This window comes from Thermostichus sp. MS-CIW-23 (genome assembly GCF_054059455.1).
This window is the reverse complement of sequence record NZ_JBSSCC010000020.1, coordinates 1-53,964: the sequence shown is the minus strand read 5'-3', so window position 1 is coordinate 53,964 and position 53,964 is coordinate 1. Positions and strand designations below refer to the sequence as shown.

Sequence of the window (53,964 nt, the reverse complement as noted above, 5' to 3'; positions counted from 1 at the left end):
TTGATGCTGACACCTGTTGATCTGGAAAAACGAGTGGCTTATTTGCAGAGTCCCCAAGCCGTTCGGGATCGCTGTCGGTTGCTATTGGAAAGGGTTTTGGCCCGTGAATCAGAGCATTTTCGCCTCGACCTGAACCGGCTGGGATCCGTAGCCGACTATGTGATCACCACAATGCGGGCCCATTATCCCAACGGGGAAATTCCCTTCCACAGCCGCTGGCAACATTTTCAGGTGGGATCCGGGGAGCGCCTAACCCGTCTGGAAAATCGACTTAAAGACATGGATCCGCTGGAGCGGCTGCGATGCAAGTGGGATCTGGCCATCGTCAGCGTGTTGCTGGACGCAGGCGCAGGCTCTGCCTGGAAGTACTGGGATCCAGAAAGTCAGACGGTGGTGGGTCGTTCCGAAGGTTTGGCCTTGGCCAGTTTCGACTGGTTCTGGCAAGGTGGGTTTTCCAGCGATCCCCAGCAGCCTCTGCAGGTGGATGCGGCGGGCCTGGAGCGGATCACCTTGGCGGATTTGGCAGCAGCTTTCCAGGTGGGGCCGGAAAATCCTTTACTGGGACTGGAGGGGCGCTGGCAACTGCTGCAAAGGTTGGCACAAACTTTGCGGGCTCAACCTCATTACTTTGGATCCGGTCACAATCTTCCCCGTCCTGGCCGGTTGTGGGAAGCAATCCAACCCGAGGATCCCAGCCGTGGGATCAAAGCAGCACAGGTCTTCCAGGCAGTTCAGAGGGGGTTTAGCTCCATTTGGCCTGGGCGAGTCTCGCTGGCCGGGATCCCTCTGGGGGATGTCTGGCCCTATCCCCACCTGCCCCAAACGGAGCCGGGGAGCCATTGGGTGCCTTTTCACAAGTTGTCCCAATGGATGACCTATTCCCTGCTGGAGCCGTTGCAGCAGGAGGGGATCCCAATCGAGGGTTTGGATGAGCTGACGGGTTTGGCGGAGTATCGCAACGGGGGGCTGTTTGTGGATTTGGGGGTGATCCAGCTCAAGCAGCCGGAGATTGGGCAGCAACCGCATCCCCCAGATTCGACGGTGATTGTGGAGTGGCGAGCCCTGACGGTGATTTTGCTGGATCAAGTTGCCTCCTTAATCCGGGAAAGGCTTGGCTGCTCTGCCCAGGAGTTGCCCCTGGTGAAAATACTGCAAGGGGGAACCTGGACGGCAGGACGGCAAATAGCGGCCCAGCTTAGGCCAGATGCTTCTCCTCCCATCCAACTGCTCAGCGATGGCACGGTTTTTTAGGGATCCCCTTTCGAGATTCTTAAGAAGTTCTGTAATAATCTCAGGGCCAAATCAGGACGGGATCCCCAGTGCAGATGCAGGTACGAAGCGTGAAGACGCTCGGTGGCCCATCCTTCCTGTTGAAGCTGGGCGGGGGATCCCCAGCTGTAGATTGGGCTGGGGGAGATGGGGGTGCTGCGGGAGCGGTGAAATTCATGCCCGCGCAGGCGATCCCCAGCTGGCGCCAGCAGGGTTGGGCGCAAAACGGCAGCTGCGCGGTAGCCCAAACATAGCCGGTTGGCCATGTCTACTGTGATGGGCAACAGCCCGGCCATCGGGTAGGTCTTTCCCTGAAAATCGGTAAGGGATTGGCCCAGCACCATCAGTCCGCCGCACTCGGCGTAGAGGGGTGGGTGGGTGGGCGGGGGAGGTTGTTGGTTAATGCTCTCAGATAGAGGTGCTGCAAACAATTCCGGGAACCCTCCCCCCAGCAGCACGCCATCGCAGGGATCCGGCGGCCATAGTCCCACCTGGAGGGGGGAATACTCCAGCAGCTCGGCTCCACAGGCCCGCAACAGATCCAAGTTGTCGGCGTAGTAGAAGTTAAAGGCGTGGTCTTGGGCCACCGCCACCCGTACCTGTTCGCAGCGGCGGGGCGGAGTCCTTTCGGTGAGAGGGGGGATCCCTGGCCACAGCTCTCCTACCGCTGGAGGAAGCCTCCGAATGAGGGGCAATAGGCTATCCCAATTGACGTGTTGCTCGGCCAGCTCGGCCCAGGCAGCTTGCCAGTGGGGGAAGTGATCCAGTTCTGAGACAGGCACCAACCCCAGGTGTCGGCTGGGCAACCGCAAATCCTCCCGCCGGGGAAACTGGCCCAAGACTGGGATCCCCGCTGCAGCCGCTGCCTGCTGCAAGATTTGTCCATGCCGCTCCGAGGCCACCCGGTTGAAAATCACCCCAGCAATGGAGAGGCGGGGATCCCAGCGGCTCAAGCCGTAGAGCAAAGCGGCCACCGTCGTTCCCATGCCGCTGCCATCGATCACCAGCACCACAGGGATCCCGAGCAGGCGGGCCACATGGGCGCTGCTGGCAAAAAAAGGCTCCGTTCCGCCCTCGGGGAGGGGCAGGGATCCCGGCGCTCGTCCATCGAAGAGGCCCATTACCCCCTCCACAATGGCTCCATCCTTGCCCTGGCAATGGTGGCGAAAGCAGCGCTGCACAAAGTCCTCGTCGGTCAAGAAGGGATCCAAATTGCGACAGGGGATCCCGCTCACCGCCGTGTGAAACAGAGGATCAATGTAATCCGGCCCCACCTTGAAAGGTTGGATGCGCAGGCCCCGTCGCCTCAGAGCGGCCAACAGAGCCAGAGTGATGGTGGTTTTGCCGCTGCCGCTTGCTGCCGCCGCCAGCAGAATGGCCATCTTTCCTGCCCAAGGGTTAGAACTCGATGCCGATTTGCGCCTTGATCCCCTGGTCACGGAAGGGATGCTTGACCAAAGTCATCTCCGTCACCAGATCGGCTCGGTCGATCAACGCTGCCGGCGCGCCCCGCCCCGTCAAGATCAGGTGAACCCGCTCCGGTTTCTCCGCTAGCCCGGCCAACACCCTGTCCGGCGAGAGATATCCCAACTTGAGGGCGACATTGATCTCATCCAGAAGTACCAACTGAAACTCCCCGCTGGTGAACAGCTCCCGCCCCTTTTCCCAGGCCGCCTGTGCATGGGCGATGTCTCGCTCCCGGTCTTGGGTTTCCCAGGTAAAGCCCTCTCCCATGGCGTAAAAAGCTATTTTCCCCAGGCCCAGCTCTGGATGCTCGGCCAATTTCCGCAATAGCTTGGCTTCTCCTGGATCCCAGGCCCCCTTGATAAATTGCACCACCCCCACCGACAATCCCTGGCCGAGGGCGCGGAAGATCATGCCAAAGGCAGCCGTGGTCTTTCCCTTGCCCTGCCCGGTGTGTACGATGATCAAGCCCTTGTCATCTCGCATGCCCGACAGACGCTGCCGCTGGATCTGCTGGCGTTTTTGCATTCTTTGGCGGTGCCGCCAGTTTGGGTCAGCCTCTGTGCCCGGTGAGCTATCGCAAGCAGCCTCAAGTTCTGTTGTCGAGGGGGGCAGGGGCTGGGATCCCGAAGCCGGTGCAGGCCAGCCAGACAGGGCGGGTTGGGCCATAATCAAAAGGAATCGAGATTCGCCACACAGGCTGAGGGGAACTGCACCACTGGCGCGACCGTCGGGGCAAACCCAAGTTCCCCACAGTGAACCGCCTTTATCCTAATCCGGTTTCATTCGGCTGGGATATGAGAGAACCGGCTGCCGCTTTCCGAGATAGCCTGCTAATGTACTGCTTCATCTGGGCAGTGCTGGCAATAGGGTGTTTTCAAGTCTTGCCCCGCATCCAAGTCGTATCTGCCGCCGAGTTGCAACCGTGGCTAGCGCCCAGCTACTTTGCAGGTCTGGGGGGATCCCTATTGGCAGCCTTGGGATCCCTGTTGGCCATCTCAGCCGAAACGACGCCAAATCCTGCCGACAAAAAGCATCTGCACCGCTTGGCTTGGGGATTGGGGACAGTTGGCTTTCTCGGCGTTCTCTCCCCCCTGGGCTTGGCCGGCGCATTCTTTCTCAAAGCCGCTCAGGGGACAGACTGGTGGCAGGGTCTGTTTGGCTGAAGCCGCCCACAGCTTATTTTTTTGACAAATGGGCGGAGGTTGGGGGTACTATAGGGACAAGTTCCGTTCTTTATCCAGAGCAGACTGAGGGACCAGGCCCAATGAAGCTGCGGCAACCCGGCGGAAGCCTCCGCTACGGTGCCAATTCCTGCGGTTAGTCAGTAACCGAAAGATAAAGGCAATAAAGTTTTCTCTAGAGGATAGCCCTCTTTGGCGGGGGACTTTTCTGGCAACTTTATCCTTTAGCAGCTCCCATAGCTCTGGTCGCGGCAGCGGGGCAAGGCCTTCGCGGCAGTGCTGGTGCGTCAGCGGTGCAGAACGCTTGCTGGTTGCTGGGCCTTTCCTCTGGCTGAGTTGGGGCTGGTGCGGAGCACCTGGGGATCCCTGGTTGGCTCTTTCTCCCACGGATGATGAACGAGCGGGTGAGCATTGTTTTTTGTTCAGGTTCTCAGTTCTAGCTTTAAGGAGAAGGTTCGTTGTCCAAGTCGTTTTTGTTTTCCTCGGAGTCGGTGACGGAGGGGCACCCCGACAAAATCTGCGATCAGATCTCCGATGCCATCGTGGATGCCCTCTTGACGGCGGATCCCCTCAGTCGGGTGGCCGCCGAGGTGGTGGTCAATACGGGCCTGGTTTTGTTGACTGGGGAGATCACCTCGCAAGCGCAGGTCAACTTCACCCGTCTGGTGCGGGACAAGGTGGCCGAAATTGGCTATACCGATGCCAAGAATGGGTTTTGTGCAGAAAGCTGCGCGGTGTTGGTGGCTTTCGATGAGCAATCTCCCGATATTGCCCAAGGGGTGAACATGGCCCTGGAAAGTCGCGGCTCCCAGGAAGATCAATTCGACTTGGTCGGGGCCGGGGATCAGGGGTTGATGTTTGGCTTTGCCTGCGATGAAACTCCCGAGTTGATGCCCTTGCCCATTAGCTTGGCCCACCGCCTCAGCCGCCAGTTGGCCACGGTTCGCAAAAACGGCACCCTGCCCTATCTGCGCCCGGATGGCAAAACGCAGGTGACTGTGGCCTATGAGGAAGGTCGCCCGGTGGGCATTCACACCCTGCTCATCTCCACCCAGCACACACCCACGATTGGCGCCATTACGGAAGAGGCGGCGGTGCAAGAGCGGATCCGCGCCGATCTCTGGGAGGCAGTGGTCACGCCGGTGTTTGCCGAGCTGCCCATCAAGCCGGATAGCCACACCCGCTTCCTCACCAATCCCACCGGCAAGTTTGTCATCGGCGGCCCTCAGGGAGATGCGGGCCTGACCGGACGCAAGATCATCGTCGATACCTACGGCGGCTATTCTCGCCATGGGGGCGGGGCCTTCTCCGGCAAGGATCCCACCAAGGTGGATCGCAGCGCTGCCTATGCGGCTCGTTACGTGGCCAAGAACATCGTGGCAGCTGGCTTGGCGCAAAAATGTGAAGTGCAGGTGAGCTACGCCATTGGGGTAGCCCGCCCCATCAACATTTTGGTGGAAACCTTTGGCACAGGGCGCATCCCCGACGAAGAGCTGTTGCGGCTGGTGCAGCGCCACTTCGATCTGAGGCCGGCAGCCATTTTGGCCCAGTTCCAACTGCGGGAGCTGCCCCGCCAACGGGGAGGGCGCTTCTACCAAAATGTAGCGGTCTATGGGCACTTTGGGCAAACCCATCTGGATCTGCCCTGGGAGCGCACCGATAAAGCCGCTCTGCTGCGGGAGGAGGCTCTTGCCAAGGCGACTGCCCTCTTGGCCTAAGAGGGGATCACTAAGACGGCCTGCTGCCTCAATGCTTGCCCTGGTGCAGTTGCTTAACCAGGTGGGGTAGCTCCGGCAGGATCAGGCTGCGCATAGCCAGTTGCACGGCTGCTGGGGAGCCAGGCATGGAAAAGATCAAGCACTTTCCGTGGATCCCGGCGATGGCCCGAGAGGCGATGGCCCGACTGCCAATCTGGGCATAGCTGAGCTGGCGGAAGATCTCCCCAAAGCCGGGCAAGGTCTTTTCCAGGAGAGCCTCGATGGCGTCGTAAGTGGTGTCGCGGGGGGCGATGCCTGTGCCACCATTCAACAAGATCACCGGCAGGGATCCGGCCCAATCCTGAACCTGCTCTCGAATGAGCTGCGGTTCATCTCGGAGAATGCAATATCTCTCCACCCGGTGGCCGGACTCCTGGAGGGCTGTGCAGATAAACTGGCCGCTGTGATCGGTTTCAGGGGTGCGCGTGTCGCTGACGGTGATCACCCCACAGGGCAAGGCGGCAAAAATGTGCTCCGCACCGCTGTCGCAATCGAGGGGAAAGTTCATGGCCAGGATCCCTGAGGAAAGAGAGTGGCAAGCCCATCAAGACTGTCCCTGAGGGGGCTCGGCAGGAGTTGGAGGGTCAACGACCGTCTGCTGGAGCTCTAGGATCCCTGAGGACTCTGCCCCACCAGCACGGGCGAGTTGGGGAGGAGGGGACTGGGCAAGCAGGCGGCGCAGCTTGGGGGGAAGCTCCTGCAACTGCTCCAACAACAAGTTTAGAGATATGGCCGGTTCTCTGGAAAACAGGGATCCCGCGGGGGGTACCGGCGGCAGAGGAGAACAGGCAAAGGCAGCCGAAGCCAAAGAGCGGATCAGCTCCTGCTGCTCCTGCCAAAGGAACTGGCCGATTTCTGGGGGAAAGGTAAGATGAGGAGAGCCGCGACGCTGCCAAAGGCGGAGAAGCTGCTCCACAGAGGTGGCCTTGTACCGCCCCTGGTAGAGGGCTTCCAGCAAAGCCACCGGGATCCAACGGGCCGGGAACGACTGGCTCCAGCGCTCCACCCAAACCTGGCTGGGTTGACCTTCCAGCTCAAACCCATAGTGCTCCAGAAAGGTGGCAGGATCCATCAGCCCATGGCAGCCCAAGGAAACTCAACCCAAGCTAGTCCAGATCCGCCGAGACAAAGGGGAGATAAAGCCTTTCTCCCTGGATCTCGCAAGACAGCTCTCGTCCAAGAATACCCCTATTTGCCTTTCATGAAGGCTCTGTGAAGAGGCTATAAAGCTGCAAAGCTGCGGTACGCTTAAAGACTCAGTCTTACCCCTGCCTGAGAGGGATCCCGGCCAGCCATTTCTTGGAAAGGCTCTGCTGTATTGCTTTATCGTTGTTTCAAACAAGATTAAGACACTTTGCCGCCGACTCCTACCCCCACAATAAGAGGGGCGGCTGCGCCGCTCTTCTAAAACCCTTGCCTTTGACCATTCCTGCAGTGCATCCCCCGATTTCTTGGAGGCCTGAGTTGCCAGCACCCTTTCAGGATAGGCTCTCCCTTAGCCGGCGGTTGCCATGGCCTTCAACCCCTTCAAAATCAGATAGTCCAAAATACTGGTGTTCTCCTCGCCGCGATAATTAAAATTGGGGCGCACCAGCCACAGCCCCTTCTGAGTGCGGCAACAGAGGTTCAGCAGCGTGCGGGCCAAAATCTGTTGACGCGCCTGTAAATCCCGCGCCGCATCGGAAACCTCCCCGTCCCATTCCGGCGTCAGCACACGGCTGTTGTAGAGCACATGCCAGAGGGAGCGGGACCAGCTGGGGTTGGTGATATCAAACCAAAATTGGTAATCCGCCTCCAAACCCCGAGTGATGTAGGCCCCCGGAGTTGCAACTACCAAGTAACGGGAATAGTCGGGCTCGAAGCGGCTGCTGCTGGGGGTCTGTCCCGAGCGGATCATGGCCAAAAAGGCGGGATCCCCTTCGGCAGGGAAGGCCTGACGAAACCGTTGTGCCGCTTCCATCAATACGCGCAGCAGCTCTTGATCCTGAGGGGAAGCAATCACCGAGGCCAAGTGATCGGCAAAAAACTGCTGGAAGAAAGCGGCCAATGAAGGGCCGGGACGATAGCCGCGCAGCCAATCGAACAGTCGCTGGTAGCGCTCCAGGTTGGCAAACCCCACCCGCTCTGGCTGCCGTACTGCCGTTCGGGGACGCAGAGAACGCCCCACCGGATCCCAGGTATCTTCGGCCAACAGAGCCGCCCGAATGGGATCCAGCCCCAGCACCCAGCTCAACATCAGCCGCCAAGCCGGCAAAGTGGGAAAAGCGCCCCACTCGGGATGGGCCAATTCTGCTGCCGTCAGCACCGCCCGCACCAAGGGATAGCGGATCAAGGCCGGGAAGGGGGCAATCGGCAAAACCGGCACTTCCGACAACTGCTCCTGCAAGCTCAGGCTCACCCCCACATCCATACGGGGCAGCAAAACAGCAATGCGATGGGCCGGGATCCCGGCCCCCAAAAGCCGGCGAATTTGAGCAACCATCACCTCCACTGCCGCAAACTGGGTCTCTTCCTCCAGCGTTTGCACCAGCGGCAGTCCTCCCCCCTGCGGCTCGGGCAGCGGATGAGAAAACTGGGGATCCAACACCCGCGCAATCTGCACCCCTAAGCGGATCATGCCTGCTGAAGCGCGATGGCTCCCCTCCAGAAACTGAACCTGCGTTTTTGCCATCAAGAAGTCAGCTACTGCCTCTGGGATCCCGGTCAAGGAAACCCCACCACCAAGGGTGTAGCTGAAAAATTGGCTTTGCAGATGGGATTGCCCCTGCCGGTAAAACTCCAGCGCCACGGCACAACTGTCTTCCGCCTGATCCACAATCAGGTGATCCCACTCTTGCCAAAACTCCGCCAGCGGCAGGATGTGCTCGCCAAACAGCCGAATTTGCAGGCCAAAATCCAGGGATCCCAACCGAAGCGCTGCCTCCCACAGCCGACCCACACAGCAGCCCATTGCCTGCAAAGCCTCTGCCCGCCGCGGATCTGCCTCCTCGGGCCAAGCCCGGGCCAGCCGGGATCCCACCACCTCTGCCGGCAAACCCGAAGCCCCCGCAATATAAGCAGCACTGCTGATCTGATCCCAGATCTGGAACTCCTTGAGCCCGACCCCGGCAAAGGCTTCCCCATGCCGAGGGCACAAAGCGCAGGCTCGTTCGCAGAGAAATTGAGTAAGATCTTTGGCCAAGGGGATCGGCTCAAACTGAGGAGGCAACTGAGGAAGGCGGGCACACACCTGCGGCCAATGATCGGCCAGAGAGCGCCCAACCCGCTGCAAGAACGTCTCGATCCGCCACGGCCCCACCAAGCCCGAACTGGACTGCTGCAAGCGCCGCAACACCTCATCCGCTTGCCGTTGACTCCGCACCAAAAACAAGACCCGGCCCGGATCGGATCCCGCCTGCAACAAACTTCGATAGTGATCCACACAAGCCTGGGTCAGCCCACTGCCTGCCCAGCCCATCACACTTTTGAAGGGAGATGGCTTCCCCCGCCAATGGCTCTTTTCTTCCGCCTGAGCTGCTCTCGCCATTGCTGGCCTCCCCAACCAGCCCATTTTCTCGGCAAAAGTCTGGACAAACGGGCCTTCGCTTCATTATGATCGTTTTCCGTTGCCAACTAAGCCCATCCGCTTTGGCGACCTGGTGCGCTGCTACCCCAGATACTGCCTCTTTGCAGGCAAGTCTGAGCAGCTCTTAGCAAAAGCAGTTTGGCGTGTAACTTTGGGGTGAACTAGGCGAGAGGATCAGCGTTGCCGATGCTGATCTTAGGCTCTGGGGACAGGGATCCCTGATTCTCCCTGCCTCGCTTTTTCGCCTGAGTTGGCAGACTCAGCCTTGTTCTGAGCTTTCTGCTGCCACGCTGTTGCTGTATGTCTATCCATCCGGCTGACTGAGCCATTAGCCTACAGCCCGCTTCGCGAAAGGTCGGCTGATTGTCGGAGTGAGTCGGCTCTGAATTGATGAAAGCGAGTCGTGCAGGCTCGATTGGAGGTTCTTGTGGCACTTGGCATCCTTGGAAGAAAAGTCGGCATGACCCAGATCTTCTCACCAGAGGGGCTGGCCATTCCGGTTACCGTCGTACAGGCGGGGCCTTGCACCGTGACCCAGATCAAAACCCAGGCCACAGACGGCTACAACGCCATTCAGTTGGGCTACTTGCCCACCACTGAAAAGCATCTCACGCGGGCGCAGCGGGGCCACCTCAGCAAAGCAGGGGTGACAGAGCTGCTGCGCCACCTGCGAGAGTTTCGCGTTGATCAGCCGGAAGCTTACCAATTGGGGCAGAAAATTACCGTCGAGATGTTTTCCCCCGGCCAGTTGGTGGATGTGGCAGGTACCTCCATCGGGCGAGGGTTTGCCGGCTATCAAAAGCGCCACCACTTCGGTCGTGGCCCCATGTCCCACGGCTCCAAAAACCACCGCCGACCGGGTTCCATTGGCGCCGGCACAACCCCAGGCCGCGTGTTTCCGGGGATGCGCATGGCAGGGCGGCTGGGAGGTGGCCGAGTCACCACCCGCAAATTGCAGTTGGTGCAGGTGGATCCGGAGCGGGATCTGTTGGTGATTAAGGGCTGCGTGCCCGGCGTAGAAGGAGGGCTGCTGGAGATCACCCCTGCCAAGCAGGTGGGCAACAAGCGTTAGGGGAGGGATCCCTGGGTGAAACCAAGGTTGACCGGCATCCGCAAAGACGAGGGAACCATGGCAAGTTGTGTGGTGAAAAATTGGCAAGGGGAAACGGTGGGCAGCGCGGAGCTGAGCCTTAAAGTTGCTCGTCCCGAAACAGCCGCCCACATCCTCTATCTGGCACTGCGCCGGCAGATGACCAATGCTCGTCAGGGCAACGCCCACACCAAGACCCGAGCTGAGGTGCGCGGCGGCGGTCGCAAGCCTTGGAAGCAGAAAGGCACCGGTCGGGCCCGTGCCGGCTCCATCCGCTCCCCACTTTGGCGCAAAGGGGGGGTGATCTTCGGCCCCCGCAAGCGGGAATACAACCTGGCCATGAACCGCAAAGAACGGCAACTGGCCCTGCGCACCGCTCTGCAAAGTCGGGTGGAAGACCTGATCGTCGTGGAGGATTTCCAGGAGCAGCTCAACCCGCCCAAAACCCGTGCTGTGGCCCAGGCTTTGCTGCGCTGGGGGGTGATGGAAGATCAATCGGCTCTGCTCATCGTTGCCGAACGCTCGGAAGCCGTAGAGCGGGCCGTGCGCAACATCGCCCGCGTTAAGCTGATCGGCCTGGATCAGATCAACGTTTTCGATCTGCTCAACGTCGATTGGGTGCTGATCACCGTTTCTGCCCTAGAGCAACTCAAGGCCCGTTGGGGATCCGACGCTGCGCCGGCAGTTCTGGAGACTCCCTCTGAGGATGCACCTCAGGCCGACATAGCCGAAGATCAGGCCCTGCCCGGAGATGGGCCGGAAGATCAGGCCGTTCCAGAAAGCGAACACGAGGAAGCAGAGCAAACCCCAGCCCAACCTGAGGCCCAGGAAAACCAAGCTGCCCTCCAAGGACGTCCAGCAGATCCGCAGGGGCCAGAAGAGCAAACCGAAGAGCCCCAAGATCCAGCAGAAGAACTGGCTCAAGGAGCAGAGCCGTCAACGGTAGAAGAGGCCGAAGCAGCCCCAGCAGAGGAGGAAAGCGATGACTGAGAGCAAGCGGATCCTGGCCGACGTCCTGTTGCGCCCCGTCATCACCGAAAAGGCAACCGCCTTGATGGAGCAGCGCAAATATGTCTTTGAAGTGCTGCCCACCGCCACCAAGCCGCTCATCCGAGCTGCCGTCGAAGAAATGTTCCGCGTGCGAGTTACTTCCGTCAACACCCTGAAGCTCCCGCGCAAGCAACGGCGGGTGGGCCGCTTTGTGGGCTACCGCACCCGTCCCAAGCGAGCCATCGTGACCTTGGCGGAGGGAGATTCCATCACCCTCTTCCCGGACACCTGAACGCCCCTTTTGAGCTGTTGTTGTCCCGTCCCCCACCCCTACCTGAGCCATGGGCATTCGTACTCTCCGACCCTACACCCCCAGCACCCGTCACATGACGGTCTCTGACTTCGAGGAGCTGTCCCGTGACGAGAACGGCAAGCGGCCCAGACCGGAAAAGTCGCTGCTGCAATTTATTCACCGCAAGAAAGGGCGCAACAACCGTGGCGTCATCACCTGCCGGCACCGCGGTGGTGGCCACAAGCGGCTTTACCGCATCATCGACTTCCGTCGCGACAAGCGGGGGATCCCGGCGACCGTCAAAACTGTGGAGTACGATCCCAACCGTAGCGCCCACATCTGCCTGGTGGAATACGAAGACGGCGAAAAACGCTACATCCTCGCTCCCCGCAACCTACAGGTGGGATCCACCATCATGGCCGGGCCAGAGGCCCCCTTTGAGATCGGCAATGCCATGCCCCTGGAGCGGATCCCCCTGGGAACGGTGGTTCACAACGTGGAGCTGTATCCTGGTCGCGGCGGACAGATGGTTCGCGCTGCCGGGGCTGGCGCTCAAGTGGTGGCCAGAGAAGGCAAATATGTCTCCCTCAAGCTGCCCTCCGGCGAAGTCCGCATGATCCGCGGCGAGTGCTACGCCACCATCGGCCAACTGGGCAACGTTGACCACAACAACATCAGCCTGGGCAAGGCGGGTCGTAGCCGTTGGTTGGGGCGCCGTCCTAAGGTGCGTGGCTCGGTGATGAACCCTGTGGATCATCCCCATGGCGGCGGGGAAGGGCGAGCCCCCATAGGCCGCAGTACCCCTGTCACCCCTTGGGGCAAGCCCACCCTGGGATACAAAACCCGCAAACGCAACAAGCCCAGCAACAAATTCATCGTGCGCGGTCGCCGTCGCGGAGGCCGCCGGGACAAGGGCGGAAGGGCTGCTCAGTAGCCGCTGGCCATTCGCTCCCCGAAGCTTTTTCGACAGTGAATTGCTTATCAAACGGTTGAGGTTCTTATGGGACGTTCGCTGAAAAAAGGCCCCTTTGTGGATGCCAAGCTGCTTCTCAAGGTGGAGAAGATGAACGAGCGCAACGAGAAACACCTGATCAAGACTTGGTCGCGGGCCAGCACCATCTTGCCCGTCATGATCGGTCACACCATCGCCGTTCACAACGGCAAGCAACACGTGCCCATCTACATCACTGACCAGATGGTGGGTCACAAGCTGGGGGAATTCGTTCCCACCCGTACCTTCCGCGGTCACGCGGGGAGCGACAAAAAAGCCGCTCGCCGTTGAGAGGAATAACGAACAGGAAAGTATCGAGTAGGCAAGGAGAGGGCCATGGCCGATTCATCCCCTGAGGTTAAAGCGGTAGCCCGCTATATCCGCATGTCCCCCTTTAAAGTGCGGCGGGTGTTGGATCAGATCCGTGGGCGCACCTATGCCGATGCCCTGATTCTTTTGGAGTTCATGCCCTACGCTGCCTGTGAGCCGGTTCGTAAGGTGCTGCGCTCGGCGGTGGCCAACGCAGAGCACAACAACGGCTTGGATCCCTGGGATCTGGTGATCAGCCAGGCCTATGCTGATCAGGGGCCCGTCCTGAAACGGTTTCGCCCCCGCGCCCAAGGGCGGGCCTACCCCATTCGCAAGCGCACCTGTCACATCACCATCGCCGTCCGGCCCATAGAGGAAGCTGAAGCGGCGACGGCCTCTTAACCTCCTGTATTTCTAGTCCTTTACCCTTCAACCGACACCACCATGGGACAGAAGATCCACCCCACCGGTTTCCGCCTCGGCGTGATTAAGGAGCATCGCAGCCGCTGGTTTGCCGATCCAGCCCGCTACCCAGCCTTGTTACAGGAGGACGACCAGATTCGCACCTACCTGACCAAGCAACTGAGCAGTGCTGGTTTGGCCGATATCCAAATCGAGCGCAAAGCGGATCAAATTGACCTAGAGATCCGGGCTGCTCGCCCTGGGGTGGTCGTGGGTCGGGGCGGATCCAGCCTAGAGACTTTGCGCCAAGGTCTACAGAAAGAGCTGTCCGCGCTAGCGGGACAAAGCCCTGGTTCACGAGGTGGTGGCGAGCGAACCATTCGCATCAATGTAGTAGAGGTCACCCGTGCCGATGCCGAGGCGACCTTGTTGGCGGAAAACATTGCCCAACAGTTGGAACGGCGGATTGCCTTTCGCCGCATCGTGCGCCAGGTGATCCAACGGGCCCAGCGGGCAGGTGTACAAGGGATCAAAATCCAAATTGCCGGGCGTCTGAACGGGGCCGAGATTGCCCGCACCGAATGGACGCGGGAGGGGCGGATCCCTTTGCATACTTTGCGGGCCGACATCGACTACGCCGAGCACCTCGCCCACACCACTTTCGGCATCATCGGGGTCAAGGTCTGGGTCTTCAAAGGGGAAGTTCTGCCCGGGCAGGAACGTCACGAACAAAAGTTTCCCCTGCAACAGCCCAAACGTCGGCAGCAGCGGCGGCGGCCCACCTTTGAAGATCGCTCGGCTCAGGAGGCCTGAGGGCCAACACCGGAACGTCCAGGGATCCCTATCGCAGTTGACTTAAGGAACGGCCATGTTAAGCCCCAAACGCACCAAGTACCGCAAGCAACAGCGCGGGCGCATGAAAGGCAAAGCGACCCGTGGCAACCGCATCAACTTTGGGGAATACGGCCTTGTGGCCCTAGAACCCGCCTGGATTACAGCTCGACAGATCGAGGCCAGCCGTCGAGCCATGACCCGCTATGTTCGGCGGGGTGGCCAAATCTGGATTCGCATCTTTCCCGACAAGCCCGTTACTCAGCGAGCCGCGGAAACCCGCATGGGATCCGGCAAAGGCAACCCTGAGTACTGGGTTTGTGTCGTCAAGCCGGGCCGTATCCTCTTCGAAATGGGGGGAGTGGCAGAGCCCATCGCCCGCGAGGCCATGCGCCTTGCCGCCCAGAAGCTGCCCATTAAGGTCAAGTTTGTAACCAAAGCCGACTTTGAAAAGCCAGAGCCCGCCCAGGCAACGGCTTCAGAGGTGGCCACCAGCAGTGTATGAGGAGAGTTCAGCCATGCCCATGCCCAAAATTGCTGATGCCCGTGCTTTATCAGACGAAGAGCTGAGCAACGAAATCTACGCCGTCAAGAAAGAGCTGTTTGAGCTGCGCTTGCAGCAGGCCACGCGGCAGTTGAACCAGCCCCATCTCATCCGGCTGCGCAAGCACAAGCTGGCGCAACTGTTAACTGTAGAGGCAGAACGCAAGCGGGGCAAACGCCCAACCAAGGAGGAGTAATGGCTGTTCGGGAGAAGATTGGCATTGTGGTCAGCAACAAGATGCAAAAAACGGTGGTTGTTGCCGTAGAAAATCGGGTCGCTCACCCGAAGTACGGCAAGATCGTCGTCAAGACCAAGAAGTTTAAGGCCCACGACGAGGAAAACCGCTGTCAAGAAGGGGATCTGGTGCGCATCACGGAAACCCGTCCCCTCAGCCGCACCAAGCGTTGGCAAGTTGCCGAAATCCTGAGGGAGGTGAAGAAACTATGATTCAGCAGCAAACCATGCTGACGGTGGCCGACAACACAGGCGCCCGCAAAATGATGTGCATTCGCGTGCTGGGCAGCAGTGGCCGTCGCTACGCCAGCTTGGGCGACGTGATCATCGGCGTCGTCAAAGATGCCTTGCCCAACATGCCCGTCAAAAAATCCGATGTTGTCAAGGCCGTTGTTATCCGCACCGTCGATACGGTACGTCGCCCCGACGGCATGTGCATCCGCTTCGACGACAACGCCGCCGTGATCATCAACAACGACGGCAACCCCCGTGGAACTCGCGTTTTCGGCCCTGTAGCCCGTGAGCTGCGGGAGAAAAACTTCACCAAGATCATCTCCCTTGCCCCGGAGGTACTCTGATGGTTCGCCCCCTCAAACCCAGCCAAATTCGGCGCTTAGTTCGGCGACCGGGCATTCGCAAGCACCGCAACAGCCTGCGCTACAAAATGCGTATCAAGCAAGGGGATACCGTGCAGGTGATCTCCGGCGATGACAAAGGCAAAATCGGCGAGGTGCTGCGCGTTTTTCCCGAACGCAACATGGTTTTGGTGGAAGGGGTTAACATTGTTACCTACCACCGCAAACCTCAGCGAGAAGGGGAAAGTGGCCGAATTGAGACCAAGGAAGCTCCCATTCCCGTCTGCAAAGTGATGGCCTATTCCAAGAAGCAGGAGGTGGCCAGCCGTATCGGCTATCAAATCACCGCCGATGGTCGCAAGGTTCGCGTCCTTAAGAAAACGGGTGAGATTCTCGACTAAGCTTTTGATCCCTTTCCACCATTGGTTTGGCTCTGACCCAGCCCAGAGCCACAAGGAGAAGCCACCATGCCCCAGCGTCTGCAAATCCACTACAACACCGTCATTGTCCCCAAGCTGCAAAAGGAGTTGGGCTACACCAACATCCATCAGGTGCCCCGCCTGGAGAAGATCGTGATCAACCGCGGCTTGGGGGAAGCTTCCCAAAATGCCAAGGCTCTGGAATCCTCCATTGCCGAGATCAGCGCCATCACCGGTCAGCGTCCGGTGATCACCCGCGCCAAAAAGGCAATTGCCAGCTTCAAGATTCGCAAGGGCATGCCGGTTGGCCTGATGGTAACCCTACGGCGGGAGCGCATGTATGCGTTTTTGGATCGCCTGATCAACATTGCTCTGCCCCGTATCCGTGACTTCCGCGGCGTCAGCCCCAAAGCCTTTGATGGACGAGGCAACTACACCCTGGGCATCCGCGAACAACTGATTTTTCCCGAAATCAACTATGACTCTGTAGATCAGTTGCGAGGTATGGATATTTCAATTGTGACCACTGCTAAAACCGACGAAGAGGGCCGTGCCCTGCTCAAAGCGTTTGGCATGCCCTTTGCCTCCTAGGTTGCCCACCCTGACTTTTCTTGATCTGCATCGATCTTCCGAGGAGCACTGACCCACCGATGGCCCACACCAACGACACGATCGCCGATATGCTCACCCGCATTCGCAATGCCACCATGGCTCGGCACGAGTCGGTGGCAGTTCCGGCCACCCGCATGACCCGCAGCATCGCTCGCGTTCTTCATGAGGAAGGGTTCGTCAGCGAATGGAAGGAGGAGGGAGAAGGGATCCAAGCCCGGGTGGTGTTGCGATTGAAGTACAAGGGCAAAGGCCGCAACTGCAGGCCCATCATCAATGGCTTAAAGCGGGTGAGCCGACCCGGCCTGCGGGTTTACCGCAACCACAAAGAGCTGCCCCGAGTGCTGGGAGGAATTGGGATCGCCATCATCTCCACCTCCAACGGCATCATGACCGACCGGGAGGCTCGTAAGCAGGGCATTGGTGGTGAAGTCCTCTGTCTTGTCTACTAGACCTTAAGTTTTCTCTGGTCAGGAGTTTTTCCCATGTCCCGTATCGGTAGACGCCCCATCGCCCTTCCTGCCAAGGTGGAGATCCAGATCGACGGCCAACACATTGCAGTGAAAGGCCCGAAAGGTCAACTGTCCCGCAGTTTGCCGCCCTTGATCACAGTCCAGCAAAACGCTCAGATGCTCACGGTCAGCCGTCTCAACGATTCTCGTCCTGCCCGCCAACTGCACGGCCTCTGCCGCACCTTGGTCGCCAACATGGTAGACGGAGTGTCCAAGGGATTTGAGCGGCGGCTGGAATTGGTGGGCGTGGGCTACCGGGCTGCCATCCAAGGCAGCAAGTTGGTTTTGAACGTTGGCTACAGTCACCCTGTGGAGATCCCCTTTCCCCCCGGCATCCAAATTGCCGTTGAGGGAAACAACATCATTGTTGTCTCAGGCACAGATAAAGAACTGGTGGGCAATACTGCCGCCCGCATCCGAGCGGTCCGGCCTCCGGAGCCCTACAAGGGGAAAGGGATCCGTTATCTAGGGGAACAAGTTCGCCGCAAGGCGGGTAAATCCGGGAAAGCGAAGAAGTAAATAGCCCATTGCGAAAGCGGGACGGAGTCCTATGAAAACCAGCCGCAAAATTACCACCCAACGTCGTCATCGACGCATTCGCCGCAAGGTCTTTGGCACTGCCGAGCGGCCTCGCCTGGCCGTGTTTCGCTCCCATCGACACATCTACGCCCAGGTGATCGACGATGTAGCCCAGCATACCTTAGCCTCCGCCTCCACCTTGGACAGGGAGCTGCGCGAAAAATTCAAAGAAACCGGGACGGCTACTCAAGAAGCGGCTGCCTTGGTGGGCCGCTCAGTTGCCGAACGAGCCTTACAGATGGGCATTTCCCGCGTGGTTTTCGATCGGGGGGGCAAGCTCTATCACGGGCGCGTTCAGGCTTTGGCAGAAGCTGCCCGAGAAGCAGGGTTACAGTTCTAGCTACTGAGGACATAGCACATGGCTGAGCAGAGGGAACGTCGCAGAAGCAAAAAAAACCGCGAAGAGCAACCCACCGAGTGGCAAGAGCGGGTCATCCAGATTCGCCGCGTCACCAAGGTGGTCAAGGGCGGCAAGAAGTTGAGCTTCCGCGCTGTGGTGGTGGTCGGCAACGAGCGGGGCCAAGTCGGGGTTGGCGTGGGCAAAGCCAACGATGTGATTGGAGCAGTACGCAAGGGGGTTGTGGACGGTAAAAAGCACCTCATTGAGGTGCCCCTCACCAAAGGTTTGTCCGTACCCCATCCCATGCAGGGAGCAGGCGGCGGTGCCACCGTCTTGGTCATGCCAGCAGCTCCCGGCACAGGCGTCATCGCAGGGGGGGCAGTCCGCACTGTTCTGGAGCTGGCAGGAGTACGCAACAGCTTGGCCAAGCAACTGGGATCCAGCAACCCCCTTAACAATGCCCGTGCCACCATCGATGCGCTGCGGCGGATGCGTACCTTCAAGCAGGTGGCCCAAGACCGAGACATCGATGTGCGCCGCCTACTTGGCAAGTGATGGACAGGTATATCGAGCAAGTGAGCCAGAGGTAGCCATGCGACTGGAAGACATTCGGCCTCAAGCAGGTTCGACGCGGCGGCGGCGGCGCCTAGGTCGTGGCGTCTCTGCCGGGCAGGGAGCCTCCTGTGGCAAGGGGATGCGGGGGCAAAAGGCCCGCAAGGGGGGCAGTACACGGCCCGGCTTTGAAGGGGGCCAGACTCCCCTCTACCGGCGTTTGCCCAAGCTTAAGCATTTCCCCCGCTACACGCGGCGTCTGGAATACACCCTGGTCAACCTGCGCGCCTTGGCGGATCTGCCTGCCGGCAGCGAGGTCAGCCTGCAAAGCTTAATGGAACGAGGGATCGTCACCACCAACGATGGCCCGCTGAAGATCTTGGGAGATGGGGAAGTCAGCGTGCCCCTGACGATCAGGGCGGCGGCTATTACCGCTTCAGCCAAAGCCAAGATCGAGGCAGCCGGAGGTCGGGTGGAAATCTTGGGATCCTAGACCGCCCCTTCCCGCTGCTCTGGCCGGCTTCTGTGGGAAGTTGCTGAGTTGCACTTTCTCTGGATTTACTTTGATTTTGCCGACTGCACCACCGGCAGCGTAGAGTGGTAGATAGCTCACCTTACCTTTTGCTCCCGCGAGATTCTCTTCCCTATGGTTGACACACGAGGCTCCGCCCCTTCTGCCCAGGAGACTTTTATGCAGATGGCTATGGCCTCTGGCCTGCGCAGCCGTCTGTTTCTCACCTTGGGCTTGCTGCTGCTGGTCAGAGTGGGCATTTACATCCCCATTCCCGGTATCGATCGGGCCCGCTTTGCTGCCGAAGCTGCCAACAGCCCTGTGTTTGGCTTGCTGGATGTCTTCTCCGGCGGGGGGATTTCTGCTTTGGGAATTTTCGCCCTTGGGATCCTGCCCTTCATCAATGCCTCAATTATCATGCAGTTGCTGGTCTCGGCCATTCCAGCCTTGGAGAACCTGCAGAAAAACGAGGGAGAACAGGGGCGGCGGCAGATTTCTCAGTACACCCGCTATGTCACCTTGGTTTGGGCCATCATCCAAGGCATTGGCATTTCCTTTTGGGTGCGGGAGTTTGCCAGTACCACCAATGAGTTGGCCTTCATGGCCTCCACCACCCTGGCTCTGGCGGCGGGATCCCTGTTTGTGATGTGGCTGGGAGAGATGATCACGGAGAAAGGGGTGGGAAGTGGCCCTTCGCTCTTGATCTTCGTCAACATTGTTGCCACTCTGCCCCGTGCCCTCGGACAGACTATTAGCCTGGCCCGTGCCGATAGCAGCACCATCGGTGGCATCTTGCTGTTGCTGGCAATCTTTTTGGTCACCATTGTCGGCATTGTCTTTGTCCAAGAAGGCAGCCGCAAGATCCCTATCGTCTACGCCAAGCGCCAGGTGGGCAACAAGCTGTTCCGCGAGCAGAAAAGCTATCTGCCCCTGAGGCTAAACCAAGGGGGGGTGATGCCGATCATCTTTGCCTACTCGGTGATGTCCCTGCCTCTGGCCCTGGCCCAGTACACCCAAAACCTGACTTTGGTGCAAGTGGCCAACTTCCTATCCCCCACCTCCTGGTTCTACATTCCTTTTTATTTCGTGCTGATCCTCTTTTTCAGCTACTTCTACACCTCTTTGCTCATCAACCCGGTGGATCTGGCTCAGAACTTGAAGAAGATGGGAGCCAGCATTCCGGGAATACGTCCGGGCAAGGCCACTGCTGAGTATGTCGAAGGGATCCTCAACCGGCTGACGCTGCTGGGGGCTTTGTTCCTGTGCGCGGTGGCCATCATCCCGACGACGGTGGAACGGGCAACCGGCATCACCACTTTCCAAGGTTTGGGGGCGACCTCGCTGCTGATTTTGGTGGGGGTGGCGATTGAGACCTCCAAGCAGATCCAGACTTATGTCATCTCACAACGCTACGAAGGGATGGTCAAACAGTAGTGCCGAGGTTGATCTTTCTGGGGCCGCCGGGGGCGGGCAAAGGTACACAGGCGGAGCGGCTGGCGGCCATCTACCACACGCCCAAAATTTCCACGGGCGATCTGCTGCGGGCCGAGGTCAAGGCTCAGACACCGCTGGGATGCCAAGCCAAAGCTTACATGGATGCGGGAGAGCTGGTGCCCGACGAGGTGCTGATCGGGATGGTGAAGGGGCAGTTGCAGCAGTCTCCGGAGCAGGGTTGGATCCTGGATGGATTTCCTCGCACCTTAGCCCAGGCAGAAGCCTTGGAAGAGCTGCTGCAAGAGCTGGGACAAGATTACGACTACGTCCTCAACTTGGAGGTGCCCGACGAGGTGGTGGTGGCCCGGCTGCTGGCCCGTGGCCAGGAACAGGGGCGCAGCGATGATGCGGATCGGTCAGTAATTCTCAAGCGGCTGGAGGTCTATCGGCAGCAGACGGCTCCCCTGATCGATTTTTATGAGGCCAAGGGGCGCTTGCAACGGGTCAACGGCAACCAGCCGGTGGAATCCGTACAGGAACATCTGCAGGCTCTTCTGGAAGGCTTCAGGAGGACGGCGTGATTAGAGCAGGAGCTGGAAATTCCCCCCAGCGGCGGGGCATGCAGCTCATCGAGATCAAATCTCGCCGCGAAGTGGAAAAAATGCGCCGGGCCGGTCGGGTGGTGGCCCAAGTATTGCAGGAGATCGCGGAGCGCCTGGAGCCGGGCTGGACCACGGCAGATATCGATGCCTATGCTGAGAGACGGGTGGCCCAACTCAATGCTTTGCCCAGTTTCAAGGGCTACTACGGCTTTCCCGCCTGCGTCTGTGTCAGTGTCAACCATGAGGTGGTGCACGGGATCCCCAGTCCCCGCAAAGTGGTGCAGCCGGGAGATGTGGTTAAGGTGGATTTTGGCGCCATCGTCGAGGGCTGGCATGCGGATTCCTGTATCACCATCGGCCTGGAACCCCTGAGCGACGCAGCTCGGGATCTGATCGATACTGCGGCCAAAGCCCTGCAGACGGGCATCGACTGTGTGCGCCACGGCGTTTGGCTTCAGGATGTCTCGGGTGCCATTGAAGATTACATCGAGGGGCGGGGCTATTCTGTGGTGAAGCAGTATGTCGGTCACGGGGTGGGGCGCAACCTGCACGAGGAGCCGCAGTTTCCCAACTATCGCACCCGCGATCTGCCCAATCCCAAGCTGCGCTCCGGCATGACAGTGGCCATTGAGCCGATGGTGAATGCGGGGGGAGAGGCAACCCGAGTGTTGCCAGACCAATGGACGGTGGTCACAGTAGATGGCTCTTGGTCAGCTCAGTTTGAACACACGGTCTTGGTCACCGAGTCTGGAGCAGAAATTTTGACCGATCGCACGCCTTTTCAGTCCTAAGGGATCCCCTGATGAAGGACTGCAACGGTTAGGATAGAAGAGATGGAGTATATTTTCATTTCTTAACAGCGCGTGTCGTCGCGGCTGTGGATTGTTCTGTTGTTTGTTATGTCGTTTTTGGGAGGGCTCATTGTCTAAGGAAGATGCCATTGAAATGGAGGGGGTTGTTACGGAATCCCTGCCCAACGCCATGTTCCGAGTGGATCTGGACAACGGCTTCAACGTGCTCGCTCATATCTCCGGCAAAATTCGCCGCAACTACATCAAGATCTTGCCCGGCGACCGGGTTAAGGTGGAGCTGAGCCCCTATGACCTCAACAAAGGGCGCATCACCTACCGCCTTAAGAAAAAGTAGGTTCCCCAGCCGGGCTGCTGAGCATGAAGGAGCTGAGCCAAGTTCTCAAGACCAGCCTCTGGGCTACAGTCGGCGGCTTGGGTGCTCTAGCCGTTTTCAACGCTTGGATCTCTTCCCAAACTCAGCCTCTGCAGAGCCTGTTGCCGGGAGAGGAAAGGCACCACTTCTGGCGGGGTCATCGCCTGTTTTACAAGGTCATGGGATCCGGCCAGCCGTTGTTGTTGTTGCACGGCATTGGGGCAGGCTCCTCCAGCTATGAGTTTCGTGCCATTATGGCGGAGCTGGGGCAGCACCATCAAGTCTATGCTCTGGATTTGTTGGGGTGGGGCAACTCAGAACGTCCAGATTTGAAGTACACCGGCAGCCTCTATGCCGAGATGATCGGGGATTTTGTCCAGGAGGTGATCGGGCGACCCTGTCACGTCATTGCCAATTCTCTCTCGGCAGGGTTTGCGCTGCGCTCGGCCCGTCTACAACCCCACCATTGGCAGAAGCTGCTGCTCATCGCCCCTCTGGGAGACAACAGCCTTATCCCCGATGCGCTCGGGATCCCTTTGGCCCAGATTGCCTATGGATTTCTCAGCCTGCCCGTTTTGGGGTTGGCCTTCTACAACGGCATCACCGCCCCCTGGAGTGTACGCTTGTTTACAGAGCAGAGCTTGTTCTCCCCCGGTTATGCCCTGGATGATGGGGTGGTGGACTACTATTACCAGGCAGCCCACCAGGCGGGGGCTCAATTTGCCCCCCGTTCTTTTCTCACCGGCAGGCTCAATTTGCCCATCCAAGACGACTTTCGCGTGGTGGCCAAGCCCATGGCTCTGGTCTGGGGAGAACAAAATCGTCTCACCGACCCAGAACAGGCAGAGCGGTATCGCGCTTTGCGCCCGGAGGTGCCGATATACCGGTTGCCAGGGGCTGCTTTTCCGCACATTGAAGCGCCGCAGACCTTTTTGTCGGTGGCTTTGCGCTTCTTGGCCGAAGCCGATCCTGCTCTACCGGGATGACGGACAGGGGATCCCTTTGCCCCTTGGCAGAAAAAAGTGGGAGATTGACGCAAGAAGCAGCCCTAGCGCCAGGGGTAAGGGCCGTGCTCTCGGTTGACGTGACCATCCCGAGCGCAGAGGGGAGTTGGTACGAGTCCGGCAACTCAAGTGGGCTCCCCGGCCTTATCTTCCCAGGGATCACCATCCACAGGAGTGGAGCTGGAAGGAGGAGGGGCAGGCTCAGAAGGAGGGGCCTCTTCTTTGGCATACTCCTGTTCCCAAGCCGGTTGTTCGGGGGCGGGTGCGGGCTCAGGTGGACGAGGACGCACAGGCTGCGGCTCAGGTTCAGGCTCTTCTTCTGCGTAAACGTCTTCTTCTTCGGCCTCGTATTCCTCGTCGTATTCTTCTTCGTAATCTTCCTCGACGGCGGAACTCTCGACAGCACTGGGCAGGGCAGGAGCAGGGCTCACTCCGGCTTCCCAAGGGGGCTTGCCGATTCCCAGGGTTTCCAAAATCCCCTTGGCCAGTTGGGTTAGGCGGGTCTCAGCGCCATCGGCAACAATAAGGCGATCCCCGCCCACAGAGACAATCTCATCGGTGGAGAGCAGATAGGTGCTGAGGATAAAGCCAGGTAAAAAGGTGAGGCCGAGGTTGGAGAGCACCAAACCCGTGATGATGCCGGAGACGGAGTTGAACTCAAAATCCTTAACTTTGCCGAGGCGGATCCCTTCTTCGGTTACCACCTCGCTGCCAACCACGCGACTCAGGCCCTCCAAATCCAAGTTATCGAAAACTTCTTCGCTGGGGACAAGAACTGCATCCTGACCCAAAGCTGTTACCTGCCGCAGCTCCATCAAACGGGGGGATCCGGCAAGGGCTTTTTCCAGCACCCCCAGCACCAGAACCTGCTTGGCTTCCAGATCCGCCCAAACTTCGCTGACTACCCCAAGCCGGGCTGCGTTGCCCTGGCTGATCACCTGCGTTCCCAGAACCTGTGACCGCCGACGAACCTCTGATCGCACCAGCGCAACAGATCCTTTCCCAGTCGTCATGATGGTTTCCCCGTCGTAAGTCAAAACGTTCCCGTTGTTGGGCTGCGTGTCTGACACAGTTCGCCAGAATTAAGTAAGTTAATAGTACCACTGCCTGTCTCCTCCCTCGCGGGCTGCCCAGGTGGGATCCCGGCCAATCTGCCTGCTCCAGGCCAGAAACTGCTCTGCCATCGCGCCCAGGGAATAGTGCTCTTCTGCCCGTTGCCGACAGCGGCTCCTGTCGATGTGATCTAGGCGCTCTACAGCCTCTGCCAAAGCTGCCACGTTGTCCGGCTCGACGATCCAGCCGGTTTCTCCATCGCTGACAATTTCCGCGGGCCCACCCCGGCGGTAGGTAATCACCGGCACGCCACAGGCCAAAGCTTCCACCGCCACCAAGCCAAAGGCCTCCACCCACTTGGGGGTCATGATCAAGGCTGAGCATTGCCCCAAGATCCGCTGCATTTGCGGGGTGGGCAAAAACCCTCGGTAATCCAATTGGGCATGCGGGTACTGCTCTTGGATCTGCTGCCAGTAGCCTGGCTCTTGCAGGTGGCCTAGGATCACCACCGGCCTTCCCGTCTTCTCGGCTAGGGCAGCACAGTCTTCCAGGCCCTTCTCCGGGGCAATGCGGCCAATCCAACACAGGGATCCATTCCCCTGGGGCACAAAGTCGTAGAGGCGCAGATCCACCCCGCAGGGCAGATAGACAAAGGGATCCCGACCTGCCGCCATCTCGGCTCGGGCAAAGGCAAAGGTCTGGGCTTGCGCCCGCGAATGCACCGCCAGCCGACCAGGGTAGCGATGGGCAATGTGCTCTAGAGCCTGATCGACGGCATCGCTGAGGGATCCCATGCTAACAATATGGGCCACCGGGGTGCGGAAAAAATCCGTCAAATAAAACGAGAGCCAATCGTAGCTCCAGTTCACGATTAGATCGAACTGATCTTGCAGGTGGGCAGCCCGCTGCCACAGGTTGGCCAGCAGAGAGGGGGTGTGGATCAGAACCGGCTGATCGCGGCGCTGGGTTTGCGCATAGGCCGGGGGAAGGCCCGCCACCGGCTCGATCACCTCCTCCGGCAACTCCGCCATTCGGGATCCCACAGGGGCCAACACCCGCACTTGGGATCCCATCTGGAGTAAGACACGCGTCAGGTTGGCAAGATTGAGCTCCACCCCACCACCGGCCCCGGATCCCAGAGGTCCAACAGGGGTGGAGAGGAACAGATAGCGGTAGGGACGAGCCATAGGGAGAGCCTCGGTAGCTCAGCCCATTGTCTTCTCAATCCGGATACCCGACTCCTTTTGCCTGGCCTCAAAGCCCACAGCCTGCCCAGAACTTTATGAGGCTTTGGCTACAAAAATTTCTCCCTTCTCCACCTTGACCTTGTAGATGGCCAGGTCTGCCTTGGCCGGGCCACGGGTACGGCTGCCATCGGCAGCAAAAGCCGAGCCATGACAGGGGCAGACAAAGTTCTCCCCCCGCCAGTTCACATCACACCCCGCATGGGGACAGGCGGCATCCAAAGCCAGCAGAGAATCTTCTTTTTGCGGATCCCCGACCAGCCAGAGGGTGGCGGTGTTTTTCCCAAAGGCGTTTTCCACCTTGAAGGGGCCATCTTTGAGATCGGCCAGAGTGGCAACTTTCACAAACTCCGGCTCAGAAGCCTTAGAGCCAGAAGCAGTTCCCTGGGCCAGGGCAAAACGGCGCCGGGTAAACCCAGGTAACCAACCCACCAACGAGCCAAAACCGAGAGCCAGCCAGCGAAGAAAACCACGACGATTGTTGTACATGGCTATGTGTCCTTGGAGGTGTGCGAAATGTAGGTCATGAGCCAGCAAAAGACCGGCCCCTTCAGAAGGGATCCCCGTACAAATGCTGCCCTTAACACTTTGTTACACCGGAACAGTTTCGGCCAGGGCCAAGCCGCACTTTTTCCGGCTAGAGTACGCAGCAGCAGGCATCTTGGTTGCTTCATTGATTTGGCCGATGGGATGGGATGGGATCCCTTTCGGCTGTTGTACGCCTGGAGCCTAGGGTCGGGAGGTAAACAGCTCAGCAACCGTGCAGACAAAGCCGGGCAACAGGGGAGAAGACAACGCATCCTGAGCCAACAGCGTTTCTACCAAGACCAACTGGGCCTGTTGTCTGCGATACACCTCTACTCTCTGAGCCAGCCGATCGACGATCCAGTACTCTTGCACCCCATACACAGAGTAGAGTTTCCGTTTTGCCAAGCGGTCTCGATCCTCATGAACTTTTCCAGGTGATAGGACTTCAACCACCAGCTCAGGGGCACCCCGAAAATGTCCTGCTTCATCTTGAATCTGTGATAGCCGCTCATAACTAACCCAAACAACATCGGGAGACACATTATCAAATTCGGAAAAGAGGATCCCTGGCATGATTGAGGGTTCTCCCAATCCTGTTTCTAGCGACCACCGATGCAGTGCGGAGAACAAACACCCGATAATGTGCTGATGTTTGTGATGAGGAGAGCGAGTCACCAGCAGTTCTCCGTCGATGATCTCGTAGCGGATCCATTCATTCTCTGGAAGAGCCTCGATATCCCGAGTGGTCCAGCGTACTTCTGTAGCAGTCATTAGCTATCCCTATAGCAATAAATGGTGCTATGCCCAGGGCACCCTGCTGCTGTACCTACGACACTGGGCCGACAACTGCAACGCTGTCGCAACAGCGGGAACCGCACTTGGCGTAGCCAAATCTTAGCCCAGGATCCCGTTCACCTAAGCGGGACAGAGTCCCTTTTCTGTGGCCACCATGCCTCAATGGATACAGCGTCCATGGAGCTGAATGATTGGGTTGAAGTATTGTGTGGGGCTAGTTGGGATAAATGCGCAAGCGGCGGTTGGGCTCTTCCCCAAAGCTTTGAGCCCGCAGGTGATAATGTTCCACCAACTGGTGTTGGAGCTTGCGGATCAGAGGCGAACGGGGCAAAAGTTCCACCGGCTGAGACTTGGGAATGACAATTTGCTCCACCGCCAGGCGGGCTTCTTCCAGAGCTTCGGTTTCATCGCCTGAGCTGGCGCGAATGAACAGCTCCAGGTCGGAATCGGATCCCTCTTCGCTTTCAATGTTGAGAATATGGCGCAGGGCGCGAGCCAGGGCAATCAGAGTATTGGCCTTGACGGTGTGAATCGGGATCTGGCGGGAGTGGGCCATCTGCTGGATCTTGGAACGGCTACGCACTTGGGATCGCAAGGCCAAGACAATGTCTGCCTCGTCTAGATCTTTGGTGACATCCGCCGACAGTTTCAGGGTTTGGATCACCTGCTCCAGGTAGAAGCGGCTCACTCCGTAGGGGTAGATCATCAGCGGCCCATCCGGATTCTGCTGCCGTCCTGTCGGGGCTAGGGCGGATCCCTCCCAGTCCAAATCTTCTTCTTCGTCAGAGCCGGATTCTACTCTGGATTCGGCCACCACCTGAGCGGCAGGACGGGATCCCGCCGGCGTTAGCGGGACGGAGTCCTCTCGCCTCTCCAGGAGCAAACCCGATGCTCCTTGCTGCTGCGAGCGACTTTCAAGCGGCTCTGAAGGCAGAGCTTCCATCCGTCCAGAGCGTTGCCATCCTCCCCGCTCCCGTGCTGCGGAGATTGTGCTGCCGGCAGGGGGCCATTGGGGGCCAGATAGAGCCGGGCGCCCGTTTGCGCCAGCGGTGCTCCGCACTATCACCACCTGGCCGTGTTCGTCTAAACTGCGGGTTTGGGTCAGCGGCTCGCGGTTGCGCAAGAGGCGATCCACAGTGGCGGCCACATCTTCGTGGATGACCCAGCGGGATCGCTCCAGCATCTCTATGGCAATCTCAAACGTGGGGGGGGCTTTGCGCTCCAACACACTCTTCTGAGAGCCGCGCCGCCGCGCCTCTTCATCTCCCAGGGTGACGGATTGGATCCCGCCCACCAAGTCTGAGAGGGTGGGATTTTTGATCAGGTTGTCGATGCGGTTGCCATGGGCGGTGGCCACCAGTTGTACCCCCCGTTCGGCAATGGTACGAGAGGCCAAGGCTTCCAGTTCGGTGCCGATCTCGTCGATGACCACCACTTCGGGCATGTGGTTCTCCACCGCCTCAATCATCACCTTGTGCTGCAGCTCTGGGCTGGCCACCTGCATCCGTCTGGCCCGACCAATGCCCGGGTGGGGCACATCGCCATCGCCGGCGATCTCGTTGGAAGTGTCGATAATGACCACTCGTTTGCCCAGCTCATCGGCCAGCACACGGGCAATCTCCCGCAAGGCCGTGGTTTTACCCACCCCCGGTCGGCCCAGCAACAGCATAGAGCGCCCCTGTTCCACCAGGTCGCGGATCATGCTGATCACGCCGATAACGCAGCGACCCACCCGGCAGGTGAGACCAATGATTGTGCCTTGGCGGTTGCGGATGGCACTGATCCGGTGCAGGGTAGAGGCAATGCCTGCGCGGTTGTCACTGCTGAACTCTCCAACCCGGCTGATCACCTGATCCAAGTCGGCCCGGGTGATCACGTCCTCGGAGAGGTAATCGGCAAAGCCGGGGAAGCGGGCTTCGGGGCGGCGACCCAAATCCAGCACCACCTCCACCAACCGATCCAAGTGGGGATGCTGTTCTAGGCGCTCACGAATCGGAGCAGGCAGGATATCCAAAAGCTTACTCAGGTCGTCGCTGTATTGAACCTGGCCGGGAAAGCCGGTACGTTCACGTAAGCGGTGCGGAGCACTTTCCGGATCCATCGACGGACTTGGGGTTGAGGGCTGTACGGGGAAACTCATGGCTGAGCAACGTCGTTAAACGCAGGAAAAACAGGTTTGCCTAAAAGCAACGGATCGCCGCTTTACTTGCTGCACCAACTGCTTGGCCAACGGGATCCCTGCCGCCAATCCGGGATTCCATCCTGACTCCGATGAGCTGTGGGCTGGCCCTTCCAGATAGGCTGACACCAACTGTCGCGCGTAGCTGCCGAAGGCTACCCCCGCCACCGGCCACCGGGGATCCAACAGCGGCACCGTTTGGGCGTTGGTTCCTCCTGCCAATTGCACATAGCCTGGCAGACCCATATTCAGTACCTTCTCGGCCAACTTTAGGGCAGCTTTGCCGGTGCCAGCTCCAATATCCCCACTCATAGGCCGGCCATCCACCTGCCAGATCAACACCTCCGGCAAGGGATCCATGAGGGCCAGCAGATCCCTCAAATAAGCCTCTAGGCCCGGACCATCGTTAAAGCTAATCGAGATGGCCTGGAGCTGAGGTAGCCAGGGCTTCAGGGATCCCCACAATTCCTCGAATGGCCTCTGGCGACCGATGCAGGTGTGAATCTCCACCGCTTGAATGCCCAGCTCGACCAAAGGCGGCAAGACTTCTGACAGAGCCACTTGGTAGCCGAAGGTGGCAATGCGCCGGTGGGGGCAAACCGGCTCACAGCGCCCACAGCCGTAGCACAGCTCTGTCTGGATGTGGACTTGAGCAGGAAGGGCTGCCTGGGTCAAAGCATGAGGGGGACAAACTGCCAGACAAGGCTGAGGACAGTCGGCAGGACAAACAGGAGCCGTCAGCACCGCCTTGCGGAAATGCACGTCTTCACCGTCATTGACGCTGACCATCAACCAAGGGGATCCCGCCTGGGGATCTTCGGCTTGTGCCCGTTGGATCCCTTGTTGAGCGGCCCGCACTATGGCCGGATCGGCAGCGACATCAATGCAATCTGCCCCGGCCAGCGTGTAAAGGAAAGCCAGCTCCCGAACCGAGGGCAAGTGGTGGAAACTTGCACCGCAGATCAACTTAAACCAGGTACCCTGTTGCAGCGAGGCGGTTGGCAAGGTCACAGGCACAAGAAGCCGCTAGCAGGATGGGGATCTGAGCCGCAGGCCATCTATTTGAGATGGTAGCAAAGAAATTTCCAGGATCCTGAAGAGAGGTTCAGGCGCTCTGCAGAGGTTGCCAACGAATTGACCGTTCTCGGCCCAGTTCCACCACAAACTTCACTCCCTTGTCTTCCCGACTCAGCTTCACCAGGTAGGAGAGTTCCTGTTGGCTGAACACATGCCCTTCGTAAAACCAGAACACCAACCCCTTAGCTTTTGGGGGCAAGGTGGCCCGATACTGCTCGATCAACGCCGGGAAAAAATAGGTGCGCCGCTCCGATTTGCCCAGCGTGGCAGGCCGTACCCCATGAATGCGCGTCAAATAGCTGGCCAGATCCCCGATTCCCTTACTGGAGAGGGTGACCACCTCATACCCAGCTCCGCGCAGCCGCCGCAGGTAGTGCCCTTCGGACCCCCCCTCTGGGGTTACAAAGATGGCCAAAGCCCCAGATTGCTCCAGTTGCTGCACAAACTTTGCACCTGAGCCGACCAGCAGCATAGGAAGAACTCCATGACTCGTCTAGGGTTGGACAAGCAGCCCACCTGCGCTCATTGTAACGGGATGGCGCCTGAAGCTGGGGATAGAAGCTGCCAATGGAACCCATAGAATACTGGCTATCTCCCTGTTTTGCAGAAGGAAGCGTAAAGAAGGGTTAAGATACGGGTAACCTGCTTGCAGGTCTCAACCCACAGGTGGCGGACAAAGGCGGATGGATCCCCCTAGTAGGGATCGCCTCCCTGTCACTCACACAGCGACGACAGATGAACCTCACGATGCGACGACGCGAGCTATTGACCTCGGCAGTGGCCGGGTTAATTACAGCACCCCTCAGCTTGGCAGGAGAGCAAAGAGCAATGGCCCAACAGACTTATCCCTTCACCAAAACCGACGCCGAGTGGCGGCAACTGCTCACCGAAGAGCAATACTATGTGCTGCGCCAAGAGGGCACTGAGCCCCCCTTCCGCAACGCTTACTACGACAACAAAGCTGCGGGCATCTACGTCTGTGCCGGCTGTGGGCAGGAGCTGTTTTCCTCAGCGGCCAAGTACGACAGTGGCACCGGTTGGCCCAGCTTTTGGGAGCCGATTGCTCCCCATGTGATCGGCACCAAGACGGACTGGAAATTGTTTGTGCCCCGCACGGAAGTCCACTGCTCTAACTGCGGTGGGCATCTGGGGCATGTGTTTCGGGATGGCCCCCCGCCCACGGGTTTGCGCTACTGCATCAATTCTGCTGCCCTCAAGTTCATCCCAGCCACCACTTAGAAATCCTCTTGGCTCCAGCTAAAACTGAGCCGCCTGTCTGGGTGAGCCTATGTCGGACTACACGTTCCTAGATGCTGCTTCGATTCTGCTGCGGGAGGGCCTGGAAGCTCTCTTGGTGCTGGTGGCACTGCTGGCCCTTATGAGCAAGAGCGGGCAATCGGCTCAGAAGCGCTGGGTGTGGATAGGGGGATCCGCGGGCTTGCTGGCAGCGGTGATGCTCGGTCTGCTGGTGAAGCTGTTTTTCCAGCAGATGCTCACCCACACGCGACAAGAGGTGCTGGAAGGGATCACCGGGCTGGTGGCAGCAGGTTTGTTGTTCTCGGTCAGCCTTTGGTTGCACCGCCGGGCTGCAGTGGCTTCTTGGCAAACCTTTGTGCGGGAACAGGCGCAGGCGGCACTGGCCACGGGTCAGGTTTTTTCCTTGGCTTTTCTGGCCTTTGTGGCGGTGTTTCGCGAGGGGGCGGAAACGGTGCTGTTTTATGTGGGGTTGGCCCCTTCCCTCTCGGCAAAAGATTTTTGGCTGGGGATCGGCCTGGGATCCCTGGTGTTGGTGGCGGTGGCGATCTTGCTGCTGCAGGTGGGGCTGAAATTGCCGCTGGGAGTTTTTTTCCGGGGCCTGAGTCTGCTGGTTTTCTATTTGGGCTTTAAGTTTTTGGGCAGTGGCTTGCACGCTCTGCAGGTGGCGGACTGGCTGCCCATCACCCCCCTGGTCGGGATCCCAAAGCTGCGCTGGCTGGGCATATATCCCACTTGGCAGACGCTGCTCCCCCAACTGCTGCTGCTGGGAATAGCCTTCGCCTTGTGGGTGGGGCAATGGCTGCGGGCTGATTCTGCTCAGAGGCTTTCTTCGTGAAAAACGCTCTCCACCGGCACTGGGGATCCCATAAGCCATAAGTTTGATGAATCCCTGTCCTGGTTTTGATGGATGGCAATGATGCAGGTCACAATTTCATAGTCGTTTCAGGTTGGGACAAGGCGACCGAGGTACTGGGAAAAGCCTTCTGGCCCTGTGCATCTAACGTTTTAAGTGCGGGTGCAGTGTCCTGGTTTGAATCAAAATGACCCTAAAAAGAAAGCGCTCTGTACGTCGCGCCTGAAACCGCACCTAGTCAAGCCTTCCAGTCCAAGAAAGCAAAGCCTACCGGCAGGGATCCGGCAGGCCGCTGGATTTTGTCGGAGATCCCCAGTAGGAAACCCTGTCGATCGCTACGGAATCGACAGAGAGCATCCACTCTGTGGGGTTCCCGAGAATCAGGTATCGTAGACCCGGCATTCAACAGCATCTGGGTTTTCAGCGCAGTGCTTCTCTAGGCTGCTGGGAGTCCTCGGCTGGTGGCTGCGAGCTGCCAGCACTTCTTCAACCGCATCCCAGGCCGCACGGCAGTGGGGATCCCCTTCGCCGTACTCAGAGCAGACGTTGCGAGCATTTTCCAGCTCTTTGGCGATCACTTCAGACAGTCCCATGTTCTCAAGCTCCTTTAGACTAGATGGGGCCGGTGGCCCGCTGATATAACCGGTTGACGCAGAACCTGTAGGGATTCGGTGTAACCGAGGATCAACAGGTAAAAACCAGCCGATCCAGATCGAGGAATGAGTCCAGGATAATGACCTTGTGCCAACCGAATTGATCAACCGGATACATTACCTATTCTAAACAGGGACACCCGGGGGGTGCAGCTACGCTTTCGCGATCTCTTTGGGATCAGGATGCGCAGGGATCCCTCAGGCCCCAAACAGTTGTTCAATCCGTTGCCGCACCTGCTCTGGGGATCCCTGTTGACGCACTTGACCTTCCGAGAGCAAAATCGCCCCATCTGCCCACTCCAGTTCCGCCAGCCGATGGGTTACCCAGAGGGCGGTGATGCCTTCTTGATCCACCAGTTGCCGGATGCACCGCAGCAAATCCGCCTGGCTGTCGGGATCCAACAGGGCTGTCGGCTCGTCCAAAAGCAGCACCTCGCTGCGCCGGGCCAAAGCCCCTGCCACTGCCACCCGTTGCTTCTGTCCGCCGCTGAGGCCGTGAATGGGCCGACGGATCAGGTGCTTTAATCCGACTTGCTCCAAGGCCGTTTCCACCCGCTGGTGAATTTCCGCCAAGGTCAGAGCCTCTGCCCCCAAGCCAAAGGCCACATCGGCTCCCACCGTGGGCATGAACAGTTGGTGATCCGGGTTTTGAAACACATAGCCCAGCCGACCGCGAATCTCCAGGTGGCCCGAAAGGGGCTGGGGATGGGTCAGGGATCCCGACAACAACTGCAACAGGGTGGACTTGCCGCTGCCATTGGGCCCCAAGAGCATCCACAACTGGCCCTTGGGAATGACAAAACTGCACGCCTGCAAAACCGGCGGACGTTCCGGCCAAGCAAAGGTCAGGCTCTCCACCCGAATGGCCACCTCAGACATGGGGATCCCTTAGCGGCAGAGAGAAAAGGGCTGTCCTCAGCTTTGCAACTGGGCCAAAAAACCGGGACGGGCTCCCATGGGGCTGGCGCCGCCCGACTTGGAAGTCATTTGCACGCCACATAGCTCACCGGTGAGCAGGAACACCTTTTTGCCGGTGCGGTCGCAGGTCAGCTCCAAACTCTGAGGGGATCCACTCTGCAGAGCATTGACGATGCTTTGGTAGGCCCGGTTGGCCGCTTCTTCCTCTTTTTGGTGGACAACGATGGGGGCAGGGTTCCCTTTCAGGAGCAGTTCCAGAGTGTACATGGCTGACCGTTGCGTAGTGGGCCGTGGGACAAAAGAGAGGCACCCAGAGGACGCCGTTGGCGACAGCAGGACGAAGTCCTTTTCCAGTATCGCAGGTTGGGCCAGGGTACCGGCAGGCTCAACAAATGACGGGGGAGTTTCTCTCGCCAGATTAGGCCAGGCCGGTGCCGAGAAAAGGCAGCAGGCTAATCAGCAACAGGCCCAACGTGGCCAGGGATCCCGCCAAGAAGGAGAGGGATCGCCCAATGGGAATATCGGCAATGTAGAAAAAGTTGTAGAGCAGCCGCGCCAGCAGAAACACCCCACACAGCACAGCTACCCCTTCATCTCCGCTGAGGCCAAAATACCAGGGATCCGAGTGAGGGCCGGTGATGTAGGCAATCAACGCTGCTGCCGCAAACATCCCAAAGGTCTCAAACCCGTTGGCGTGGGCCCAGGTGGCCCGTTGCCCGTAGGGAGGTAGCCTATCAAACATAGCCCGAGGGGCATGCAGGTCGTAGCCGACGCGGGCACGGGCATAGCCCACCACCCCCATGGGCAGATAGACCAAGAGCATGGCTGCCGCGATGGAGAACAGGGGGATGGCTACGAGAGGAGGATTTGGCAACATAAGATAGGCAAAAGGGCGGTGCACAATGACAGAGGAGAGAAAAGAGCCCAGCTTGGGTGGGAGCTATTGCCGGGAAAATCAACACCAGAACCATTATCCATCTATCGGGCTGTCTATCCAGGCAGATGCTTGCGTCAGGAAATCTTGCGGATTTGCCGGCGGCGCTCCTCATATTCAGCGCGGGTGATCAAGCCCTGTTTCAACTGGCTTTCCAACTGCTGTTCGGGATCCCGAGCTTCTCGGCCTTCCACACTGGTCCATTCCAGCTCGATCAACTCTCGGTTGAATCGAAAATCGAAATCGGCATTGCTCATGGTCAGAATCCACAGCCCTTCCAGCAAACAAAGGGCGCGTACCCCGTAGCTGAGGATCTGCAGCGGGATGGAAGGAACGAACACCATCAGCCCCACCACCAAGTAGCCCCAGCCCCAGCGTTGGTGCCCCATATAGAAGCGCTGCAACCCTGGAATGAACACCCCCAGCATCGCCAGCCAACCGGCCACCTCTCGGATTAACCGCCGACGATCCTGTGGGGGCGTATCAGGATCCCTGCTCTCGGCCATGGACTGCACCAGCTAGATGTGCCATTAAGCTAGCTCAGTTTTGGCCCCACAGAGCTCAGGAACTTGGAGCGAACCTCAGACTACCTTTGGGCAGAATCCTGCCGCCTATACTTGATGGGGGCAGTTCGGGGAAGGAACATGGCAGAGCGGGAGCTATCGGTAGCGATCTTGGCAGCGGGCAAAGGTACCCGGATGCGATCACGGCTGCCCAAGGTGCTGCACAAGCTGGGATCCCTGTCTTTGATCGAGCGGCTGCTGCGCACGGTGCTAACCTTGAAACCCCACCGCTGTCTGGTGATTGTGGGTTATGAACAGGAGCAGGTGCGCCAAGCCCTGCGGGAGTACCCGGTTGAATTTGTGGAGCAGGCCCAGCAATTGGGCACCGGACACGCCGTTCAACAGCTGTTGCCCGTCCTGGGCGGTTTTCAGGGGGATCTGCTGGTGATCAACGGGGATGTGCCCCTGCTGCGGGCAGAAACCCTGCAAGCTCTGGTGGAGCGCCACCGCCAGATGAACCCAGAGGTAACCTTGCTCTCGGCTCAGGTGGCGGATCCCTATGGCTATGGGCGGGTATTTTGCGATGCCCAACAGCGGGTGCTGGAACTGGTGGAAGAGCGAGACTGCACCCCGGCCCAACGGCAAAATCGCCGCATCAACAGTGGGGTGTATTGTTTCCACTGGCCGGCTCTGGCCCAGGTTTTGCCCCATCTCAACAGCAACAACGCACAGCAGGAGTACTACCTAACGGATGCCGTCAAGCGGGTGGGCAAAGCCATCGCTCTGGATGTTGCCGATCCGCAAGAAATTGTGGGCATCAACGACCGCCGCCAACTGGCCCAGGCGTACCAGATTTTGCAGGATCGCCTCAAGGAAGCCTGGATGGAAGCCGGGGTCACCTTTGTGGATCCCGACAGCAGCAGCCTGGAGGAAACGGTGGAATTGGCCCCCGATGTGGTGATCGAGCCCCAAACCCATCTGCGAGGGGTGTGCCGCATTGGCTCGGGAACCCGCCTGGGGCCGGGCAGTTGGATCGAGTCCAGCGAGATTGGATCCGGCTGTCACATTCTCTACTCGGTGGTCAGCCACAGCCGCATCGGCAACCAGGTCTGGATAGGCCCCTACGCCCACGTGCGCCCCCACAGCCAGATTGGGGATCATTGCCGCATCGGCAACTTTGTGGAAACCAAAAATACCCAGATTGGATCCCACAGCAACGCCGCCCACTTGGCCTACCTGGGAGATGCCAAGCTGGGATCCCAGGTCAACATCGGCGCGGGCACCATCATCGCCAACTACGACGGCCAGCAAAAGCACTTCACCGAAATTGGGGATCGCAGCAAAACAGGCGCCAACTCGGTGTTGGTGGCTCCTTTGCAGGTGGGATCCGATGTCACCATTGCTGCCGGCTCCACCATCCCTGCCCGCTACCCCCTGCCGGATGACTGCTTGGTGATCGCTCGCTCCCGCCCGGTGGTCAAGCCCGGTTGGCGACTTGGGATCCGCTCTTCCCGCCCCCAGGAGCCCCAGCCCATGCCGCCGGGATCCCTCAAGATTTATCCCTTGCGCCTTTTCCCCGGCCAAGATCTCAAGCAGGAACTGGAGCGAGTGGCCCGGCAGCAGCCCTTGCAAGCGGGGTTTGTCCTCAGCGCTGTCGGCAGCCTCAGCCAAGCCATCCTGCGCCTGGCCGACCAAATGGGGGATCACCTGCTGTCGGAACGCCTGGAGATCCTGGCCCTGAGTGGATCCCTGTGCCCTGACGGAGTCCATCTCCATCTCACCGTTGCCGATGCCCGAGGCCAAACCTGGGGGGGACACCTGCGCCCCGGCTGCCTCATCTACACCACCGCCGAAATTGTCCTCGCCGACAGCCCGGAGTATCGCTTCTCCCGTCAACCGGATCCGGCCACCGGCTACCTGGAGTTGCACATCCAACCCGTGGCAGGGGATCCCTGCTGGCCGTCCCCACCCCCCCAACCCCAGCAAAACCAGCAGACAAAACCAGAGGCTGACAACAGCAGGCCGAAAAGCTTACAGTAGTCAACATGAGTTACCTAAAGCTAAAGGGGGCTTGTGAGCGCCAAGCCGAAAGCTTCACGGAACTCATGGACGCTTTGCGGTGTGGCGGGCATATTACTGGGTTTTCGGACGCAACTCATTCTTAACCGCAAGCAAACAACTCTAGCCGCCCAACACGCTGGGGTAGCCCGCCACGCCTATAACTGGGGCTTAGAAGTCTGTCGGCAAGCCCTGGAGAACCAGCAAAAACTTCCCACCGCCATTGACCTGCACAAGCGCCTAGTGGCCGAGGTGAAGAAAGAACATCGCTGGTACTACCAGGTCTCCAAATGCGCCCCTCAGCAGGCATTACGCAACTTGGAGCAAGCCCTTAAGCGCTGGCGGGGTGGGTTGGGGAAGTTTCCCCGCTTCAAACGCAAGGGAGTGCGAGACAGCTTTTACCTGGAAGGGAGTATTCGCACTTCTGGCAACCGCATCAAGGTACCTATCTTCGGTTGGCTGCGCTGCGCAGAGCTGCTCCCGGTGACCACACCCAAGAACGTGGTTGTTAGCTTGAGAGCATGACTCTAGTCAATAATAAGCTCAACTATACTGAAAATAATGTATAATATGTTCAGTACGGATTACTACCAGTTGATCTTTCTGTTTACTTTCGAGTCTGCCAACATGGTAGCCAAAGCAAAGCAGAAAATTGGTAGTAAGACGACACGGAAACTGCGCTTTGGGTATTCTACTCAAAGCTTTGCGGGATACCGCCATTCTGGTTGGAAACAAACAGAATGCTATCGCTGCATAGTTGAACAGTGATGTTCAGCAGTGTTCAGCGTAAATGTATCAGACGCGACAGGCACTGAACACTCTGGAAGTGTTTGTTAGCGTTTCGTAGGTCTTTCGGAGCGGTCATCAGTACCCCGTTGAGCAGCCAGAAATTGTTAAGCTTAACGCACGGATGGCAGTATCCGGCCATGCCCCGAGTGACAACTGCTGACGATCTGCTGACAGAATATGCCTCTGGCGAGCGCAACTTTCAAGAATCCAACCTGGTGGGGGTGGACTTGGTGCGCTCCAACCTGCAAGGGGTGAATCTGAGAGGGGCCAACCTCTCCTTTGGCAAGCTGAGTGGCATTAACCTGCAGGAAGCCGATTTGCGCGGCGCCGATCTCAGCTCGGCCAACTTGATGGGGGCCAACCTCCGCGGGGCCAATCTTTGGGAAGCCAACTTGATCGGCGCGGATCTCAGCTTTGCCGACTTGCGGGAAGCCAACTTGCACGGTGCCTACCTTTGGGAAGCCAAGCTAACCCGTGCACAACTGCAGGGATCCGATCTAAGCGGGGCAAAAATCGGCGGAGCAGTGCTGACCGGCGCTGACCTCAGGGGGGCCATCCTACCTGACGGGAGTGTGCTGGCTTGAGCCACCCCCCAGCAGACAAGGCAGAATGGAACTGTTGCGACGGGATCCCTGATGTTGCTGCTGTTCAACTTGGTCTTGACACTGCTGCTGGCTGTGGGAGTGGCAGTCCTGGCCGGACAAAACCCCACCACCCTGACCGTACATTTCTTAATGTGGCGCTCGGTGGAGTTGCCTTTGGGATTTCTCATTGCCGCGGCTGTCGGCTTGGGCCTGTTGACGGTGGGGCTGGGCTCTCTCCTCTGGCCTGGGCGCAGCTTTTCTGCCACCGCCCGCCAATTACAGGAACGGGTGCGCCAACTGGAAATGCAGGATCAACCGCCCCAATAACGGCCAATTGCCAAAGGGATCCCTCTGCTTTCTGGCTTTGGCTCAACGGCTTCGATCCCCTGCAATTCTACCTGCAATTCTATAGTTGACTTGACAATCTTGTCGCTGGCCCTAGGGAAAGCATGCTGGAATGGCCCACCGATGCGAGACTGGGCGTAAGCTGAGATCAGGATCCCTTCGCCGTCTGCTTGAGCAGTGCGTATCTCCAACCGTAACCATGGCTTATTTTCAACCTACTTCCCCGGATAGCTCTCCCCAAGACCCACGGGCCCTGCGCAAAGCCCTGCGCGGATCCAGCACCTACTTCGCCAAGGGGTTTGAAGAACACAAGGATCAGGCTCAACTGGAGCTGCAAACCACCTACAAAAGCCCCCTTGTGGAGCAAATCCGTGCCCAGTCCTACCGCTATCAGCGGGGCGACATTACCATTCACCTGGCCAGGGCCTTTGGCTTTTGCTGGGGCGTGGAACGGGCGGTGGAATATGCCTATGAAGCGCGGCGACGCTTTCCGGATCGGCAACTGTGGATCACCAACGAGATCATCCACAACCCTCTGGTAAACCAGCACCTGAAGGAGATGGGGATCCGCTTTGTGGAGAAAGGCCCAGACGGCAAGAAGGACTTCTCTCAGATCCGGCCCCAAGATGTGGTGATTTGGCCTGCTTTTGGGGCAAGTGCATCGGAAATGGCGTTTTTTCGGTCGCAGGGCAATGAGATTGTCGATACCACCTGCCCCTGGGTTTCCCGCGTGTGGAACCAAGTGGACAAGCACCGCGCGGCTCAATTCACCTCTGTGATCCACGGCAAGTACAACCACGAGGAAACCGTAGCCACCAGCTCCTTTGCCGAAAAATATCTGGTGGTGCTGAACCTGGAAGAAGCAGAATGGGTCGCCCGCTACATTTTGCAAGGCGGAGATGCGGCAGAATTTCGGCGGCGCTTTGGCAAGGCCACTTCCCCCGGTTTTGATCCGGATCGCGATCTAGAGCGGATCGGCATCGCCAACCAAACCACCATGCTAGAGGGGGAGACCCGCGCCATTGCCAAGCTGTTTGAGACCACCATGCTGCGCAAATATGGCCCCCAGGAGTTAGACAACCACTTCATGAGCTTCAACACCATCTGCAATGCCACCCAAGAGCGGCAGGATGCCATGTTCGAGCTGCTGGAGCAACCTTTGGATGTCGTGGTGGTGATCGGGGGGTTTAATTCCTCGAATACCACCCACTTGCAGGAAATTGCCCTGGCCAAGGGCTTGCCTTCCTTCCACATCGATGGTCCTGACTGCATCCAACCCAACAACCGCATCCGTCACAAGCCTCTTCACCAAGACCCGACGGTTACCGAAGGGTGGCTGCCCGATGGGCCGGTGCAAATCGGCATTACCTCCGGTGCCTCTACCCCAGACCGCGTTGTCGAGGAGGTGATTCAACGCATCTTCGCCCTGCGTGAAGAACCCCGGCGGATCCCTGCCTAGGGATCCCTTCCCTCTCCCTCTTGAGCGTGCTCAACACCCTTTTTCAGGTTTATCCTCCCTTGCTGGGCTGGACGCTGCTGGGGTTTGCTCTCCAGAAGGGGCTGCCCGGCGGCTGGAAGCGTTGGCTGGATCCCCACGCCTTGGGGCGATTCATGTTTTGGGTGGGAGTGCCCCTCAGCATTGTCGGGTTTATGCAGGGAGTGGATCTGTCGGGTCAAATCTGGGTTGCTCCCCTGATCTGCTGGCTGTCGGTGGGGCTGGGGTTTGCCTTGACCAGCGCTTGGCTGTGGTGGCAGCACCGTGGTGTGGGGGATGTCCCCAACTGTTGGAGCAGTGCCCAGCAGGGCAGCTTTCACCTGACCGCCACCCTGGGGAACACCGGGTATTTGGGCTATCCCATCTGTCTGGCTGTGGCCGGAAGGGCTTACTTTGGCTGGGCCCTGTTCTACGATCTGCTGGGCACTCTGTTCATGGCCTACGGGTTTGGCGTGTGGGTGGCCAGCCGCCACGGCAGTTCCCATGCCCAACCTTGGCAGGTGGGCCTCCACATTTTGCGCACCCCTGCTCTTTGGTCTTTTGCTATGGGCCTACTGCTGACCCGCGAACCCCTGCCGGGTTGGCTCTCTCAAGGGTTGGCGGCTTTTGCCTGGAGCATGATCCCGCTCAGTTTGATGATTTTGGGGATGCGGCTGGCCCAGGTGAAGCGCTGGGGATCCTTTCTTGCCGCCGGAGTGGCCCTCTTGATCAAAATTGTGATTGTGCCGCTCTTGGTGGGAATCGGCCTTGCCTTCACCCCCTACCCGCCTCTGGCCAAGCTGGTGCTGGTCCTGCAGAGCGGTATGCCCCCCGCCATCGCCACCCTGGTGCTCACGGAAGAATACGACTTGGATCGGGAAATTACCGTAACTGCCTTGGCCGTGGGGTACTTGGCCGCCTTGCTGACCTTGCCCCTCTGGCTGGGACTCTGGGGATCCTAATAGGCCAGGTGAGACAAGGTTTGCTCGAGGTAGCGATGCACCAGTTGATCCAGCTCTGCTTCCTGAGTGGGCAACTCCCGGCCCTGGAGCCATCCCCGAAAACCCGAGCTTTCCACAATGGCCTGCCGCAATGGCTTCCAAACTGCTTGCGTGCGCAGTGCTGTATCGGAGCTGAGAGCAGGACTGATCATGAGAAGAAGGTGAGTAGGAGTGATTCACCCTCAGAATAGCTTGGATCCCAGTTGGCTTTGGCTCTCTAGGATACAAATCTCCCCTCTATGCTGAGCAAGCCTTCTCTCAGTCCCTCAAGCCAAAAAATCCTCAATATAGTCATTCCAAACTAGATTGAGACACTCCCCAGGCGTTCCGCGCTGCTTCCGCGGCCACCCCCAGACCTTCTCCCAGAGGGAGAGAGGAGCTGGACAGAAATGTTTCATTCCTGTTTAAAATGACCATACATCCCATCAACTCGAGCAAGAGGCCCAGGGATCCCTAAACGAACAATTGGCTGCGCTGCTCGACCCGTAAAGTTGGCCCCAAGGCATTGAGAAGAGAGACGCCGTAGCTGCGGACGATAATGCGGCTATCCAAAATAGCCACCCATCGAGTGGGGGAGCTGGGGTCTTCTCCCGAATCAGAGCCTTGCCGCAGAGGCGCGACGGCCCGTTGCAACTGGGCAGCAGCCACCGGCAAAAGGTACTGACGAAACCAGTCCTGCTGGGTGCGTTGCAGATATTGCACCCGTCCGGCCACCCTTGGGTCTTCCACAGAAGGGAAAGGCAAAGTGGCGATCACCATCAGTTCCGGGCGAGGCAAGCCGGCCTTGTGGTGCAGCCAGTAGGGCCAGTCGCAGACCAAAATGCCCTTTTCGCCGGGGAACGGGCTGTTTACCCGCACCCGCGAGCCGAATTCGGCAGCCAAAGCCGCCCCCACCTGTGCCTGCAGAGGTTGATCCGACACCAACACCACCACGAAGCCCTGCGCCTGAGGGATCAAGTTTTTCAGCTCTTGCAGCAGGTGATCCTGAAATAGAGGGCTGTTGGGCAGGGGGAGGCGCGGCAAGTAGAGGGACAGCTCCGCCCCGCCAGAACGGGGCCAACCCTCGCCTGAGGCAAACCGCAGCGGCGTCAGATCCGGCAAGCCCAACCGTCGCCGATAGGTTTCCGCCTGGCGATCCAGATCCAGCGCTTCCCCGATAATCACCACCGGCTGTGTGGCCCAAATGGGGGCCAGCCAATCGTGCAGAGCCGCCGGGCTGTGGTGAAGGGTGAGGCGACCGGTTTCTCGGTCGGTTTCGGCCCACCAAATCCATTTGGAGACGGGATCCCCCTCAGAGCTGAGCCGCCGGCGGATTTGATCCCAGGGATCCGGCAGCCAGCCGGGGTAGCCTGTCACCAAAGACAGCACAGCATCCAGGTGAACCTGTTCATCCGCATGAAGCAGACAGCGGGAAAGAGGCCGCCGCAAAAGCTGCAGGGACAAATTGACCTGAACCTGGGAGAGCTGCTCCGCCTCGGCAGGGAAGATTTGCCGGAGCTGTTGCCAATGGCTGGCTTCCAGGGTCACCGTTAGCGCCTGGTAGGCCCAATCTTCCAGGTCTTCGGCTCCATCCAGGATCAAAGGGATCCCTGTCGGCACTTGCGAGGATCCCTTTCTCAAGCGAGCTTGCAGCCAATCCAGGGGATCCACCAACAGCAACCCCTGGAAATCGGGATCCGGCCAGCGGTCTTTTTGCAGGACGGGCTTATGCAACTGCAGGGTGTGCTGTAGCCAGGGGATCTCTTCCCCCAAAATTTGCGCCTGCACAGGAGCTGTAGCGCAGAGCAAGGTGGGGTTGGGCCACATCAGGGCCGGCAGCAGATAACTGAGGCGGTGCTGACCCCCAGCGGGCACCTGGATCAAGGTGCTGCGACCCAACCGCAACCCTCGCGCCACCATGCGAGCCATCGTCAACTGGTGGGGCCACAGGGCTTCGGGAGACTGCCGCAAAAGCTGCCGCAACTGTTGGTGGACTTCAACCTCAATCACAGTTCAGTACGCCGGGGGTCTGCCACAGACGGTAGGGTGAACTAGCCTATTCTAGGGTAGAGAAGAAAACCAAAGCCCATCTCTGGGGTGAGCGATGTCTCTTCTAGCTGCTGTTTCCACGGGATCCCTGCTTCTGGATCGCTCCGGGTGGGGCCGTTTGCGCATGAAGGGATCCCCAGGCTTGGACTATCTGCACAACCAAAGCACCCAAAATCTGAAGGCCCTCCAGCCAGGGCAGGGGGCCGACACGGTTTTCGTGACCCCCACCGCCGGCATCCTGGATTTGGCAACGGTGTACGTGGGAGAAGAAGACTGCTGGATCTGGACTTCACCCCAGCGGCGCAGCCTGCTGATGCAGAGTTTGGGGCGCATGCTGCCTTTGGTGCGGGGAGCACAGTTGAAAGATGAGACAGATCAGACCTTTGGTTTTGGATTGCTCGGCCCCCAGAGTCAAGCTCTCCTGGAGCAAGTGGTGAGCTCAGAAGAGATTCCGACCGGGCCTCATGAGCACTGCGCCGTGGAGATCCAGGGGATCCCTGTCCATCTGGCTTGTGGCACGGGTCTTGCCCAGCCGGGGTTTACCCTCTGGGGCACCATTGACCAGAAAGTCGCTCTTGAAGAATGCTTGCTCCAAGCCGGAGCCAAGCTGGCCCCACCTGAGCTGTGGGAAGTCCTCCGCCTAGAAGCGGGTCGCCCCGCCGCCGACCGAGAGCTGACCTCAGACTACAACCCCCTAGAAGCCGGCCTGTGGCGAGCTGTTTCCCTTGACAAAGGTTGCTACGTTGGCCAGGAAGTCTTGGCCAAGCAGGTAACCTACCAGCGCATTCGGCAAACTTTGTGGGGGATCCGCCTTCAAGGAGAGGCTCAGCCCGGCACAGAGATTTTGCGGCAGGGGGAAAAGATTGGTTTACTGACCAGCGCGGGCTTGACTTCGCAAGGGTACCTGGGATTGGGATACGTGCGCACCAAGTTTGAGCCCGCCGAAGGTCTACAAGTAGAAGTCGGCTCGGTGCCGGGAGTCCTGACTCGAATGCCGTTTTTGAGCTTTCCGCCTATTGTCTGAGGTTGTTTTTGCAGACCTCTCTCCTCTCTTTTCTAGAGGGAGAAGCGTAGGCGAAACACCGCAACTCACCAGTCAAAGTGGCGGCGAAAGCGGGGATCCCGTCGATCCTTTTTGCGTCGGTTGCAGGTTTTGCACAACGTTTGCAGATTGCTGATATCGTTACTGCCCCCTTGGGCAATGGGGATGATGTGATCGATCTGAAGCTGAACCTCTGGGGGCGACTTTCCGCAACCGCGACAACGGAAGCCGTCTCTTTGGAAAACATGCTCCCGCACGGCTGCTGGAATTAGAATCCTTTCGCCGGATTTTCTTTCTTTCATCGTTATTCATCCATACTGCGAAGATCGTCCAGTGGAGACTTTTCATCTAGAGGTTCTAATATCTCTTGGTCGGGTTCTTTTATCAGAAATTCAGGATTGTCAGGATAAAAGTCAATCGTAACTTCTACTCTTACTTTTACTCTACCGGTCTGCCAACCGTTAGTTTTAGGAGAAAGAATCGAGCATGGAACTCCTTTATGGAAAAAATGAACCCGATCTTCATAGGGAATACCTGTTTGTATCTGTATCTCAAACGAACTCAAGTAACTGTCTAGTTCTCTTCCCATTTGGTCAAACCTCAGGAAATAAGAATTGATAGAATCGCAAAGCTTGGAAATCATGTAGACTTCCTGCTTATTGTTCTCGTTGATAAAAGTGATAACTCCGTCTCGCAGTTGGCTAAGATTAATGGATGTTTTTGTCATCTTATCGACCTCAAGACATAGAGACAACTTGAACAGCCCGTAAATCATCCGGTATAGAATCCTCTAGTTTTCTGGGAGCGCTATCTCCAGAATCTCTATATGGGTCATCAGGAACAAACTCGAGATAAACTTTGACTGATATCTTGCCAGAGATCCACGACTTTCTGGGCTGTAAGACTCTAGATTCTATTCCATCCACGAGCATTTTAATGTCCGCATAAACCTTTCTTGATTTAAGGTAACCGTTTGTCCGTAAAGTATCTGAAAGAAGGTAATTAATAATTGCACTATGCAATCTACTTGGAAGGTAGACTTGATCACCAATTCCAACGACAGTTTCCCTATCATCTGACCTAAAAACTATCGGATCGACCACGGCATTGTCTCCTATTGCTAACAGACTTTACTGACTGACATCTCCCCGAATGTCATCCAAAGGCGATCTACTGCTCCCTGATCCCGTTTCTTCTGGCTCAAACTCAACCACTAGTCTCATCCTAACTCTACCAGCAATCCACGGTGAGCCAGGACGTAAGAGTTTAGCAGGAATTCCTTTCACGTTAGTTATTCCGTTCAAGTTGCTCCATAGAATCGAGACTCCCTTTTCGCTAAGTTTGCTGGATAAGTAGGATCTGATACTCTCATAAACAATCTCTGAGTACACCTGAGCAAACTCTTGCGAGTAGATTAGGCGTCCTCCTATATCAATGACAGTATTTTGGAAAATATCTAGCTCAACAAAGCACTCCTGAGATTGATCATTACTTGACACTTGCCCAACCCCCTCTATGTCTCTCTGGCTTAGGCTAGCTCTCACTTTCGCGAAGGTCATCCAGAGGGGATCCGCTGCTGCTCTCTGAGCCTGTATCCTCTGGCTCAAACTCTACAGTGATCCGCAATCTGACTCTGCCTTTTTCCCAATCTTTCTTGCCCGGCACCAAGAGTTGACAAGCAAGTCCCTGCCCAAACCACTTCGCTTCTTGCAACAATTTTTCTTCTGGCTTGGGAGCAAGAAGGCTACTGGCAATGTTGAGCAAGTCTTCCGGCGGCAGAATCCCTGAGGATCTCAAGGCCGCAATGAACAAGCGATGCAGCTCTTCTTTCTTGGTCAAGTCCTCTTGGGCTGCTTTGACCAAGTTGGCAACCTTGAAAGTTTTCTCCCTTACAGAGAGGATCCCTTCTGGGTGCTGCTGCAGAGGTATCGATTTGGATCCCATGACTTTATCTGGATCAAGTGAAAGGCCAAAAACAAAGACAAGCCGCTCTATCTCAAATCATCGAGAATGCTATCCAACTCTGGAAAACTCTCGTCTATGGGTGTAGAACGACCAAGAGCGACTGCTTCGCTTGCATTGCTGTCACCTACTTGCTGTTCAGGGAGACTTGCCAAAATCTGAACTGACTCACCAACAGAGGAAGGCTCAGGACGAGTAATCAAGGGCAGCATCTCGCGATTGAGGCCCAAAGCCTGCAGGCAGAGGTTGATCCCAGAAACAGCTTGGTTGTACTTGTCTATGCTTGCCTCCAGTTCTTTCAGCCGCTGTTGGTTAAGCGCAATTTTCTCTTCAGCCTCTTTTCTGAGAGTTGCTTCCATGAACTGCTTTGCTTCTGGGTACTTTTGCAAAATCTCATCGGCTACTTGCTTGGCAACCGGCAATAGCTGAGTTTTCAGAGTATTGTTGGTCTCTTGTCGGAAGCTAGAACGCACTGTCTGGTTAATTTTCGGCTCGAAGTCAAGCTTGAGTAATTGTCGGATTCCAGGCTCTGCGTCTTGAATGGCAGAGATGTCGTATGATTGGCTGGTTTGTTTTAGGACTTCTCGAAACTGGTAGATCGAGAATGTTCCTTCCTCATAGAAGCGGGGACTTTCTCTGAGGTAGCGGTCGCACTCTTTTCGGGCACCATTGACAAGAGAACTCAAAGTTACCTCCTTAACCAAAAGAAGCTTTTTCTCCAAGTCCCCATCGGATCCCAGTAGGCGAAACAACTGCCTGTAGTAGCTCGAGCTGCGAACTTCATCAACAAGGCGACGAAAGAAGTTCTCTACAAGCGTGCTGGCTGATTCTACCAGGATGTCCTCTAGATGGTTGGACAAATAATAAAAGGCTTCGACCAATACAGCTAAGAATGGAGCTGTGGAGTTGCGGGGACGAATGCGAACGGCTTGACTGTAAACATTGTCCAACGAAAAAGTATCCAAAAGCTCATCTAGCCTCCGTACCATCCTAGCCTGCAATTTACGGAAATCGTTCTCAAATTCTTTGTTTTCTCCGTTAATAACTTTATTGACTACTGTCTGGATATGCTCGTCAAACTCTCGGCCGATACTGGCTAGCTGCTGATTGATCAGCGTCAGCTCATAGGAAATCATGCTGTCAATCTCTTTGGGCTGGCTATCAATGTCTCGGTAGAGATCTAGATAGGACTTCCTCATCTCGATGCAGAGAGGTTGCAAATCATCGGCCAGCGCGGAAAATAGCTGTGGCCGCTTTTCTTCCGTTAAATAACGAGTAATCCCAGCCCGAAAGTCTTCAATACCGCTATCTTTAATCATATACTCAATCAAAGGTTTTCCCCACTCCCTCAGAATCCGAACGTAGTTATTTATGGGTGTGTCGTACCCATGTACAGAAGGGCGGAACAGGGATCCAACCAACCTACCTGACGTGCAGTACTTGTTAAACTCGCTGACAAACTGGGGCGTTTCTTCCTCACCACCCAATTCTTTGATGCTTTCTGAAAAAATCGTATCCAGTCCAAATCGATCCTCGGGGGTAGTTGCCTTGATCTGGGAACCATAGAAGCCGAGAAGGCCGCTTGTCTTAAATACGCGGAGTTGACGAAACTGCTGGTCGATAATGTTTTCTAGTCTATGCTTTAGTTGTGCGTTGTACCAAGTCTCATCAATCCGGTTAAACACATAGAAGACGCGATCCCTGATGCTATCATTACTTTGAATATGCTCAATAAGCTCTGTCTCTTCCTTGGTCAGCTCACCCGTTGCAGCACACTTGAGAACGCAAACAACTGCGGACGTATCCGGATCGGCAATTTTTCGATAAGTACGCTCTGCATCCGCTTTGACTGGAGCATCGATCCCAGGAGTATCGACAATAACGTTTCCATCTTCCAGTAAGGGGTGATGGCAGTAGTATTCCACCTTTCGCAAAACTGCGCTATTGGCGCCGCGCCGGGCAAAACCCGCAGCTTCCCTTAGGTTGCCGAAGTTGAGCTGCTCCATTGAGAAAACTTTGTTCTCGGTAGGGTGAATTTTGTCCCGGTTCTGCTGGAAACCTGTAATCAACAAGCGAAGTGCATCCGCCTGCTTCGCCCGCTCTGACTTGCTTTTGCCTCCCTCCTGCTGAATAATAGCCTCAGCACGCTCCTTCAGGGGATTCAGTGCAGTGTCTTCCAGCCTGCTGAGTGACGGAGCCAAGTTTAGGAAAGCGCAGAAGGCGGTCATCTGTTCTTGCACTTCCTGCTCGCTAAGAAAAGTGAGCACCACTCTCTCAGCATTTGGCTCTGCGTAGGCGATGTAGCACTCTGTCCCTGTGGCGTGCCCTTCGGCGCTGTAGAGAAGCTCTCTTTCTAAGAGGGCATTGATTAGCATAGACTTGCCAGCACTGAAAGCACCGGCAAAGACAATCTCGAAGGTTGGAGAAATAGCTTTGCTGAGGGAAGCTTGAATCCGAGTGGTATCTTGCTTGCCTGAAAAAGTGGAATCCTGATGCCAGAGTTGCAGGATAGCTTCAACCTGCTCTTTCAAGTTCTCACACTGAGGCAGGAGCTTTACAGACATAAGAGAGCAATCTCCACAGAGGCTGCCGGGATTATAACTTGCCTATGCTTGAGGTGAGGATTCCTACAACAATTTTCTTCAGTCCCGGAGCTGTGTGGCTATATGTGCATACACGTGAAGAGAGAAGAGCAGAACTCCCCAGACCGACATAGCAAAAAGGCTTAGGTCGTTGACCCAAGCCCGCCTCAGCATACTCATACCAGATGCCAGGAACCAGACTTGAACTGGTGACACGAGGATTTTCAGTCCTCTGCTCTACCAACTGAGCTATCCCGGCTCTGGACCTACTATCTTACGATGTCGAGGGGGGTTTTGACAACTGGTGGCGCCCCCAATTTAGCCAATCAATTTCTCCAAAGCCTCCATCTGGGGGATGCAGAGAACATCTCGAGTGCGATCCCGGCGGATCAGCTCCTCTTGCTCCAGCTTAGACAGAACGCGAGTGACCGTTTCCCGAGCCAGGCCACTTAGGCTGCTCAGCTCCCGATGGGGCAAGTTGGGGATCTCTACACCACTCCGGCTAACCCGGCCACGAGATTCGGCCAAGAACAGCAGGATATCGGCAACACGGGCCGTACTACTGGCCTCGCGCAACTGCAGACGACGGTTGATCTGCCGTAAGCGGCGCGACATGAGCTGAGCAAGGCGGATGCCGGCCTGAGGATCAGAAGCCAAAAAAGCCAGGAAGTGTTGGGCCGACAGACAACTGACTTTGGTGGCTGTTAGGGCTACAACGTCGGTAGAACGAGGCGCTTCGTCCAAAGCAGCCATTTCCCCGAAGATTTCCCCTGGACCAAGAATGGTGAGGGTGATCTCCCGGCCTTCGAGATCATGGGTGCGAATCTTGACCCACCCTTTCAGGATGAAATAAACGGCGTTACCCCAGTCATTTTGTAACAAGATGGCCTGATTGACCGGGTGGGAGCGCAACGACATTTGCCCGGCCAGCGGCTCTAGCCTCTCAGGAGGAAAGCCCTCGAACAGGAGCATCAGGCGAAGGTCATCTGGAGTTACATCGCTCACCGTGGGATCCTCCTGCACGTGGTCAGTTCTGGTCGAGTGGGATGGGAAAAGGGTGGGCCTGGAAAGCCCCCCTGCTCCCCAGCCTACAGCCCGCCAGGGCGAACTGCGTAGCGATAGGACAGAGCTTTAGACCCAATTTTGACCTCTACTTTGGAAAGGGATCCCTGCCCAAAAAAGCTGCTGCCATTCTCTAACCCAGAAACGGCAAAATCCATCTTGCTGATAGCAATTTTCTCGAGTTTGTGCAGTTTGAGTCGAGATCTAGACCTGCTGAAGTTGAGATTGCCAATCTTGGCTGGTATCCAAAACCTTTAAAAAAGGCCGTTCCGAATCGGAAAAATCCTGCCAGTGGGCCTGCTGTTGGGAGAGCATCTCGGCGGTGGCATCAGCAATGTCGGCAGAGGGCTGCTGATCCCCATCGATGCAGCCGGCTGGGGCCAAGAGGGGTTGAGGAGCTGGGCTGCGGCGTTGCAGGCGCTCCCGCAAAACAGGTTCAGGGGCGTAGCAGTGGAGGATGCGCAGTGGGATCCCTTGGCGTTGGGTCTGCTCAATGGCCATCCCCCGCAGGGCTTGCCGGTCAAACTTGGCGTCCAGAATCACGGTGTAGCCTTCCTGGGCCAGCTCTACTCCCAACTGCACCAAGCGGCGGTAGGTTTTATCGGTCATCTCCGGGGTATAAACCTCCGGCCCCCCCCGTTGCCGCAGAGGGATCCCGGCCAAATGCTTGCGCACCGCATCGGAGCGAATGTGAATGGCTCCCCGCTGACGGGCCAAGTGGCGGGCTACCGTGCTTTTGCCGGATCCCGACAATCCCGACATCAGGAACAACTGCCCCCGCTTGGGGAGGGTGTATTCCCAGGCAAGACGGTAATAGCGGGCGGCGGTGCTAAAGGCTGTGGCCTTGGCTTCCTCTGCTGCAGTGGGATCCTCCAGCAAAAAAGAGGCGACCTTGGCCCGCACGTAGGCCTGCCGATTGAGGTAAATAGGCAAGATCTTCAGCCCTTCCCAATCTCCGGTTTCTTCCAGGTAAGTGTTCAAATAGACGTTTCCCAGATCGGGGCGATGGCGGGCATCCAAATCCATCACCCCATAGGATATGTCGTACATGACATCCACAAAGCGGAAGGCTTCATTAAACTCGATGCAATCAAAAAGCAGGATCTTCCCTTCCCAAAAACAGATGTTGCCTAGGTGCAGGTCTCCGTGGCATTCACGAATGCGGTTTTGTTCTATTCTTTGTTGAAACAGCTCCTGCCGCTCAGCAAAAAAGCGATCAGTGTAGGCTTGGGTTTCTCGATATTGCTGAGCTGTTTGTGGGCCGCCGACGTAGCGCTGGGTTTGGGCGTAATTCTCGTCAAAGGCTTCTCGCACCCGTTCTGGCCGGCCAAAGCTGCGGATGTAGTCGTTGGTCTCGGTTTGGGCATGAAACGTCGCCACCACCCGCCCCAGCTCCTCCATCAAGGACGGCGTTAGCTCTCCCCGCTCAAACAGGTTGCTGAACAGTTGCTCTTGGGGAAATTGCCGCATTTGCAGAGCGTATTCTATGGGCTCGCCGCTGCCGTTGAGCTGAAATCGGCCATCGGTCTGGACAATGGGCAACACCTGCAGATAAAGGCCGGGAGCACCGCGCTGGTTCATGCGCAGCTCTTCTTGGCAAAAGTGGCGCCGCCTCTCCAGGGTGGTGAAGTTCAAAAAGCCAAAGTCCAAAGGCTTTTTCACTTTATAGGCATAGTCGCCTGTCAGCAGAATATAGGAAATGTGGGTTTGAATAAGCCGAATGGGATCCTGTACCGGATGAGGGTAGAAGGCGGGATCCAGCATCGCTTGGATCAAGGGGGGCAGGTGGGTATCGACCATGAAAAACGATAGAGATGGAAAAAGGGCTTGGACGGGGATCCCTATCTTCCGCCGACAGAGCAGATTGTCCTCCACCTATTCCTTAAAGGGCAAGGCGGCTTCTTGGGGGGAAAGACGGATGAGGCTGATCCCCTGCTGAATTAGCGTATCTTGAGCAGCACCGGAAAGAGCGTAGGGCCAGACCAGATATTTGGTGTTGATGTAGTCTTGTCCGCGCTTGGCCAGGTTTACCTGTTCCGAGAGCATGCGCACGTCTGGCCCGCGGCTGATAGTGGCTTCGGCCCGGCGAATGCGCTGCATCAGTTGGCTGAACAGCTCTTGGGGCTGCTGCACAAACACCACAATGGCCAAGTCACAGGGGTTGTAATAGTTGCCGATGCCGCAGAGGAGCAGGGCTTCACTGGAGAGAACAAGGGTTTCTTGATCCCCCAGAGCCACCACCGGATACAGAAAGGTGCGCACATCCTCCAGTTGCCAGTGGTTAAAAGAGTGGCTATCTACCTCCCCCCGCACCCAAGAGGAGATGGCAGGAAAAACTGCTTCGCTCAACAGTCGATAGGCCGTCTGGGGTCGCCCTAGCCAGCAGAGGGCATTTTCGTAGAAGCTCTCGTTCTCCAGCAGGTGGGGGGTGAGAGGAGCAACCATGGGCAGATCCTCAACGGGCTTTCTCCAGCATGCCTACTCGGGGATGGTTAAGGCAATTTTGCCCAGAACGGATCCCTGCTCCAGCAACCGGTGGGCGGCAGCCGCTTCGGCCAGAGGAAAGGTGTGGCTGAGCTGGATCCGCAGTTGGCCTTGGTCGATGAGGCGGGCACATTGCCTGAGGATTTCCGCCTGATTTTGTTGGGCGTTGGTCAGGCTTTTCAGCATCGGGGTGAGCATCAGCTCAAATCCCACCCGCAAGTTGCGGTCGCGAGCCACCCGCCAGTCGATCTCTGGGGCCGGGGCCAGTAGGGTGACGATATCTCCGTACACGCGCACTGCGGGGAAGGTCTGCTCCAATAGCTTGCCGCCCAAGGTATCTAGGGCAAGATCTACCCCCTCTCCCCCTGTCCAGTCCAAAACGGCGCGCACAAAGTCTGTCTGCCGGTAGAAGATGGGCAAGCCGGCGCCTAGGGAACGGACAAACTCCGCCTTTTCCGGGGTGCTCACGGTGGTGGCCACTTTGGATCCCCGTAGACGGGCCAGTTGAATGGCCACATGGCCAACTCCGCCCGCTCCCCCGTGGATGAGCACACTTTGGCCGGCCTGGAGACGTCCCCGGTCGTACAGCGCTTCCCAGGCGGTGATCAGCACCAGCGGGGCAGCAGCAGCCTCCGCAAAGCTCAGAGTTCTGGGCTTGGGAGCCACAAAACGCTCGTCCACCACGATCAGCTCGGCGTAATTCCCCGCCTGCCTGCCCAGACCCCCGTGGCAGAAGTACACCTCGTCTCCCACTGTAAAGTGCCTAACTCCGGATCCCACGGCTTCCACAACGCCGGCACCGTCACACCCCAAAATGGCGGGCATCTCCTCTGGATAGAAGGTGCCCCGTTGCCGCAGTTTGGTGTCGATGGGGTTGACGCCGGCTGCCCTCAGACGGATGCGCAGCTCCCGCTCGCCGCGAATTTGGGGCTCAGGTACTTCTCGGAGCTGCAGAACCTCTGGCCCGCCGGGCACACTCATGACTACGGCTTTCATGCGCTCAAGTTGTCAGCTTCAGTTGGGTTGGCCCGCTCAAAGGATGCAGGGTAGAGTTTGTTCTGGTGATGAGAAGATGGGCATCTCCCCATTGGGGTGTTGCTTTGCAACCCTGCGGAGTCTTGCAGCTGCTCTCTAGCCTATTTTAGCTAAACCGCCGAGAAGCCCCGCGCTGTATGCGCAGGGTCAACATACCCACGCAAAACCGAAGCCGTCACCCCACTCCATGAAGCAATAAAAAGGCTAGTAAACTACCCGACACCCGCGCTATGCGCAGGGTGCGGGCTTTATCCCAATCCCTAGCGGCCCCAGAGGACAGCTAAGTTTCGGAATTTCAGGC

65 protein-coding genes, 1 tRNA gene, 2 pseudogenes and 1 riboswitch are annotated in these 53,964 nt (G+C 57.8%); of the genes and pseudogenes, 37 read left to right on the top strand and 31 right to left on the bottom strand.

Features of this window, described 5'->3' with window-relative positions; genetic code table 11:
* Positions 1–3 precede the first annotated feature (3 nt).
* Positions 4–1,251, top strand: a complete 1,248-nt coding sequence (locus ACVW0B_RS08795; protein WP_457491470.1) for a URC4/urg3 family protein — start codon at positions 4–6, stop codon at positions 1,249–1,251.
* Here the strand turns inward: ACVW0B_RS08795 and ACVW0B_RS08790 are convergent.
* The gene (locus tag ACVW0B_RS08790) at positions 1,248–2,651 is read right to left on the bottom strand and encodes a cobyrinate a,c-diamide synthase (protein ID WP_457491469.1); all 1,404 of its coding nucleotides are present in this window, start codon (positions 2,649–2,651) and stop codon (positions 1,248–1,250) included. The genes ACVW0B_RS08795 and ACVW0B_RS08790 overlap by 4 nt on opposite strands.
* A 16-nt stretch (positions 2,652–2,667) precedes the next feature.
* Positions 2,668–3,261, bottom strand: a complete 594-nt coding sequence (gene cobO, locus ACVW0B_RS08785; RefSeq protein ID WP_049749600.1) for a cob(I)yrinic acid a,c-diamide adenosyltransferase — start codon at positions 3,259–3,261, stop codon at positions 2,668–2,670.
* Positions 3,262–3,530: 269 nt separating this feature from the next.
* Here cobO and ACVW0B_RS08780 point away from each other — a divergent pair, with 269 nt between their 5' ends.
* Entirely contained in the window at positions 3,531–3,899 is a 369-nt protein-coding gene (locus ACVW0B_RS08780) for a hypothetical protein (RefSeq protein WP_011434147.1), read from the top strand.
* A gap of 67 nt (positions 3,900–3,966) precedes the next feature.
* Positions 3,967–4,078, top strand: a riboswitch (SAM riboswitch).
* Between the two features lie 297 nt (positions 4,079–4,375).
* Positions 4,376–5,635, top strand: a complete 1,260-nt coding sequence (gene metK / locus ACVW0B_RS08775; RefSeq protein ID WP_041436796.1) for a methionine adenosyltransferase — start codon at positions 4,376–4,378, stop codon at positions 5,633–5,635.
* 28 nt (positions 5,636–5,663) lie between these two features.
* Here metK and ACVW0B_RS08770 read toward each other — a convergent pair whose 3' ends face one another.
* The 3 genes from ACVW0B_RS08770 to ACVW0B_RS08760 form a co-directional block, all read right to left on the bottom strand.
* The gene (locus ACVW0B_RS08770) at positions 5,664–6,182 is read right to left on the bottom strand and encodes a MogA/MoaB family molybdenum cofactor biosynthesis protein (protein WP_414391002.1); all 519 of its coding nucleotides are present in this window, start codon (positions 6,180–6,182) and stop codon (positions 5,664–5,666) included.
* 36 nt (positions 6,183–6,218) lie between these two features.
* Positions 6,219–6,746 (bottom strand): hypothetical protein, encoded by a 528-nt coding sequence (locus ACVW0B_RS08765; protein WP_457491468.1) that lies wholly within the window; start codon positions 6,744–6,746, stop codon positions 6,219–6,221.
* 423 nt (positions 6,747–7,169) lie between these two features.
* Entirely contained in the window at positions 7,170–9,200 is a 2,031-nt protein-coding gene (locus ACVW0B_RS08760; RefSeq protein WP_457491467.1) for a hypothetical protein, read from the bottom strand.
* Between the two features lie 466 nt (positions 9,201–9,666).
* Between ACVW0B_RS08760 and rplC the strand changes: the two genes are divergently transcribed.
* From rplC to ACVW0B_RS08645, 23 genes are all read left to right on the top strand, one after another.
* Positions 9,667–10,311, top strand: coding sequence for a 50S ribosomal protein L3 (rplC, locus tag ACVW0B_RS08755; RefSeq protein WP_414344285.1), 645 nt, complete (start codon positions 9,667–9,669; stop codon positions 10,309–10,311).
* Positions 10,312–10,326: 15 nt separating this feature from the next.
* The gene (rplD, locus tag ACVW0B_RS08750; protein WP_457491466.1) at positions 10,327–11,319 is read left to right on the top strand and encodes a 50S ribosomal protein L4; all 993 of its coding nucleotides are present in this window, start codon (positions 10,327–10,329) and stop codon (positions 11,317–11,319) included.
* A complete protein-coding gene (locus ACVW0B_RS08745; protein ID WP_414330452.1) occupies positions 11,312–11,611 on the top strand; it encodes a 50S ribosomal protein L23 in 300 nt (99 codons plus the stop codon). Before rplD ends, ACVW0B_RS08745 begins: the two co-directional genes overlap by 8 nt.
* A 49-nt stretch (positions 11,612–11,660) precedes the next feature.
* Entirely contained in the window at positions 11,661–12,545 is an 885-nt protein-coding gene (gene rplB, locus ACVW0B_RS08740) for a 50S ribosomal protein L2 (RefSeq protein WP_414389721.1), read from the top strand.
* A gap of 66 nt (positions 12,546–12,611) precedes the next feature.
* On the top strand, positions 12,612–12,893 hold the full coding sequence (gene rpsS / locus ACVW0B_RS08735) for a 30S ribosomal protein S19 (RefSeq protein WP_011434156.1): 282 nt from the start codon (positions 12,612–12,614) through the stop codon (positions 12,891–12,893).
* A 45-nt stretch (positions 12,894–12,938) separates the two neighbouring features.
* Positions 12,939–13,313, top strand: coding sequence for a 50S ribosomal protein L22 (gene rplV / locus ACVW0B_RS08730; protein WP_457387574.1), 375 nt, complete (start codon positions 12,939–12,941; stop codon positions 13,311–13,313).
* 42 nt (positions 13,314–13,355) lie between these two features.
* Positions 13,356–14,126, top strand: a complete 771-nt coding sequence (gene rpsC, locus ACVW0B_RS08725) for a 30S ribosomal protein S3 (RefSeq protein WP_011434158.1) — start codon at positions 13,356–13,358, stop codon at positions 14,124–14,126.
* Positions 14,127–14,181: 55 nt separating this feature from the next.
* Complete coding sequence (gene rplP, locus ACVW0B_RS08720; RefSeq protein ID WP_011434159.1) at positions 14,182–14,649, top strand: 50S ribosomal protein L16; 468 nt, start codon at positions 14,182–14,184, stop codon at positions 14,647–14,649.
* 13 nt (positions 14,650–14,662) lie between these two features.
* A complete protein-coding gene (gene rpmC, locus ACVW0B_RS08715; RefSeq protein ID WP_457491465.1) occupies positions 14,663–14,884 on the top strand; it encodes a 50S ribosomal protein L29 in 222 nt (73 codons plus the stop codon).
* Entirely contained in the window at positions 14,884–15,135 is a 252-nt protein-coding gene (gene rpsQ / locus ACVW0B_RS08710; RefSeq protein WP_011434161.1) for a 30S ribosomal protein S17, read from the top strand. Before rpmC ends, rpsQ begins: the two co-directional genes overlap by 1 nt.
* A complete protein-coding gene (gene rplN / locus ACVW0B_RS08705; protein WP_011434162.1) occupies positions 15,132–15,500 on the top strand; it encodes a 50S ribosomal protein L14 in 369 nt (122 codons plus the stop codon). The genes rpsQ and rplN overlap by 4 nt, the downstream gene beginning before the upstream one ends.
* Positions 15,500–15,898: a 50S ribosomal protein L24 gene (gene rplX / locus ACVW0B_RS08700; protein ID WP_011434163.1), complete on the top strand. Its 399-nt coding sequence runs from the start codon at positions 15,500–15,502 to the stop codon at positions 15,896–15,898. The genes rplN and rplX overlap by 1 nt, the downstream gene beginning before the upstream one ends.
* 66 nt (positions 15,899–15,964) lie before the next feature.
* Positions 15,965–16,507: a 50S ribosomal protein L5 gene (gene rplE, locus ACVW0B_RS08695; protein WP_414328930.1), complete on the top strand. Its 543-nt coding sequence runs from the start codon at positions 15,965–15,967 to the stop codon at positions 16,505–16,507.
* Between the two features lie 59 nt (positions 16,508–16,566).
* Complete coding sequence (gene rpsH / locus ACVW0B_RS08690; protein ID WP_011434165.1) at positions 16,567–16,977, top strand: 30S ribosomal protein S8; 411 nt, start codon at positions 16,567–16,569, stop codon at positions 16,975–16,977.
* Positions 16,978–17,010: 33 nt separating this feature from the next.
* Entirely contained in the window at positions 17,011–17,556 is a 546-nt protein-coding gene (gene rplF / locus ACVW0B_RS08685) for a 50S ribosomal protein L6 (protein WP_011434166.1), read from the top strand.
* A 31-nt stretch (positions 17,557–17,587) separates the two neighbouring features.
* Positions 17,588–17,956 (top strand): 50S ribosomal protein L18, encoded by a 369-nt coding sequence (gene rplR / locus ACVW0B_RS08680; protein ID WP_011434167.1) that lies wholly within the window; start codon positions 17,588–17,590, stop codon positions 17,954–17,956.
* Positions 17,957–17,974: 18 nt separating this feature from the next.
* The gene (gene rpsE / locus ACVW0B_RS08675) at positions 17,975–18,511 is read left to right on the top strand and encodes a 30S ribosomal protein S5 (protein WP_011434168.1); all 537 of its coding nucleotides are present in this window, start codon (positions 17,975–17,977) and stop codon (positions 18,509–18,511) included.
* A 37-nt stretch (positions 18,512–18,548) separates the two neighbouring features.
* Positions 18,549–19,001, top strand: coding sequence for a 50S ribosomal protein L15 (rplO, locus tag ACVW0B_RS08670; protein WP_414399802.1), 453 nt, complete (start codon positions 18,549–18,551; stop codon positions 18,999–19,001).
* A 153-nt stretch (positions 19,002–19,154) separates the two neighbouring features.
* Positions 19,155–20,453, top strand: coding sequence for a preprotein translocase subunit SecY (secY, locus tag ACVW0B_RS08665; protein WP_457491464.1), 1,299 nt, complete (start codon positions 19,155–19,157; stop codon positions 20,451–20,453).
* A complete protein-coding gene (locus ACVW0B_RS08660) occupies positions 20,453–21,034 on the top strand; it encodes an adenylate kinase (RefSeq protein WP_414355939.1) in 582 nt (193 codons plus the stop codon). Before secY ends, ACVW0B_RS08660 begins: the two co-directional genes overlap by 1 nt.
* A gap of 38 nt (positions 21,035–21,072) precedes the next feature.
* Positions 21,073–21,846, top strand: coding sequence for a type I methionyl aminopeptidase (gene map / locus ACVW0B_RS08655; RefSeq protein ID WP_011434172.1), 774 nt, complete (start codon positions 21,073–21,075; stop codon positions 21,844–21,846).
* Positions 21,847–21,976: 130 nt separating this feature from the next.
* Entirely contained in the window at positions 21,977–22,201 is a 225-nt protein-coding gene (gene infA / locus ACVW0B_RS08650) for a translation initiation factor IF-1 (RefSeq protein ID WP_011434173.1), read from the top strand.
* A 23-nt stretch (positions 22,202–22,224) separates the two neighbouring features.
* A complete protein-coding gene (locus ACVW0B_RS08645) occupies positions 22,225–23,205 on the top strand; it encodes an alpha/beta fold hydrolase (RefSeq protein WP_457491463.1) in 981 nt (326 codons plus the stop codon).
* Between the two features lie 143 nt (positions 23,206–23,348).
* Here ACVW0B_RS08645 and ACVW0B_RS08640 read toward each other — a convergent pair whose 3' ends face one another.
* The 7 genes from ACVW0B_RS08640 to ndhN all read right to left on the bottom strand — a co-directional run bounded on the left by ACVW0B_RS08640 (position 23,349) and on the right by ndhN (position 30,571).
* Positions 23,349–24,206 (bottom strand): PRC-barrel domain-containing protein, encoded by an 858-nt coding sequence (locus tag ACVW0B_RS08640; protein ID WP_238376801.1) that lies wholly within the window; start codon positions 24,204–24,206, stop codon positions 23,349–23,351.
* A gap of 108 nt (positions 24,207–24,314) precedes the next feature.
* Positions 24,315–25,463 carry a glycosyltransferase gene (locus ACVW0B_RS08635; protein ID WP_414330180.1) on the bottom strand — a complete coding sequence of 383 codons (1,149 nt, stop codon included), beginning with the start codon at positions 25,461–25,463 and terminating at the stop codon, positions 24,315–24,317.
* 93 nt (positions 25,464–25,556) lie between these two features.
* Positions 25,557–26,009 (bottom strand): QcrA and Rieske domain-containing protein, encoded by a 453-nt coding sequence (locus tag ACVW0B_RS08630; RefSeq protein WP_414330183.1) that lies wholly within the window; start codon positions 26,007–26,009, stop codon positions 25,557–25,559.
* Between the two features lie 240 nt (positions 26,010–26,249).
* Positions 26,250–26,819, bottom strand: coding sequence for a Uma2 family endonuclease (locus ACVW0B_RS08625; RefSeq protein ID WP_011434179.1), 570 nt, complete (start codon positions 26,817–26,819; stop codon positions 26,250–26,252).
* A 238-nt stretch (positions 26,820–27,057) separates the two neighbouring features.
* Positions 27,058–28,944: a R3H domain-containing nucleic acid-binding protein gene (locus tag ACVW0B_RS08620; RefSeq protein ID WP_457491474.1), complete on the bottom strand. Its 1,887-nt coding sequence runs from the start codon at positions 28,942–28,944 to the stop codon at positions 27,058–27,060.
* Between the two features lie 54 nt (positions 28,945–28,998).
* Positions 28,999–30,039, bottom strand: a complete 1,041-nt coding sequence (locus ACVW0B_RS08615; RefSeq protein ID WP_414413168.1) for a Light dependent period protein LdpA domain-containing protein — start codon at positions 30,037–30,039, stop codon at positions 28,999–29,001.
* A gap of 88 nt (positions 30,040–30,127) precedes the next feature.
* Positions 30,128–30,571, bottom strand: coding sequence for an NAD(P)H-quinone oxidoreductase subunit N (gene ndhN, locus ACVW0B_RS08610; protein ID WP_414344253.1), 444 nt, complete (start codon positions 30,569–30,571; stop codon positions 30,128–30,130).
* 275 nt (positions 30,572–30,846) lie between these two features.
* Between ndhN and msrB the strand changes: the two genes are divergently transcribed.
* Both msrB and ACVW0B_RS08600 read left to right on the top strand, forming a co-directional pair.
* Entirely contained in the window at positions 30,847–31,338 is a 492-nt protein-coding gene (msrB, locus tag ACVW0B_RS08605) for a peptide-methionine (R)-S-oxide reductase MsrB (RefSeq protein ID WP_457491462.1), read from the top strand.
* Between the two features lie 49 nt (positions 31,339–31,387).
* Positions 31,388–32,191 (top strand): FTR1 family iron permease, encoded by an 804-nt coding sequence (locus ACVW0B_RS08600; protein ID WP_457491461.1) that lies wholly within the window; start codon positions 31,388–31,390, stop codon positions 32,189–32,191.
* 398 nt (positions 32,192–32,589) lie between these two features.
* Here the strand turns inward: ACVW0B_RS08600 and ACVW0B_RS08595 are convergent, their stop codons facing one another.
* The 5 genes from ACVW0B_RS08595 to ACVW0B_RS08575 form a co-directional block, all read right to left on the bottom strand.
* Entirely contained in the window at positions 32,590–32,802 is a 213-nt protein-coding gene (locus ACVW0B_RS08595) for a CP12 domain-containing protein (protein WP_457384595.1), read from the bottom strand.
* Positions 32,803–33,060: 258 nt separating this feature from the next.
* Positions 33,061–33,741, bottom strand: a complete 681-nt coding sequence (locus ACVW0B_RS08590; protein WP_414331746.1) for an energy-coupling factor ABC transporter ATP-binding protein — start codon at positions 33,739–33,741, stop codon at positions 33,061–33,063.
* Positions 33,742–33,777: 36 nt separating this feature from the next.
* On the bottom strand, positions 33,778–34,047 hold the full coding sequence (locus ACVW0B_RS08585) for a hypothetical protein (protein WP_414332008.1): 270 nt from the start codon (positions 34,045–34,047) through the stop codon (positions 33,778–33,780).
* A gap of 151 nt (positions 34,048–34,198) precedes the next feature.
* Positions 34,199–34,657 carry an MAPEG family protein gene (locus ACVW0B_RS08580; protein ID WP_011434188.1) on the bottom strand — a complete coding sequence of 153 codons (459 nt, stop codon included), beginning with the start codon at positions 34,655–34,657 and terminating at the stop codon, positions 34,199–34,201.
* A 134-nt stretch (positions 34,658–34,791) separates the two neighbouring features.
* Positions 34,792–35,220 carry an SHOCT domain-containing protein gene (locus tag ACVW0B_RS08575; protein ID WP_457491460.1) on the bottom strand — a complete coding sequence of 143 codons (429 nt, stop codon included), beginning with the start codon at positions 35,218–35,220 and terminating at the stop codon, positions 34,792–34,794.
* 138 nt (positions 35,221–35,358) lie between these two features.
* On the opposite strand from ACVW0B_RS08575, the pseudogene glmU reads away from it, so the two are divergent.
* The 8 genes and pseudogenes from glmU to ACVW0B_RS08535 all read left to right on the top strand — a co-directional run.
* Positions 35,359–36,711 (top strand): annotated as a pseudogene (gene glmU / locus ACVW0B_RS08570) (bifunctional UDP-N-acetylglucosamine diphosphorylase/glucosamine-1-phosphate N-acetyltransferase GlmU); the annotation flags it as partial.
* 39 nt (positions 36,712–36,750) lie between these two features.
* Positions 36,751–37,257: a PPC domain-containing DNA-binding protein gene (locus ACVW0B_RS08565; protein ID WP_457491473.1), complete on the top strand. Its 507-nt coding sequence runs from the start codon at positions 36,751–36,753 to the stop codon at positions 37,255–37,257.
* Positions 37,258–37,338: 81 nt separating this feature from the next.
* Positions 37,339–37,800, top strand: a complete 462-nt coding sequence (locus tag ACVW0B_RS08560; RefSeq protein WP_457443865.1) for an RNA-guided endonuclease InsQ/TnpB family protein — start codon at positions 37,339–37,341, stop codon at positions 37,798–37,800.
* A gap of 48 nt (positions 37,801–37,848) precedes the next feature.
* A pseudogene (locus ACVW0B_RS08555) lies at positions 37,849–38,032 on the top strand (hypothetical protein); the annotation flags it as partial.
* A gap of 169 nt (positions 38,033–38,201) precedes the next feature.
* Entirely contained in the window at positions 38,202–38,648 is a 447-nt protein-coding gene (locus ACVW0B_RS08550) for a pentapeptide repeat-containing protein (RefSeq protein WP_457384596.1), read from the top strand.
* A gap of 51 nt (positions 38,649–38,699) precedes the next feature.
* A complete protein-coding gene (locus ACVW0B_RS08545) occupies positions 38,700–38,975 on the top strand; it encodes a lipopolysaccharide assembly protein LapA domain-containing protein (protein WP_457393110.1) in 276 nt (91 codons plus the stop codon).
* 217 nt (positions 38,976–39,192) lie between these two features.
* Entirely contained in the window at positions 39,193–40,452 is a 1,260-nt protein-coding gene (locus tag ACVW0B_RS08540; protein ID WP_414388748.1) for a 4-hydroxy-3-methylbut-2-enyl diphosphate reductase, read from the top strand.
* A gap of 26 nt (positions 40,453–40,478) precedes the next feature.
* A complete protein-coding gene (locus ACVW0B_RS08535; RefSeq protein WP_011434195.1) occupies positions 40,479–41,429 on the top strand; it encodes an AEC family transporter in 951 nt (316 codons plus the stop codon).
* Here ACVW0B_RS08535 and ACVW0B_RS08530 read toward each other — a convergent pair.
* Both ACVW0B_RS08530 and ACVW0B_RS08525 read right to left on the bottom strand, forming a co-directional pair.
* On the bottom strand, positions 41,426–41,620 hold the full coding sequence (locus ACVW0B_RS08530) for a hypothetical protein (RefSeq protein ID WP_414349826.1): 195 nt from the start codon (positions 41,618–41,620) through the stop codon (positions 41,426–41,428). The two genes, ACVW0B_RS08535 and ACVW0B_RS08530, sit on opposite strands and share 4 nt — an antisense overlap.
* Positions 41,621–41,921: 301 nt before the next feature.
* A complete protein-coding gene (locus tag ACVW0B_RS08525) occupies positions 41,922–43,457 on the bottom strand; it encodes a hypothetical protein (RefSeq protein WP_457491459.1) in 1,536 nt (511 codons plus the stop codon).
* A 94-nt stretch (positions 43,458–43,551) separates the two neighbouring features.
* Here ACVW0B_RS08525 and ygfZ point away from each other — a divergent pair, with 94 nt between their 5' ends.
* The gene (gene ygfZ, locus ACVW0B_RS08520; protein WP_457491458.1) at positions 43,552–44,520 is read left to right on the top strand and encodes a CAF17-like 4Fe-4S cluster assembly/insertion protein YgfZ; all 969 of its coding nucleotides are present in this window, start codon (positions 43,552–43,554) and stop codon (positions 44,518–44,520) included.
* Positions 44,521–44,585: 65 nt separating this feature from the next.
* Here the strand turns inward: ygfZ and ACVW0B_RS08515 are convergent, their stop codons facing one another.
* From ACVW0B_RS08515 to ACVW0B_RS08460, 12 genes are all read right to left on the bottom strand, one after another.
* Positions 44,586–44,840 carry an HNH endonuclease gene (locus ACVW0B_RS08515; RefSeq protein ID WP_457491457.1) on the bottom strand — a complete coding sequence of 85 codons (255 nt, stop codon included), beginning with the start codon at positions 44,838–44,840 and terminating at the stop codon, positions 44,586–44,588.
* A 2-nt stretch (positions 44,841–44,842) separates the two neighbouring features.
* The gene (locus ACVW0B_RS08510) at positions 44,843–45,265 is read right to left on the bottom strand and encodes a KGK domain-containing protein (protein WP_457491456.1); all 423 of its coding nucleotides are present in this window, start codon (positions 45,263–45,265) and stop codon (positions 44,843–44,845) included.
* 10 nt (positions 45,266–45,275) lie between these two features.
* Complete coding sequence (locus ACVW0B_RS08505; RefSeq protein WP_457491455.1) at positions 45,276–45,641, bottom strand: KGK domain-containing protein; 366 nt, start codon at positions 45,639–45,641, stop codon at positions 45,276–45,278.
* 27 nt (positions 45,642–45,668) lie between these two features.
* A complete protein-coding gene (locus ACVW0B_RS08500; RefSeq protein ID WP_041436828.1) occupies positions 45,669–46,097 on the bottom strand; it encodes a KGK domain-containing protein in 429 nt (142 codons plus the stop codon).
* Positions 46,072–46,482: a KGK domain-containing protein gene (locus tag ACVW0B_RS08495; protein ID WP_414332234.1), complete on the bottom strand. Its 411-nt coding sequence runs from the start codon at positions 46,480–46,482 to the stop codon at positions 46,072–46,074. Before ACVW0B_RS08495 ends, ACVW0B_RS08500 begins: the two co-directional genes overlap by 26 nt.
* A gap of 47 nt (positions 46,483–46,529) precedes the next feature.
* Positions 46,530–49,064, bottom strand: coding sequence for a dynamin family protein (locus ACVW0B_RS08490; protein WP_457491454.1), 2,535 nt, complete (start codon positions 49,062–49,064; stop codon positions 46,530–46,532).
* A gap of 204 nt (positions 49,065–49,268) precedes the next feature.
* Positions 49,269–49,341 (bottom strand) — tRNA-Phe (locus ACVW0B_RS08485).
* A 59-nt stretch (positions 49,342–49,400) separates the two neighbouring features.
* Positions 49,401–50,054, bottom strand: coding sequence for a Crp/Fnr family transcriptional regulator (locus ACVW0B_RS08480; RefSeq protein WP_457491472.1), 654 nt, complete (start codon positions 50,052–50,054; stop codon positions 49,401–49,403).
* Between the two features lie 116 nt (positions 50,055–50,170).
* Complete coding sequence (locus tag ACVW0B_RS08475; RefSeq protein ID WP_457491453.1) at positions 50,171–50,302, bottom strand: hypothetical protein; 132 nt, start codon at positions 50,300–50,302, stop codon at positions 50,171–50,173.
* Between the two features lie 46 nt (positions 50,303–50,348).
* Positions 50,349–51,944, bottom strand: a complete 1,596-nt coding sequence (locus tag ACVW0B_RS08470) for a bifunctional aminoglycoside phosphotransferase/ATP-binding protein (RefSeq protein ID WP_457491471.1) — start codon at positions 51,942–51,944, stop codon at positions 50,349–50,351.
* Between the two features lie 75 nt (positions 51,945–52,019).
* The gene (locus tag ACVW0B_RS08465; protein ID WP_414332236.1) at positions 52,020–52,589 is read right to left on the bottom strand and encodes a hypothetical protein; all 570 of its coding nucleotides are present in this window, start codon (positions 52,587–52,589) and stop codon (positions 52,020–52,022) included.
* 33 nt (positions 52,590–52,622) lie between these two features.
* A complete protein-coding gene (locus ACVW0B_RS08460; RefSeq protein ID WP_414349833.1) occupies positions 52,623–53,624 on the bottom strand; it encodes a zinc-dependent alcohol dehydrogenase family protein in 1,002 nt (333 codons plus the stop codon).
* Positions 53,625–53,964: the final 340 nt, after the last annotated feature.

Coding starts and splice junctions, on each gene's coding strand:
- ACVW0B_RS08795 (WP_457491470.1), top strand. CDS start 4: ATGCTGACACCTGTTGATCTGGAAAAACGAGTGGCTTATTTGCAGAGT.
- ACVW0B_RS08790 (WP_457491469.1), bottom strand. CDS start 2,651: ATGGCCATTCTGCTGGCGGCGGCAGCAAGCGGCAGCGGCAAAACCACC.
- cobO (WP_049749600.1), bottom strand. CDS start 3,261: ATGCAAAAACGCCAGCAGATCCAGCGGCAGCGTCTGTCGGGCATGCGA.
- ACVW0B_RS08780 (WP_011434147.1), top strand. CDS start 3,531: ATGAGAGAACCGGCTGCCGCTTTCCGAGATAGCCTGCTAATGTACTGC.
- ACVW0B_RS08770 (WP_414391002.1), bottom strand. CDS start 6,182: ATGAACTTTCCCCTCGATTGCGACAGCGGTGCGGAGCACATTTTTGCC.
- ACVW0B_RS08765 (WP_457491468.1), bottom strand. CDS start 6,746: ATGGATCCTGCCACCTTTCTGGAGCACTATGGGTTTGAGCTGGAAGGT.
- ACVW0B_RS08760 (WP_457491467.1), bottom strand. CDS start 9,200: ATGGCGAGAGCAGCTCAGGCGGAAGAAAAGAGCCATTGGCGGGGGAAG.
- ACVW0B_RS08745 (WP_414330452.1), top strand. CDS start 11,312: ATGACTGAGAGCAAGCGGATCCTGGCCGACGTCCTGTTGCGCCCCGTC.
- rplB (WP_414389721.1), top strand. CDS start 11,661: ATGGGCATTCGTACTCTCCGACCCTACACCCCCAGCACCCGTCACATG.
- rpsS (WP_011434156.1), top strand. CDS start 12,612: ATGGGACGTTCGCTGAAAAAAGGCCCCTTTGTGGATGCCAAGCTGCTT.
- rplV (WP_457387574.1), top strand. CDS start 12,939: ATGGCCGATTCATCCCCTGAGGTTAAAGCGGTAGCCCGCTATATCCGC.
- rpsC (WP_011434158.1), top strand. CDS start 13,356: ATGGGACAGAAGATCCACCCCACCGGTTTCCGCCTCGGCGTGATTAAG.
- rplP (WP_011434159.1), top strand. CDS start 14,182: ATGTTAAGCCCCAAACGCACCAAGTACCGCAAGCAACAGCGCGGGCGC.
- rpmC (WP_457491465.1), top strand. CDS start 14,663: ATGCCCATGCCCAAAATTGCTGATGCCCGTGCTTTATCAGACGAAGAG.
- rpsQ (WP_011434161.1), top strand. CDS start 14,884: ATGGCTGTTCGGGAGAAGATTGGCATTGTGGTCAGCAACAAGATGCAA.
- rplN (WP_011434162.1), top strand. CDS start 15,132: ATGATTCAGCAGCAAACCATGCTGACGGTGGCCGACAACACAGGCGCC.
- rplX (WP_011434163.1), top strand. CDS start 15,500: ATGGTTCGCCCCCTCAAACCCAGCCAAATTCGGCGCTTAGTTCGGCGA.
- rplE (WP_414328930.1), top strand. CDS start 15,965: ATGCCCCAGCGTCTGCAAATCCACTACAACACCGTCATTGTCCCCAAG.
- rpsH (WP_011434165.1), top strand. CDS start 16,567: ATGGCCCACACCAACGACACGATCGCCGATATGCTCACCCGCATTCGC.
- rplF (WP_011434166.1), top strand. CDS start 17,011: ATGTCCCGTATCGGTAGACGCCCCATCGCCCTTCCTGCCAAGGTGGAG.
- rplR (WP_011434167.1), top strand. CDS start 17,588: ATGAAAACCAGCCGCAAAATTACCACCCAACGTCGTCATCGACGCATT.
- rpsE (WP_011434168.1), top strand. CDS start 17,975: ATGGCTGAGCAGAGGGAACGTCGCAGAAGCAAAAAAAACCGCGAAGAG.
- rplO (WP_414399802.1), top strand. CDS start 18,549: ATGCGACTGGAAGACATTCGGCCTCAAGCAGGTTCGACGCGGCGGCGG.
- secY (WP_457491464.1), top strand. CDS start 19,155: ATGGTTGACACACGAGGCTCCGCCCCTTCTGCCCAGGAGACTTTTATG.
- map (WP_011434172.1), top strand. CDS start 21,073: ATGCAGCTCATCGAGATCAAATCTCGCCGCGAAGTGGAAAAAATGCGC.
- ACVW0B_RS08645 (WP_457491463.1), top strand. CDS start 22,225: ATGAAGGAGCTGAGCCAAGTTCTCAAGACCAGCCTCTGGGCTACAGTC.
- ACVW0B_RS08635 (WP_414330180.1), bottom strand. CDS start 25,463: ATGGCTCGTCCCTACCGCTATCTGTTCCTCTCCACCCCTGTTGGACCT.
- ACVW0B_RS08630 (WP_414330183.1), bottom strand. CDS start 26,009: ATGTACAACAATCGTCGTGGTTTTCTTCGCTGGCTGGCTCTCGGTTTT.
- ACVW0B_RS08625 (WP_011434179.1), bottom strand. CDS start 26,819: ATGACTGCTACAGAAGTACGCTGGACCACTCGGGATATCGAGGCTCTT.
- ACVW0B_RS08620 (WP_457491474.1), bottom strand. CDS start 28,944: ATGGATCCGGAAAGTGCTCCGCACCGCTTACGTGAACGTACCGGCTTT.
- ndhN (WP_414344253.1), bottom strand. CDS start 30,571: ATGCTGCTGGTCGGCTCAGGTGCAAAGTTTGTGCAGCAACTGGAGCAA.
- msrB (WP_457491462.1), top strand. CDS start 30,847: ATGCGACGACGCGAGCTATTGACCTCGGCAGTGGCCGGGTTAATTACA.
- ACVW0B_RS08600 (WP_457491461.1), top strand. CDS start 31,388: ATGTCGGACTACACGTTCCTAGATGCTGCTTCGATTCTGCTGCGGGAG.
- ACVW0B_RS08595 (WP_457384595.1), bottom strand. CDS start 32,802: ATGGGACTGTCTGAAGTGATCGCCAAAGAGCTGGAAAATGCTCGCAAC.
- ACVW0B_RS08590 (WP_414331746.1), bottom strand. CDS start 33,741: ATGTCTGAGGTGGCCATTCGGGTGGAGAGCCTGACCTTTGCTTGGCCG.
- ACVW0B_RS08585 (WP_414332008.1), bottom strand. CDS start 34,047: ATGTACACTCTGGAACTGCTCCTGAAAGGGAACCCTGCCCCCATCGTT.
- ACVW0B_RS08580 (WP_011434188.1), bottom strand. CDS start 34,657: ATGTTGCCAAATCCTCCTCTCGTAGCCATCCCCCTGTTCTCCATCGCG.
- ACVW0B_RS08575 (WP_457491460.1), bottom strand. CDS start 35,220: ATGGCCGAGAGCAGGGATCCTGATACGCCCCCACAGGATCGTCGGCGG.
- ACVW0B_RS08565 (WP_457491473.1), top strand. CDS start 36,751: ATGCCGCCGGGATCCCTCAAGATTTATCCCTTGCGCCTTTTCCCCGGC.
- ACVW0B_RS08550 (WP_457384596.1), top strand. CDS start 38,202: ATGCCCCGAGTGACAACTGCTGACGATCTGCTGACAGAATATGCCTCT.
- ACVW0B_RS08545 (WP_457393110.1), top strand. CDS start 38,700: ATGTTGCTGCTGTTCAACTTGGTCTTGACACTGCTGCTGGCTGTGGGA.
- ACVW0B_RS08540 (WP_414388748.1), top strand. CDS start 39,193: ATGGCTTATTTTCAACCTACTTCCCCGGATAGCTCTCCCCAAGACCCA.
- ACVW0B_RS08530 (WP_414349826.1), bottom strand. CDS start 41,620: ATGATCAGTCCTGCTCTCAGCTCCGATACAGCACTGCGCACGCAAGCA.
- ygfZ (WP_457491458.1), top strand. CDS start 43,552: ATGTCTCTTCTAGCTGCTGTTTCCACGGGATCCCTGCTTCTGGATCGC.
- ACVW0B_RS08515 (WP_457491457.1), bottom strand. CDS start 44,840: ATGAAAGAAAGAAAATCCGGCGAAAGGATTCTAATTCCAGCAGCCGTG.
- ACVW0B_RS08510 (WP_457491456.1), bottom strand. CDS start 45,265: ATGACAAAAACATCCATTAATCTTAGCCAACTGCGAGACGGAGTTATC.
- ACVW0B_RS08500 (WP_041436828.1), bottom strand. CDS start 46,097: ATGACCTTCGCGAAAGTGAGAGCTAGCCTAAGCCAGAGAGACATAGAG.
- ACVW0B_RS08495 (WP_414332234.1), bottom strand. CDS start 46,482: ATGGGATCCAAATCGATACCTCTGCAGCAGCACCCAGAAGGGATCCTC.
- ACVW0B_RS08490 (WP_457491454.1), bottom strand. CDS start 49,064: ATGTCTGTAAAGCTCCTGCCTCAGTGTGAGAACTTGAAAGAGCAGGTT.
- ACVW0B_RS08480 (WP_457491472.1), bottom strand. CDS start 50,054: ATGCTCCTGTTCGAGGGCTTTCCTCCTGAGAGGCTAGAGCCGCTGGCC.
- ACVW0B_RS08475 (WP_457491453.1), bottom strand. CDS start 50,302: ATGGATTTTGCCGTTTCTGGGTTAGAGAATGGCAGCAGCTTTTTTGGG.
- ACVW0B_RS08470 (WP_457491471.1), bottom strand. CDS start 51,944: ATGGTCGATACCCACCTGCCCCCCTTGATCCAAGCGATGCTGGATCCC.
- ACVW0B_RS08465 (WP_414332236.1), bottom strand. CDS start 52,589: ATGGTTGCTCCTCTCACCCCCCACCTGCTGGAGAACGAGAGCTTCTAC.
- ACVW0B_RS08460 (WP_414349833.1), bottom strand. CDS start 53,624: ATGAAAGCCGTAGTCATGAGTGTGCCCGGCGGGCCAGAGGTTCTGCAG.